Origin of the sequence: Mesorhizobium sp. M1428 (assembly GCF_040317515.1) — a bacterium.
GTDB lineage: Bacteria > Pseudomonadota > Alphaproteobacteria > Rhizobiales > Rhizobiaceae > Mesorhizobium.
In genome coordinates, this window is record NZ_JAMYKT010000005.1 from 224,149 (window position 1) to 280,087 (window position 55,939).

Genomic DNA, 55,939 nt, shown 5'->3' on the forward strand with positions numbered 1-55,939 from the left:
CGTCGCGATAGTCGCGGCCGGTCGCCACCTTCACATAACGCTCGTCGGGAGAAATGCCGTTGGCGACATCGAAGGCGACCCAGCCGAGGCCCGAGACATGCGCTTCTGCCCAGGCATGGCTTGCCGCTTGCTCGATCGCTGCATCCATCATCAGATAACCGCTGATATAGCGCGCCGGGAAATCCATGGCACGCGCCGCGGCAACGAAGATATGGCTGTGGTCCTGGCAAACGCCGGTCTTGAGCGCCAGGGCCTCTTCGGCCGGCGTCGTCGCGTTGGTGGTGCCGGGTATATAAGCGACACGCTCGCCGATTACGGCCATTAGCCGGTGCAGCCTCTCAATGTCGGTGCCCTTGCCCACCGAGGCAGCAAGCTCACGAATGCCGCTGCCGATCGTCGTCAGCGGCGTTTCCTGGCCGAACAGCCAGAGCGGCGCGAAACCCTGGTGCGGTCCGCAGACGCCGGCAGTGTCGCGCGTCACCACTTCGCCGGCAGCTTCGACGGTGATGAAGTCGCGCTCGCCCTCGACGCTCAACAGCCGGGTATCATTGCCGAAATGGTCGGTGAAACGCACTTCCTCGCGTGCGCCTTCAATCTTCAGCGCCCAGGACAGTACCGTCTGGGTGCGCCCGTTCACCGGGAGCAGCCGCAAACGCTGCAACAAATAATGCACCGGCGCATCGTAGCGGTATTCGGTCCGGTGGGTGATCTTCAGCCGCATCGCACTCGTCCCTGGAGCATGAGCTTTTCCGAAAACCGGTCTCCGCTTTTTGGGGTCATGCTCAATAGAACCTGTAATCCTGCGCGATCTCGTCGCCGAGCCTCGTGTTGTCGCGGATGAAATTGGCCAGGAATTCATGCAGGCCGGCGTCGAAAATATCCTTGATCGACCCGGCCGTCAGCATGGCCTGGGTCTTGGCAGCCGTTGCATGACAGGCGTGGCGCTCCCCATAATCGTCACCGAGGAATTTGAGATGCTCCGTCAGGAAGCGGTAGCAAAAGGTCAGCGAGCGCGGCATGCGGACGTTGAGGATCAGATAATCGGCGATGTTGCTCGGTTTGTAGTCGGCATCATAGACCCAGCGATAGGAACGGTGCGCCGACACCGAGCGCAAGATCGATTCCCACTGGTAGTTGTCGAGCGTCGAGCCGACCCAGGAGATCGACGGCAACAGCACGTAGTATTTCACATCCAGGATGCGCGCGGTGTTGTCGGCGCGTTCGACATACGTGCCGAGCTGCGAAAAATCGAAAATCTCGTTGCGCAGCATCGTACCGTAGAACGATCCGCGAATCAGCGCCGTCTCGCGTTTGATTGCGTCGAGCGCGTTGGGCAGGTCGCGCTCGTCGATCGGCTTGGCCAGCATCCGCTTCAGCGACATCCAGGCTTCGTTGATGCTTTCCCAGGTTTCACGCGTCAGTGCGGTACGCACCATGCGGGCATTGTTACGGGCCGTTTCGATAGACGACATCGTGCTCGACGGGTTCGATGTATCGCGCAGCAGATAATCGGCGACATTGGCGGCGGTGTAGTCAGAATATTTCTGCGTGAAGGTGGTGTCCGAACCGGCGCTGAGCAGCACCGAATTCCACTCCTCCGAAGCGTTCTGAGTTCGAGTCAGCGCCATGCGCAGGCCGGCATCCACCAGCCGCGCCATGTTTTCCGCCCGCTCGATATAGCGGTTCATCCAGTAAAGCCCGTTGGCGGTGCGGCCGAGAAGCATGTCAGGCGGTCCTGCGGTGAATAGTGAATGGTGAATAGTGAATGGTGACTGTCCAGATTCCAGGGCACGATGCCGCGTGCTTCACTTCGGGGTATTTCACCAACATCAACGACACATACCCTTATCTATTCACTATTCACTCACTCTAATCGTCCAACACCCACGTATCCTTCGTGCCGCCGCCTTGCGAGGAATTGACGACTAGCGAGCCTTCCTTGAGCGCTACTCGGGTCAGCCCGCCGGGCACGATCTGAATACGGTCGGAAACCAGAACATAGGGGCGCAGATCGACATGGCGCGGCGCCAGCCCCTTGTCCGTCAGGATCGGGCAGGTCGACAGTGCCAGCGTCGGCTGGGCGATGTAGTTCGACGGTTTTGCCGCGAGCTTTTTGGAAAACTCCTCGCATTCCTTCTTAGTCGCCGCCGGACCGACCAGCATGCCGTAACCGCCGGACCCATGGACTTCCTTGATCACCAATTCGTCGATGTGTTCGAGCACGTATTTCAGGCTGTCCGGCTCCGAGCAGCGCCAGGTCGGGATGTTGCCGAGCATCGCCTTGCGGCCGGTGTAGAATTCGACGATCTCGGGCATGTAGGAATAGATCGCCTTGTCGTCGGCGATGCCGGTTCCCGGCGCATTGGCGATCGTGATATTGCCGGCGCGGTAGACGTCCATAATGCCCGGCACGCCAAGTGCCGAGTCGGGGCGAAAGGTCAGCGGATCGAGAAACGAATCGTCGACACGCCGGTAGAGTACATCGATCTGCTTGTAGCCCTCGGTCGTGCGCATCGCGACATGGCCATCGACGACGCGCAGATCCTGTCCTTCAACAAGCTGCACGCCCATCTGGTCGGCAAGGAAGGCATGTTCGAAATAGGCTGAGTTGAAGCTGCCCGGCGTCAGCACGGCAATGGTCGGCGCGCCCTTGGTGCTTTGCGGCCGCACTGCCGCCAGCGACTGGCGCAAGAGCTGCGGATAATTCTCCACCGGCCGGACCTTGATCTGCTGGAACAGCTCGGGAAAGAGCTGCATCATCGTCTCTCGGTTCTCCAGCATGTAAGAGACGCCGGACGGCGTGCGCGCATTGTCCTCCAGCACGTAGAACTCGTTCTCGCTGATGCGCACGATGTCGACGCCGATGATGTGGGTATAGACGCCGGCCGGCGGCCGCACCCCAATCATCTCGGGCAGGAACGCCTCGTTCCTGGCGATCAACTCCTTCGGCACGCGGCCGGCGCGCAAGATCTCCTGGCGATGGTAGATGTCGTCGAGAAAGGCGTTCAGCGCCTGGACGCGCTGCTCGATGCCTTGCGTTAGCCGTCGCCATTCATTGCCCGAAATGATGCGCGGAACGATATCGAAGGGTATCAGCCGCTCCGATGCTTCCTGCTCGCCATAGACGGCGAAAGTGATGCCTGTCTTGCGAAAGACGCGTTCGGCGTCCTGCATCTTCTCGGTAAGCCTGGCCGGGTCCTGTTCCTTCAGCCAGCGATCGTAAGCCGAATACGGTTTTCTCAGCCCGGAAACTTCCGGAAGCATTTCGTCGAACGCTGCCAATCGCATACTCCCCTGTGGCGCCATTTCACTGGCCTCGCTGGAGAAAATCAAGCGCAATCGGTGATTTGTTGGGCGCCGGCGATCAGTATATCGCTCTTGCCTAAAATTAAGGCAGCACCAATAGGGCCTTGATCAGGCTTTGCCTGGTGTCCGGGCAGATGCCGGATGCGGATCAAAACGCGCGAAAGGTGACGACCGTAAACGTGTCCTTGATGCCGGGAAGAATCTGCACTTTCTCGTTGACGAAGTGGCCGATGTCTTCCTCGTCGTCGACATAGAATTTGGCGAGCAGGTCATAGTTTCCGGCTGTCGAGTAGATTTCCGAAGCAATCTCGGCATCGGCCAAAGCGCTGGCAACGTCGTAGGCCTTGCCCAGATCGCACTTTATTTGCACGAAAAATGCCTTCATTGCCTGGTCCTGCTCACATCGCACGCTCTAGGTATAATCGAGCGGCCCTTGTGGCAGACTGCCGTTCGCCTTTCAAGCATCGGCAATCGCTCCGGCTGTTCTCGCCTCGACAATGCGTCTCGGTCTGGACACGGACTGCCACGCCGAATGTTTGCGCTCGGCTGAAACCCTGAAGCACTGCAAAGCGTATGGTATCATGTACCTTCAGGCAGCGATTTCTCAGGGACAACGGAGAAAGGCCATGCGCGGCGCGTTTTTCGCATTCGCAGTCGTTCCATTCATTTTCGCATCCCAGGCCTTTGCTGGCGACGCCGAAGTCAAAGCGGCGCAGACGGTCATCGATGGGCAGTTGAGGGCCTTCATCGCCAATGACGGAATGACGGCCTACAGCTTTGCCGCACCGAATGTGAAACGCATCTTTCCGACGGTCGATACCTTCATGAACATGGTGACAAAAGGCTATCCGCCGGTGCGCCAACCGCAGACCTACTCCTTCGGCAAGGTTCGCGAGACGAGCCCGACCTCGATCGTCCAGCAGGTGCTGATCGTCGGCCCGGATGGCATGGACTATGAGGCGGTCTACACGCTCGAACTACAGCCTGACGGCAGCTTTCGGATCACCGGCTGCAGCCTGCGAGCGTCCACGTCGCTCAGCACCTGAGACCGGCTGACTTCAATAGCGTGCTCTGCCTCCCGAGATGTCAAACACCGCTCCAGTGTTGAAACTGCTGGCGTCGGAGCAGAGCCACAACACCAACGCCGCTACCTCATGTACCGACCCGAGCCGTTTCAGGGGACTGGCGTCGATCATGTTGCTGACGACTTCATTTCCGAGACGCCTGATAAGATCTGTATCGATTGGGCCGGGCGCGACGCAATTGACGCGGATGTCGGTGTCGCAAACTTCCCGCGAGAGGGCTTTGGTGAAAGCGATGACGCCTGCGCTGGCCGCCGAATAGGCCGCAAGGTTCGGCAATCCTTCCTTGCCCGCGAGCGACCCCATGTTGACGATGCGGCCACTGCCTGCCCTTCGCATGACTGGCAAAACCTGGTGTGTAGACTCGAACATGCCGATGAGATTCACGCGGATAATGCGCTGCCACTCGGCCGGGTCGAAGGCTTCGAAGCCGAGGTAAGGTCCAAGATAGCCCGCATTGTTGACGAGAATGTCGATCCGTCCGGCCTTGGCGACAATCTCGGTCAGGGCCTTTCTTACGTCGCCCGCCTTGGCTACGTCGACCATCTGACTATGAGTCCCGTCTGCCGGTATAGGATCGGTATCCCATATCCACACGTCGGCTCCTGCCTGTGCCAATTTCGTGGCCACGGCCCTGCCGATGCCTCTTGCACCGCCTGTTACGATCGCGGTCTTGCCACCAAAGTCGTATGTCACGGTCATGACACGCCCTCTGCGTGACACTGCGCCCCGCGAACCAGTCGGTCAATCATGCTGGCAAGGCATTGCTCAAAGGGCTGGAATATCGCCTCGCGCCCAGCCCTCAGAAATTTCCGCCGCGCGCGCTTCGAAGGTGCCGGCTTCGATGGCGGCACGAATGTCCTGCATCAGCTTTTGATAGTAGGAAAGATTGTTCCAGGTCAGGAGCATCGCCCCAAGCGCCTCTTGCGAGCGCACCAGATGGTGCAAATAGGCGCGCGAATAGTCGCGTGCGGCCGGGCAGTCGCTTTCCTCATCGAGCGGGCGCAGATCGTCGGCATGGCGGGCGTTGCGCAGATTGACTTTGCCGCGCCGTGTATAAGCAAGGCCATGGCGCCCTGCTCGCGTCGGCATCACGCAGTCGAACATGTCGATACCGCGCGCCACCGACTTCAAGATATCGTCCGGCGTGCCGACGCCCATCAGGTAGCGCGGCCGGTCAGCCGGCAGCTCCGGGCAAGTGATGTCGAGCATCTCCAGCATCACCGCTTGCGGCTCGCCGACAGCCAGCCCGCCGATCGCATAGCCCTTCAGCTCCATTGCCTTCAGCGCCTGCGCCGAGCGCAGCCGCAAATCAGGCACGTCGCCGCCTTGCACAATTCCGAACATCGCCTTGCCGGGCTGCTCGCCGAATGCCGTCTTGCAACGCTCGGCCCAGCGCAGCGACAACTCCATGGCACGCTCGATCTCGTTCTGCTTGGCCGGCAGCGCTGTGCATTCGTCGAGCTGCATCTGGATGTCGGAATCGAGCAACCCCTGGATCTCGATGGAACGCTCCGGCGACATCTCGTAGGCGCCGCCGTCGATATGCGAGCGAAAGGTCACGCCGTTCTCGGTCAGTTTCCGCAGCTTCGACAGCGACATCACCTGGAAGCCGCCGCTGTCGGTCAGGATCGGATACGGCCAGCGGGCGAATTCATGCAGGCCGCCGAGCCGCGCCACGCGCTCTGCGCCGGGTCTCAGCATCAGGTGGTAGGTATTGCCGAGGATGATGTCCGAGCCGACGCCGCGCACCTGATCCATATACATGGCCTTCACCGTGCCGCCCGTGCCGACCGGCATGAAGGCGGGCGTGCGGATTTCCCCGCTCGGCATGGTGATTGCGCCACGCCGCGCCCTGCCGTCGGTCGCCAGCACGTTAAAGGTGAATGCGGCAGTCATTGAATTCCCTAGCCATCGAACTCCTTGTCGAATACCGGCGCATCTGGAGCCTGCTTGTCGAGTGATTGCCGGTAGCGGATGCAGCCGCGCATGAATTTTGGCCACGGCGGCACGGCAATCGCCGGCTCCGTCTTTTCGGGCAAAAGCGACCACAGGTCGGGATGATGCCAGCACAGATCATGGCCGGTGGCGTCGCGGTGTTGGCGGATGCCGGCGCGCAGTTTCCTGACCTCGGCGATCAAGGCTTCGCGGTCGAAGGTTTCCAGGTCATCGTCCATCATTATCCTCCCTGAACAGAAGACTTGCGTCTCCATAGGAATAGAACCTGTAGCGGTTCTCGATGGCATGCGCATAGGCCGCGCGCATCGTCTGCAAACCGCAGAAGGCCGAAACCAGCATGAACAGCGTCGAACGCGGCAGATGGAAATTGGTCATCAGCATATCGGCGGTCTTGAAGCGATAGCCGGGGGTGATGAAGATGTCGGTCGGGCCCGACCACGCGGCCAGCCTGCCGTCATCGCCAGCCGCGCTCTCCAACAAGCGCAACGATGTCGTGCCGACGGCGATAATGCGCCCTCCTTTTGCCTTCGCCGCATTCAGCGACTCGGCGGTCTCGGGGCTGACCGAACCGGTTTCGGCGTGCATCTTGTGGTCGGCGGTGTCGTCCGCCTTCACCGGCAAAAAAGTGCCGGCGCCGACATGCAGCGTGACGAAACGGCGCTCTATGCCCTTGGGGTCGAGCGTCGCAAACAGCTCCGGCGTGAAATGCAGCCCTGCCGTCGGCGCGGCGACGGCACCGTCCTCCCTCGCATAAATGGTCTGGTAATCGCTGCGGTCGCGTTCGTCGTCGTCACGCTTGGAGGCGATGTAGGGCGGCAGCGGAATGTGGCCGACGGCGTGCAGCGCCTCGTCGAGGAACGGACCTGACAGGTCGAAGCCGAGCAGCGCCTCGCCACCTTCTCCCTTCTCGATCACGGTCGCGTCGAGTTGGCCGAGAAAGCAGGAATTGGCGTCATGGCCGAAATGGACGCGATCGCCGGCGGAGATGCGCTTGCCGGGACGCATGAAGGCGAGCCAGCGGTCGGGCGCCATCCGCATATGCAGCGTGGCTTCGACCTGCGCCGCCGCCTCCCCGCGCCGCCTGATGCCCTTCAGTTGCGCCGGAATGACCTTGGTGTCGTTGAAGACCAGCACATCACCGGCCTTGAGCAGGCCCGGCAGGTCGCGCACCGTCCGGTCCTCGAGCCCCTCACCCGGCCTGACCACCAGCATCCTGGCACTGTCGCGCGGCTCGGCTGGGCGAAGCGCGATGCGCTCCTCCGGCAGATCGAAGTCGAAAAGGTCGACGCGCAAGGAATCCCCGCCTCAAGGTTCCGGGCAGTTCACCGCCCAGGCGCCAACACCGTCTATACTCAATGTGCCGCCCATCGCGAAACTGGACTGCTCGCTGGCTTTGACCAGCCGCAACTTGGCGACGATCGAGCTGATGCCTTCGTCGGTGAGGTCGATAAGCATACGCTCGTCGTCTTCGAATGCCTGTCCAACGATGACTTTCGTTGAGCCTGGCTGTCCGTCCGTGGTCCATGTCTTGCCGCCGGCATCCAGCCACACACGCGCCACAGCAATGACGGCCGTGTGTCCCATCAAAACGTCGATCGATGCCGCGCCGCCGTCGGCGCTGCAAACGATCGATTCCGTCGCCAGCGCCGGTGTGGCCGCCGCGACGAGGACAAATGCGATGGCCGCGACAGCCCGGCCGGTCATTTCACGTCGGCCGCGACCTTGAGCGACACGATCTTGTCGGGATCCTGCACCGGTTCGCCGCGCTTGATCTTGTCGACATTGTCCATGCCTTCGATAACCTGGCCCCATACAGTGTACTGGCGGTTGAGGAAGGCGGCGTCGTCGAAGCAGATGAAGAACTGCGAATTGGCCGAGTTCGGGTTCTGCGAGCGCGCCATCGAGCAGGTACCGCGGCCGTGGTTGGCGTTGGAGAACTCCGCCTTCAGATCGGGCTTGTCGGAACCGCCAGTGCCGGCGCGCGACGGCGCGAAAGACGGCTTGTTGGAATTGCCGAACTTGACGTCGCCGGTCTGCGCCATGAAGCCGTCGATGACGCGGTGGAAGACCACGCCGTCATAGGCGCCTTCGCGCGCCAGCTCCTTGATACGGCCGACATGGCCGGGCGCCAGGTCTGGAAACAATTCGATGACGACCTTGCCCTTGGTCGTGTCCATGATAAGCGCGTTCTCGCGGTCCTTGATTTCGGCCATGTCAGAAATATCCTTTTGAACAATTGGGGTTACTTGCCGTCGGCGGCGATACGCACCTTGATCATGCGATCGGGGTCGGTCACCGTCCCGTTCTGCGCCGCTTCGCCTTTCTTGATGTGGTCCACCAGCTCCATGCCGCTGACGACATTGCCAACGATGGTGTACTGGCCATCGAGCGGCGGTGCCGGCGCGAACATGATGAAGAATTGCGAATTGGCGGAATTCGGATCGTCGGAGCGGGCCATGCCGACCACGCCGCGCTGGTAGTGCTCGGTGCTGGAGAATTCGGCCGGCAGGTCGGGAAGATCGGAGCCGCCGGTGCCGACGGCGTCGGCATTGAAGCCGCTCTTCATGTTGCCGAACTTGACATCGCCGGTCTGCGCCATGAAGCCGTCGATGACGCGGTGAAAGGCGACGTTGTCGTAGGCGCCCTGGCACACCAGCTTTTTGATCTGCGCGACGTGCTTCGGCGCAAGGTCGGGCCTCAGCGCGATGGTCACGTCACCGTCCTTCAACGTTACGATCATGGTGTTTTCCGGATCGGCGGCAAAGGCCGAGACGGATGCGGTCACAAGACCGGCGAGCACGGCAAGCAAGAAGGCAAGCTTTTTCAGCTGCATGGGATCTTTCTCCGAATATCTTCGTTCATGCATGGCGTTACCCAAAGCCGGGTTCCACTTTTGGGTGACATGCATTTATTTCGCGAATTTGGCGGTGAGCGCGCCGGCCACGGCCGCCGGCACGAAGGGGCGGATGTCGCCTCCCATCGAAGCTATCTGGCGTACAAGTGTGGCGGTAATGGTGCGCACTGAAGGGCTGGCCGGCAGGAAAACCGTCTGCAGCTCCGGCGCCATGGTCTCGTTCATGCCGGCCATCTGCATCTCGTAGTCGAGATCGGTACCGTCACGCAGGCCGCGGATCATGATCGACGCGCCATGCTTCCTGGCCGCGTCGATGACCAGCCCGTCGAAGGCGACAACCTTGATGCGCGCACCGTCGCTGCCGAATTCTGCCTTCGTTGCCGTTTCGATCAGATCGACCCGTTCCTCGAAGGAAAACAACGGCTTCTTGCCGGGATGGATGCCGATCGCCGCATAGATGGTGTCCGCCACGGCCAGCGACGCCTTCAGCACGTCGAGATGGCCGTTGGTCAGCGGGTCGAAAGAGCCGGCATAGAGGGCGATGCGTTCGGTCATGGCAGGTGCTTCTAGCGAGCCTCTCCCCTAAAGGCAAATCCGATCGGCAGGCCCTCCCCATGAACCTTTTGGCCGACGTGAACGACAGATGAATGTGCCGCTCACAACGGCTTCACGCAGTGTTCACTAAGTTGCAGCTGCAGAAGATGAAACCAAACACCCATCTAATCGTTGTTAGGCGCAGGAGAACACGCACATGCTGATCTACATGCTCGCCACCGCAATGACCGTCGCCATGCTGATCGCTACCGTATTCGGGTTGCATCAGGAAGCACAGCGCGTCCGCGCCAAGGCCAATACCAAGCGGTTCGAAGGCTTCGGCAACCGCAAGCCTTATCGCCACTTCTAGATTGCGGGGGTTTCTTCACAGCGCCGGCCCATAGGGCTGGCGTCGTCGTGGCAAACTCACTCGACGGTAGCGTCAGACTCCCCACCTTCGGCATCGACACTCTCTTCGATCTCTTCATCCGCTTGCGGTTCTGAAATTCGCTCCACCGAAACGACCTTCTCGCCCTCTGCGGTATTGAAAATGGTAACGCCCTTGGTGGCGCGGCTGGCGAAACGAATACCGTTCACTGGAACGCGGATAACGGTACCGCCATCCGAAACCAGCATGATCTGATCGTCATTGCCGACCGGGAAGGTCGCCACCAGGCGGCCGATTTCAGCCGTTTTCGAGACGTCGGTGGCGCGGATACCCTTGCCGCCGCGACCGGTCAGGCGGAAATCGTAGGACGACGAACGCTTGCCGTAGCCATATTCCGTCACCGTCAGCACGAACTGCTCATGCGCCTTGAGGAATTCATACCGCTCGTCGGACAGCTCCGCCTCTTCGCCGACCTCTTCATTGGTGAGCTGGATTTCTTCCTCCTCGCCGGCCGCGATGTCGGCAGCGAGCCGGCGTTCGGCCACCAGCCGCTTGAGGTAAGCGGCACGCTCCGCCGGCGGCGCATCGACATGCTCGATCACCGCCATCGAGATCACCCGGTCGCCATCGGCCATCGCAATGCCGCGCACGCCGACCGAATTGCGGCTCTGGAAGACGCGTACGTCGCTGACCGGAAAGCGGATGCACTGGCCGGAACTTGCCGTCAAAAGCACGTCATCATTGTCGGTGCAGGTCTCGACGCCGAGGATCTCGTCGCCTTCCTCGTCCAGCTTCATGGCGATCTTGCCGTTGCGGTTGACCTGGACGAAGTCCGACAGCTTGTTGCGACGCACGGTGCCGCGCGTGGTGGCAAACATGACGTCGAGTTCGCCCCAACTCGTCTCATCCTCCGGTAGCGGCATGATCGTGGTGATGCGCTCGCCCTGTTCGAGCGGCAGCATATTGATCAACGCCTTGCCGCGCGATTGCGGATTGCCGATCGGCAGGCGCCAGACCTTTTCCTTGTAGACGATGCCGCGCGAGGAGAAGAACAGCACTGGCGTGTGCGTGTTGGCGACGAACAGCCGGGTGACGAAATCCTCTTCCTTGGTCGACATGCCGGAGCGGCCCTTGCCGCCGCGGCGCTGCGCCCGGTAGAGCGACAGCGGCACGCGCTTGATGTAGCCGGAATGGCTGACCGTGACGACCATGTCCTCGCGCTGGATCAGGTCCTCGTCTTCCATGTCCGCCCCGCCCTCGGCGAGCTCGGTGCGGCGCGGTGTGCCGAACTCGTCGCGCACGGCGATGAGTTCGTCCTTGACGATCTGCTGGATGCGGGCGCGGGACGACAGGATGTCCAGGTAATCCTTGATCTCGTCGCCGATCGTATTCAGCTCGTCGGCGATCTCGTCGCGGCCGAGCGCGGTCAGGCGCTGCAGGCGCAGTTCGAGGATGGCGCGGGCCTGCTCCTCGGAGAGATTGTAGGTTCCGTCCTCGTTGATGCGATGGCGCGGATCGTCGATCAACAGAATCAGCGATTCCACGTCGCCCGAAGGCCAGCGACGCTCCATCAACTGCTCGCGCGCCGTCTGCGGGTCTGGCGCCGTGCGGATCAGCTTGATGACTTCATCGATGTTGGCAACGGCGATGGCAAGGCCGACCAGCACATGGGCACGGTCGCGCGCCTTGCGCAGCAGGAATTTCGTGCGCCGGCTGATCACCTCTTCACGGAAGGCGACGAACGCCTTCAGCATGTCGGTCAGCGTCAGCAATTCCGGCTTGCCGCCGTTCAGCGCCACCATATTGGCGCCGAACGACGTCTGCAGCGGCGTGAAGCGGTAAAGCTGGTTGAGGATGACATCGGCGACCGCGTCGCGCTTCAGCTCGATGACGACGCGGTAGCCCTGGCGGTCGCTCTCGTCGCGAATGTCGGAAATGCCTTCGATGCGCTTGTCGCGCACCAGTTCGGCCATCTTCTCGATCATCGACGCCTTGTTCACCTGATAGGGAACCTCGGTGATGACGATCGATTCACGGTCGTTGCCGCGCGCCTCGACGTTGACGCGGCCGCGCATGACGATGGAGCCGCGGCCGGTCGAATAGGCGCTGTAGATGCCGGAACGGCCAAGCACGATGCCGCCGGTCGGGAAATCCGGCCCCGGAATGATCTCCATCAGCGCCGGAAGGTCGATCGCCGGATTGTCGATGAGGGCAATGGCGCCGTTGCAGACCTCGCCCAGATTGTGCGGCGGGATGTTGGTGGCCATGCCGACTGCTATACCGCCGGAGCCGTTGACCAACAGGTTCGGGAAGCGCGCCGGCAGGACTTTCGGTTCGCTGCCCGACGCATCGTAAGTGTCCTGGAAATCGACGGTGTCCTTGTCGATGTCTTCCAGCAACTCATGCGCGACCTTGGTCAGCCGCGATTCCGTGTAGCGCATCGCCGCCGGAGGATCGCCGTCGATCGAGCCGAAATTGCCCTGCCCGTCGATCAGCGTCACGCGCAGCGACCAATCCTGTGCCATGCGCACCAAAGCGTCGTAGATCGAGGCGTCGCCGTGCGGATGGTATTTACCCATCACGTCGGCGACCGGGCGTGCCGATTTCACATATTTGCGGTTCCAGTGATAGCCGCTCTCATAGGCGGCGTAGAGGATGCGGCGATGCACCGGCTTGAGGCCGTCGCGCACGTCCGGCAGCGCACGGCTGACGATCACGCTCATGGCGTAATCGAGATAGGAGCGCTGCATCTCCTCAATGATGGATATCGGCTCGATGCCGGTGGGGCCGCCGTCGGCGCCGCGCGGTGTCTTTTGGTCGGTCAAATCGGATCACAATCTAATCAGGAATCACTTGGTGCTTATATAGGAAGCCGGCCCGAAACTCCAACAATCGCGGCCGTTTTCCAGTGTGGTTTTTAGCGGCAAATTCAAAAGGATAAACCAATTGCGACGATATGGCCGTGGCACCCTTTCACGGGCGTCGCCGGCGGGCGCGATAAGTACCCGGCGCCTCGCCCATCAGCCGCCGGAAACGACGATTGAAGGTTGATAGATCGTTGAATCCCGCTGCAAAGGCGATCGCCGAAATCGTCTGATCCGACGTCCGCAGCCCCACGGCTGCCCTGTGCAGCCGCGCTCTCAGCAGGAACTGGTAGGGCGTCATGCCGGCGACGTGCCGGAAGGTGCGCAGGAAATGGTAGGGGCTGGTAGCGGTCTCGTCGGCGAGTTCGGCAAGCGAGATCGGCCGGTCGGCATCGAGTTCGAGTCGCCGCACCGCTTCGGCAACACGCTTCTGGTCACGGCGGCTCGGCGTCCGTCCCCGATCCGTGGCGCTGCAAGCCGCTGTTACCGCTGCACCGGCAATGCGCAGCGCGAGTTCCTCGAACGAGCCGGTGTCAGCCATCTCGCGCGCCGCCTCCGCTTCGGCGAGCAGCGGCACCAGCGCCGGCGAGGGCGGCAGGCGTGGCGTGCCGAAATCGAGCGTCTTCGCGCCCGGCACGTCGGCGACGATCCGCTCCATATAGGCCGGTCCGAAATGGAAGGAGAGGCAGCGGTCGCCAGCGCAATGCTCATGCCCGCATTCATAGCATGTGCCGGGATTGCCGAGCAGGAGCGCGCCCGGCGCCAGCATCGCCGTGCCCTGGCGCGCACGATAGCGGAAGGTGCCGCTGGTTACGGCGGCAATGCAGAAATCCCGATGCTCCTCCTCGAATGGCCTGTCGGCGGCGCTGGCGGTGCAGATGACATCCGACACCTGCCAGCCTCGGCCCGACGCAAGCCTGTGCGCGCTCGTCGCCATCGCCGAAATATAGCAATTTTTCCCAAGCGCAGAACCCCTGTCGGCCTCTATGCTTGCCGGTCTCCTGACAAGATCAGAGCGAAGCCATGTCCAATTCCTTTGCCAAGGCCCTGCACAGCGATGGACCCGTACCGGCCCTTGCCGAGAAACTGAACCTTTACGGCCGCTTCGTCGGCGCCTGGACGTTCGACGCCACGCGCCATCTCGAGGACGGCCAGGTGCTGACCGGGCGCGGCGAGGTGCATTTCGGCTGGGTGCTCGAAGGCCGGGCCATCCAGGACGTATGGATTCTGCCCGCCCGTGACGCTGGCGCCTCGCCGTCGCTCGGCAAATGGACCTTTTATGGCACGACTTTGCGCGTCTACGACCCCGACGTCGACGCCTGGCACATCTTCTGGAGCGATCCGCGCAGCCAGTACTACAGCCGCCAGCTCGGCCGTGCCGAGGGCGACACCATCATCCAGCAAGGCGCAGACGGCACTGGATCTGCTGTGCGCTGGAGCTTTTCGCGCATCACCGAAAATTCGTTCCGCTGGCTGGGCGAACGCTCACAGGACGACGGCGCCACCTGGCGTCTCGAAGTCGAGTTCCTGGCGCGGCGCGCCGCGAGCCCGTGATCCGCACGGTTTCCACTGGCTCCGCTTTGCTCTACCAATCCCGATATCCGGCATTGCCGGCGGGGAGGGTCAGCATGCCGAGCTTCGACAGCCTGTTCAACGCCTTCGTCACCATACTTGTGACGATCGATCCGCCCGGCCTGGCGCCGCTCTTCCTCGCCGTGACCCGCGGCATGAACCGCGAGGAACGCAACCAGGTCTCCGTGCGCGCCTCGGTCATCGCCTTCCTGGTGATGGCGTTGTTCGCAATCGCCGGCGCGTCGATCCTGTCGGTCTTCGGCATCACCCTGCCGGCCTTCCGCGTCGCCGGCGGCTTTCTGCTGTTCTTCATCGCCTTCGAAATGGTGTTCGAGCGCCGGCAGGACCGCAAGGAGAAGATCGGCGACGTCGCCATCACCAGGGACATGATCCACAACATCGCCGCCTTTCCGCTGGCGATCCCGCTTATTGCCGGTCCCGGCGCGATTTCGGCGACCGTCCTGCTCTCAAGCTCGTTTCAGGGTTTGGGCGCGCAGACAGCCCTTGTCGGCATCATCGCCATCTGCCTCGTCATCACTTACCTGGTGTTCGTGCTGTCAGAGCGCATCGACCGTATCCTCGGCCAAACCGGCCGTTCGATCCTGACGCGGCTGCTCGGCGTCATCCTGGCGGCGCTCGCCGTACAGTTCGTCGCCGACGGCATCAAGGCGCTGATGGCGACTTAGGAGCTGCCCTACTTCGCCGTCGTTTCAATGACTTCGAAGTCGTGGGTAATCTCGGCAGTCTTGGCCATCATTGCCGAGGCCGAGCAGTATTTCTCGATCGAAAGCCCGATTGCCCGCTTCACCTTGTCGTGTGACAGCGCCCGGCCCTTGACGACAAAATGCATGTGGATGCGGGTGAACACCTTGGGATCGGCTTCTGCACGGTCGGCATCGAGTTCGACCACACAATCTTCAACTGCCTCGCGCCCCTTTTCCAGGATATGGACCACGTCATAGGCCGAGCAGCCGCCGGTGCCGATCAGCACCAGTTCCATTGGGCTCGGCCCCGGTGTCTTGCCCTCCGGCCCAAACGCAGTGCCTAGCACCAGCTTGTGCTCACTGGCGGACTCGCCAATGAAAGTGCGCTCCTCGACCCATTTGACCCTTGCTTTCAACTGATACGTCCTTTCACCGCTCAAACGCACAACGTCCCGAAAATCCAAGACAGATTTTCGGGACGCCATTTCGTGGCCAAGATGCCGGCGCTTTTCGCCGCAAGGGCAGTCCGCCCCGAGAAATCAGAACGGAATTTCGTCGTCCAGCTCGCGCGACGAACCACCGCCGCCGCCCTTGTTGGCGCCACCGCGATTGAAACTTTCGCCCGGGCCGGACTGGCCGAAATCGGAACCGCGGCTCGCACCACCACCGGCATAGTTGCCGACCTGGCCGCCGCCCTCGCCCCGCGCATCGAGCATCTGCAGCTCGCCGCGGAATTTCTGCAACACGATTTCGGTCGTATAGCGGTCATTGCCGGTCTGGTCCTGCCATTTGCGCGTCTGCAGCTGGCCCTCGACATAGACCTTCATGCCCTTCTTCAGATACTGCTCGGCCACCTTGGCGATCTGGTCGTTGAAGATCACGACATTGTGCCATTCGGTCTTTTCCTTGCGCTCTCCGGATGTCTTGTCGCGCCAGCTTTCCGACGTCGCGATGCGGATGTTGACGACCGGGTCACCCGAATTCAGGCGGCGGATTTCAGGGTCCGCCCCGAGATTGCCCACCAGAATGACCTTGTTGACACTACCCGCCATGACACTTCTCCGCGCTCATCCGAAACCAAAATTTTGTCGCTGCACCTTACAGGCTATGGATAATCCCTGCCTGATGTGGCTGCCTTTTCCCACAAGGTTTTTGTTCTCTATTCGTTCTAGGTTAAAGGCCCTGCACTGTCAATAGATGTCAGTAACAAGTAGTGTCCTGGCGTCGAATTTCCACGAACCCTGAGATCGAGGCGAACTCAATGAAGATGGTCGAGCATGACGATCAGCCGCAAGAAGAATGGCGAACGGGAGTAAAGACCCGCATGCATGTCTCGGCCTGCAACGGCGCAACTCAACTTTGCATATTTGAACAATGGGTCGAACCCACGGTTGGCGCCCCGACACATTGGCACCCGGTCGAGGAAGTGCTTACCGTCATCGCCGGCAGGGCCGAGATGTGGATCGATGATGAGCATCTCGTCTTGACTGCCGGACAGTCGCTTGTTGTTGCCGCGCACAGGCAACATGGCTTCCGAAACGTCGGCTCCGAACTGCTTCATATCCGTGCCGTGCTCGCGTCACCCGTTTTCGAGGCGACATTTAACGGATCTCCAGACATGGTGAGACGCTGGCTTCCGACGCGTTTGTAAAATCTCGCCCGTCGTAAAAAAACACTGCCTGTCCTCGAAACGCGACTTGCCAAACCGATAAGTATCGACTTATGCTTTTAGCATGATCGAAGCAGACATTTTTCGGGCACTGGCCGATCCAACGCGTCGCGCCGTCTATGAGCGGCTCGCCGACGGCGAGATGACGGTGTCTGAACTGCGCACTGACATGCCGGTATCGCAGCCGGCGGTATCGCAGCATCTCGCCGTGCTGCGCGGCGCCGGCCTCGTCATCGAGCGGCGGGCCGGCCGCAACGCCTATTACCGCGCCGATCCGAAGGGGCTTGCGCCGCTGCTCGGCTGGATCGAACGCTACCGTGCGTTCTGGCCAGAGCGCATCGAAAGGCTCAAGACGGTGTTGAAGGACATGGACCAATGACCAGCCGAGGCAAAGAACGCGCGGAAATGGCCGCAGACAAGATCGAGTTCGAGTGCGAACTGCCCGAGCCGCCGGAAAAAGTGTGGAGGGCGCTGACGGTGCCGGACCTGCTCGCGGCCTGGATGATGCCGAACGACATCAAGCCCGAAATCGGCAACCGCTTTGCCTTTAAAGCGCCGAATGCGCCGATCGAGTGCGAAATCCTCGACGCAGATCCAGGACGGCTGCTGCGCTATTCCTGGCGGGAGCGGCCGGCGCCCGGCGATACGCAGGTGCCGCCCGGCAGCCCCCTGGACAGCCCAATGAGCGACAACCCAGTGGACAGCATCGTCACCTTTACCCTCGACCGCACCGTTTCCGGCGGCACGCATCTGCGCATCGTCCATGATGGTTTTGCTCGGGCAGCAGTGCCGGAGATCGCGATGGCATGCGCCGGTTGCCGACTCTCGTTTGAAGCGCGTGCTCCCAGGCACAAGCAGATCGCCGCAAACACCCCGCGCCTCCTTCTGCGCGCGGCCTGAACACGATCAGCCTACGGAGAAAAATAATGAGCGGCCTTGCCAATTTGGTTCCGATGGTGATCGAGCAGTCGAGCCGCGGCGAACGTGCCTTCGACATATTTTCGCGGCTGCTGCGCGAGCGCATCGTCTTCATCAACGGGCCGATCGACGACGGCACCTCGGCGCTAGTCTGCGCCCAGCTTCTGTCGCTGGAATCCGACAATCCCGACAAGGAGGTCTCGCTCTACATCAACTCGCCGGGCGGCGTGGTGACCAGCGGTTTCGCCATCTATGATACGATGCAGTATATCAGCTGCCCGGTCTCCACCGTTTGTATGGGTTTCGCCGCCTCGATGGCCTCGTTCCTTTTGATGGCCGGCACACCGGGGCGGCGCATCGCGCTACCCAACACCAGCATCGTGCTGCATCAGCCTCTCGGCGGCTTCCAGGGCCAAGCCTCCGATATCCAGCGCCATGCCGAGGGCATCCTTCGCACCAAGCGGCGCATGACCGATCTTTACGCCCACCATTGCGGCCGCACCTACGAAGAAGTGGAACGCACGCTCGACCGCGACTTTTTCATGACTGCGCAGGAGGCCAAGGATTGGGGCCTCGTCGACCATGTTTTCGACACTCGCAAGCAGGCCGCATGAACGAGCCGGGCCGGCGGACGATCGGGCGCCTGCAATTTCAGCGCCATCGGTCTGGTCTTGCCGCTATCACGGCACTATACTCCGGCGATGACTGCCAGCCGTTCATCCAGCCTGTTATGCCTTGCTATCGCTACCGTGGCCGGCACGAACATGCTGGTGGACATGGCATTTGCCCAAGATAATTCGACGTCTTCGCAAAAGGGCGCCCTGCCCGGCGTGACCGGCGACTATCGCATCGCCGAGCCTACCCCGCAGCCTGAGCCAGACGACGCGGTTCCAAGCAGCGGCAACGGCACGTTCAAGATCGGCGATACCGACGTTCGCATTTCCGGCAGCATAACCATCGACGTCGCTACCGGCGGGATCAGGCCCCCCAGCCGGTAAGTTCGCCTGGTATGCACCACAAATGTGCGCTTCAAACGAACAGCCCCGCCATTGCTTGTGCAACTGACGGGGCTTCTTGGATCTGAAATCCAAATTGCCGGGAGTTTCATGCCGGCTTTTCATTTCGGATGCTTCGCGGCGTTCAGCCGACGATCCGACTAGCAGTCTCTGATTGTTGTGGGGATCGGCAAGTCAACGTTGGCAGGTAGCGCGCAAAACGCCTGACCTGGCCACTTATACCTGCCGCGGCTCCAGCGACACGTGGAGCCTCAAGGAACTATCCGGTGGAGTCATGCCTCTGCTCTCCTTCTGTTCGTTGCGACTGTCGTCGTCGAAGCGCTCATCGCAAACCCGCGGCGTCTCGCAGGCTAGCCCCAGGCCGCGAGGCCATCGAAAGACGGCCGGCTTCGTTGACGTCTGGAGTCTGCCCCCGTGACGCATTGACGTCAACCTTGAATAGCCGATTACCGAAAAATGTGATCGCGAGACGCGCTTTGTGAAGCCGGCTGTACGGGCAGCTTTTGTCAGGAGCGTGTTCGGCCTTTGTTCTTTCCGCTTGCCCGTTCGCGCGAAAGGCGGTTAAACGCTTTGGTCGAGAGTTGTGGCGTCTCTCGAAAAGGCGGCGAAATTACCTACATAGGGGATGGTCGGGAAAACCCGCCCATCCCACGAATTCCAGATTCTGAGGCGGCGACCGGCGATGGCCGACCATAAATATCTCTCCATTCGCGGGGCACGCGAACACAATCTGAAGAACGTCGATCTCGACCTGCCGCGTGACAGCCTGATCGTCATGACCGGCCTGTCGGGGTCGGGCAAGTCGTCGCTTGCCTTCGACACCATCTACGCCGAGGGCCAGCGCCGCTATGTCGAGAGCCTTTCGGCCTATGCACGGCAATTCCTCGAAATGATGCAGAAGCCGGACGTCGACCAGATCGACGGCCTGTCGCCGGCCATCTCCATCGAGCAGAAGACCACCTCGAAGAACCCACGTTCGACGGTCGGCACCGTCACCGAGATCTACGACTATATGCGGCTTTTGTTCGCCCGCGTCGGCGTACCCTATTCACCGGCCACCGGCCTGCCGATCGAGAGCCAGACGGTTTCGCAGATGGTCGACCGGGTGCTTGCAGTCGAGGAAGGCACCCGGCTGTTCATCCTGGCGCCGATGGTGCGCGGCCGCAAAGGCGAGTACCGCAAGGAACTGCTGGAGCTGCAGAAGAAGGGGTTTCAGCGCGTCAAGGTCGATGGCGTCTTCTACGAGATCGCCGACGTGCCGGCCTTGGACAAGAAGTACAAGCATGACATCGACGTTGTCGTCGACCGCATCGTCGTGCGCGGCGATCTGGCGACGCGGCTCGCCGATTCCATCGAGACCGCGCTGAAGCTTGCAGACGGACTGGCGGTAGCGGAATTTGCCGACAAGCCGCTCGACGCCAGCCAGACCGGCGAGGATTCGGTCAACAAATCGAAGAACGAGACGCATGAACGCATGCTGTTCTCGGAAAAGTTCGCCTGCCCGGTATCCGGTTTCACCATTCCCGAGATCGAGCCCAGGCTGTTCTCCTTCAACAATCCGTTCGGCGCCTGCCCGACCTGCGACGGGCTCGGCAGCCAGCGCGCCATCGATGCCAGCCTGGTCGTGCCCGACGAGAATGTCTCGCTGCGCGCCGGCGCCGTCAGCCCGTGGGCGAAGTCGACCTCGCCCTATTATGCGCAAACGCTGGAAGCGCTGGGCGTTGCCTATGGCTTCAAGCTCGGCGACAAGTTCAAGGATCTGAGCGACGAGGCAAAGCAAGCCGTCCTGCACGGCACCGGCGAGCGCGAAATCACCTTCCACTACGATGACGGCCTGCGCTCCTACAAGACGACGAAAACCTTCGAGGGCGTCATCCCCAATCTCGAGCGCCGCTGGAAAGAAACCGAATCCGCCTGGATGCGCGAGGAGATCGAGCGCTTCATGTCGGCCACACCGTGCCCGGCGTGCCGCGGCTATCGGCTGAAGGCCGAGGCGCTCGCGGTCAAGATCGCCGGCAAGCACATTGGCGAGGTCACCGAGCTGTCGATCCGCAAGGCCGACCAGTGGTTCACCGATCTGCCCGCTTCGCTCAACGACAAGCAGAACGAGATCGCGGTGCGCGTGCTCAAGGAAATCCGCGAGCGGCTGCGCTTCCTCAACGATGTCGGGCTCGATTATCTGACGCTGTCGCGCAACTCCGGCACGCTTTCGGGCGGCGAGAGCCAGCGCATCCGTCTTGCCTCGCAGATCGGCTCCGGCCTGACCGGCGTGCTTTACGTGCTGGACGAGCCATCGATCGGTCTGCACCAGCGCGACAATGCCCGCCTGCTCGATACGCTGAAGCATCTGCGCGACATCGGCAACACGGTGATCGTCGTCGAGCACGACGAGGACGCCATACTGCATGCCGACTACGTCGTCGATATCGGCCCGGCCGCCGGCATTCATGGCGGCCACATCATCGCCCAGGGCACGCCGCAGCAGATCATGGCGACGCCCGCTTCGATCACCGGCAAATATCTGTCGGGCGAGCTCGAAGTGGCAACGCCGGCAGCGCGGCGTGAGGCCAGGAAGAACCGCCGGCTGAAGGTCGTCGGCGCGCGCGGCAACAATCTGAAGAACGTCACCGCCGAAATCCCGCTCGGCACGTTTACCGCCGTCACGGGCGTATCCGGCGGCGGCAAGTCGACCTTCCTGATCGAGACGTTGTTCAAGGCGGCGTCGCGCCGTATCATGGGCTCGCGCGAGCATCCGGCCGAGCACGACCGCGTCGAGGGGCTGGAATTCCTCGACAAGGTCATTGATATCGACCAGTCGCCGATCGGGCGCACCCCGCGCTCCAATCCCGCCACCTATACCGGCGCCTTCACGCCGATCCGCGACTGGTTCGCCGGCCTGCCGGAGGCCAAGGCGCGTGGCTACCAGCCGGGCCGCTTCTCGTTCAACGTCAAGGGCGGCCGCTGCGAGGCCTGCCAGGGCGACGGCGTCATCAAAATCGAGATGCACTTCCTGCCCGACGTCTACGTTACCTGCGACGTCTGCCACGGCAAGCGCTACAACCGCGAGACACTGGACGTCCTGTTCAAGGGCAAGTCGATCGCCGACGTTCTCGACATGACGGTCGAGGAAGGCGTCGATTTTTTCGCTGCCGTGCCCGGCGTGCGCGACAAGCTGGAGACGCTGAAACGGGTCGGCCTCGGCTACATCCATGTTGGCCAGCAGGCAACGACCTTGTCGGGCGGCGAGGCGCAGCGCATCAAGCTTGCCAAGGAACTGTCGCGCAAGGCGACGGGCAAGACGCTCTACATTCTCGATGAGCCAACCACCGGCCTGCATTTCCACGACGTCGCCAAGCTGCTTGAAGTGCTGCACGAGCTGGTCGACCAGGGCAACACGGTCGTCGTCATCGAGCACAATCTAGAGGTGATCAAGACCGCTGACTGGGTTCTCGATCTTGGCCCCGAAGGTGGTGACGGCGGCGGCGAGCTGGTGGCGTCCGGCACGCCTGAGGACATCGTCCGCGAAAAGCGCAGCTATACCGGGCAGTTCCTGAGGGAATTGCTGGAGCGGCGCCCCGGAGGCAAGCGCGAAGCGGCGGAGTGATGGCAAAGAACGGTCTCATCACGGTCGAAAGCCATTTCGGCGTGACCGAAACCATCGATCGCCTGGTCGAGACTGTGGAACGTGCAGGATTGCTGGTCTTCGCCCGCATCGATCACGCCGCTGGTGCGCGCAGTGTCGAAGCTTCCCTGCGTCCGACCCAGCTCCTGATTTTCGGCAATCCGAAAGGCGGTACGCCACTGATGCAGGACCGGCAGCTTGCCGGTATCGATCTGCCGGTCAAGGCACTGGCCTGGGAGGACGAGCAAGGCAAGGTCTGGCTCTCCTACAATGACGCACACCGGCTCGCTGAGCGCCACGGCTTGGGCGACAGCAGTCGCAATGCCGTTGCCGCGATAGCGGCCGGCATGGACAAGGTGATTGCGGCCGCTGCCGGCGCGGGCCAGTTTTGATCATGAGAGCCGCTCGGGCCGATGATCTCCTCACGGTGATCTCGCTCACCACCGACGCCTACGCGCCCTACACTGCCCTGTTCGAAGCGCCGCCGATCCCCGTCACCGAAGACTATGCGCCGCGCATAGAACGCGGCGAGGTCTGGCTTTCGGAGCAGGACGGACAGCCGGCCGGCTTGATCGTTCTCGAACGACATGCGGACCATACAATGATCTTCAGCGTCGCCGTTGCGCCCGCCTTTCAGGGCAAGGGTTTCGGCATCGGGCTGCTCGACTGGGCCGAGCAACAGACGCGCCTGTGGAGCTTGCCTGAAATCCGACTCTACACCAATACCAGAATGGAACGGAACGTTTCGTTGTATAAGGCCTACGGCTTTCGCGAAACGGGTCGCCGGCCCAATCCATATCGGCCGGGATGGACGGTCGTCGACATGGCGAAAGCTATCGAGACGACCGCCATCGCGTGATCCTTTTCTGCAAACCGGGAGGACGACCATGACTCAATCAGGAACAATCCGCGCCGGCATGGGCGGCTGGACCTTCGAGCCGTGGGACACGTCCTTCTACCCGGACAAATTGTCGAAGGCCAAGCAACTGCATTATGCCAGCCGGCAGGTGCCCACTATCGAGGTCAACGGCACCTATTATTCGAGCTTCAAGGAGCCGACCTTCGTCAAATGGGCCAACGAGGCGCCGGATGGTTTCGTCTATTCGCTGAAGGGCAACCGCTTCGTCACCAACCGCCGGGTGCTCGGCGAGGCCGGGGAATCGATTATGCGCTTCCTCGGGTCGGGCGTCGCGGCACTTGGCGACAAGCTCGGGCCGATCCTGTGGCAATTCGCGCCGACCAAGAGATTCGACCCGGACGACTTCGAGGCCTTCCTCAAGCTGTTGCCGGAAAAGCAGGACGGCGTTGCGCTGCGCCACGCGGTCGAGGTGCGCAACGACAGCTTCGTCGTGCCGGAGTTCGCCGCCTTGGCGCGAAAGCACAAGGCCGCCATCGTCTATGCCGACCACGCCAAATATCCGGGGATTGCCGACGTCACCGGCGATTTCATCTATGCGCGGCTGCAGACCGGCAGCGACGACAATCCCGATTGCTACACGCCAAAGGCGCTCGACGAATGGGCGGCGCGCGCAAAAACCTGGGCGGAAGGCAAGGTGCCGGCCGACCTGTCACGCGCCGATCCTTCAACCGACGCGCCGGTCAAGCCACGCGATGTGTTCGTCTACTTCATCACAGAGGGCAAAGTCCGCGCTCCATTCGGCGCCATCGCGCTGATGAAGCGGGTCGCCGGCTGACGCCCCCGCTGTCGGTGGTCTGCCTGGCCGGGTCCGAAACTACCGGCTATGCGGCGCGCTCGTCCGGACGGCGATCAACCCTGAGGATCTCGTTAAAGGCATCAAGATCGACATAGAAGACCTTGGTGATCTCCGCGATGAGTTCGTCGTGTTCATATCCTTGCGATTTCAGAATGTTAATGGCTGTCAGGATGTCGACGCGCTCCGTGAGCCGTCGTTTCTGGTAGTCCTCGACATAGCGCTCCATCGACTGGCCCTGGCTCCCAAGCACCCGAAATGTTAGACGACAACAGACCGCTGGAAGGGAACGGCTTGCGCGCAAGCATGCCGACGCGAGCCGCGCCTTCCCCTGATCTGCCAAGTTGAAACTGGTACGGAAAGCGGCCGACTCACCAAGGCCAAGCAAAATCTAGCACGCAATCTGCAGCGCGCCAGAGTTGCAAAGTAATGGAATCAATAAGAATTCAGACAGTCAGGAATTTGCGGACGTCCGCCCGGTCGAGATCCTCGGCGGGGCCGGTATGGACGATCTGGCCGCGGTCCATGATGTTGACCTCGTCGGCCAATTCCCGGCAGAAATCGAGATATTGTTCGACCAAAAGCACGGCGATACCGGCCTGGTCGCGCAGATAGCGGACGGCGCGGCCGATATCCTTGATGATCGACGGCTGGATGCCTTCGGTCGGCTCATCGAGCACCAGCAGCTTCGGCCGCATCACCAGCGCCCTGCCGATAGCAAGCTGCTGCTGCTGGCCGCCGGAAAGATCGCCGCCGCGGCGCGCGAGCATCTGCTTCAGCACCGGAAACAATTCGAAGACGTGACCGGGAATGTTGCGATCGGAGCGCTTCAACGGCGCAAAACCTGATTCGAGGTTTTCCCGCACCGTAAGCAGCGGAAATATCTCCCTGCCTTGCGGCACGAATGCGATGCCCGACCGGGCGCGATCATACGCCGCGCTCCGGTCGAGCGCCTTCCCCTCGAAGGCAACGCTTCCGCTCGTCAGCCGATGATGGCCGACGATCGATCTCATCAAACTGGTCTTGCCGACGCCGTTGCGGCCGAGCACGCAGGTGATCTTGCCCGCCCCGGCCTTCAGCGAGACGCCGCGCAGCGCCTGGGCAGCGCCGTAGTGCAGCGTGGCATTGGAAACTTCGAGCATGGTCAGCGCTTTCTCCAACGCGTGAAGAACGAAAGGTCGAAATGATGGAACGGAACGCGCCAGACCATGCTCATCTCCCCAGATAGACTTCGACGACGCGTTCGTCGGCCGAGACGAAGTCGAGGCTGCCCTCGGAAAGCACCGAGCCTTCGTGCAGGCAGGTAACCTTGGCGCCGAGCTCACGCACGAAATGCATGTCGTGCTCGACGACGATGACCGAATGGTCGCGCGCGATGTCTCTGAGCAGCCGCGCGGTTTCCTCGGTCTCGGCGTCGGTCATGCCGGCAACCGGTTCGTCGACCAGCAGCAGCTTCGGATCCTGCGCCAGAAGCATGCCGATCTCGAGCCATTGCTTTTGGCCGTGGCTCAAATTGGCGGCGAGCTCGTCACGCTTGTCGCCAAGCCGGATGATGCCGAGAATGTCGTTGATCTGCCGCACGTCCGCGGCCGAGCGACGATGGAACAGTGCCGGGAAGATCGAGCGCGGGCCTTTCAGCGCCAGCATCAGATTGTCCTCGATCGTGTGGCTTTCGAAGACGGTCGGCTTCTGGAATTTACGGCCGATGCCCATCATGGCGATTTCGGCCTCGTCGTGTTTGGTCAGGTCGACCTCACCGTCGAAGAAAACCTCGCCAGCATCGGGTCGCGTCTTGCCGGTGACGATGTCCATCATCGTCGTCTTTCCGGCGCCGTTGGGGCCGATGATCGCCCGCATCTCGCCTTTGTCGAGCACCAGCGAAAGGTTGTTGATGGCGCGAAACCCGTCGAAGGAAACCGACACGCCGTCGAGATAGAGGATGGTGTTGCTCTTCGACATCAGGCCATCACTCCGCCGGCTGCGGTTCGGCGCCGGAGGCCGACCAGTCGCCCGGCCTTCTCGCCGCCGAGCGATCGGTTTTCGGCGGCACCGGCGTGTCAGGATCGATGCCGGCTTCCTCGGCGACCGAGGCCGCCCGCAGCGCCTTGGCGTTGCCGCGCCAGGAATCCCACATGCCGATGATGCCCTTGGGCAGGAACAGCGTGACGGCGACAAACAGTCCGCCTAGCGCAAACAGCCAGAATTCCGGCAGCACACCGGTGAACCAGGATTTACCGGCATTGACCAGAAGCGCGCCGATGATCGGCCCGACGATGGTGCCGCGCCCGCCGACGGCCGCCCACACCACCACCTCGATCGAATTGGACGGCTCGAATTCGCCAGGGTTGATGATGCCGACCTGCGGCACGTAAAGCGCACCGGCGATGCCGGCCATCACCGCCGACACGGTGAATGCGAACAGTTTGACGTTCTCCGCCCGCCATCCGAGGAAGCGTGTGCGGCTTTCGGCGTCGCGCACCGCCATCAAAAGCTTGCCGTACTTGGAACCGACGATTGCCCAGGTGACGAAGACGGCAAACGCCAGCATGACGGCGCTGGCCGCGAACAGCGCCGACCGTGTCATGTCGGCCTGCACGTTGAAGCCTAAAATGTCCTTGAAATCAGTCAGGCCGTTATTGCCGCCGAAGCCCATATCGTTGCGGAAAAAGGCAAGCAGCAGCGCATAGGTCATCGCCTGGGTGATGATCGACAGATAGACGCCGGTAACGCGGCTGCGGAAGGCGAACCAGCCGAAGACGAAGGCGAGCAGGCCAGGTACCGCAAGCACCATGATCGCCGCGAACCAGAAATGGTCGAAACCATACCAGAACCATGGCAATTCCTTGTAGTTCAGGAACACCATGAAATCCGGCAGCAGCGGATTGCCGTAGACGCCGCGCGAGCCGATCTGGCGCATCAGATACATGCCCATCGCATAGCCGCCGAGCGCGAAGAAAGCGCCGTGGCCGAGCGAGAGGATGCCGCAATAGCCCCAGACGAGATCGAGCGCCAAGGCGAGCAGCGCGTAGCAGAGGTATTTGCCGGTGAGCGCGACGATATAGGACGGCACGTAAAACGCACTTGTCGGCGAGACCGCAAGATTGAGCAGCGGCACGATGATGGCGACCGCCAGCAGGATGAAGATGGTGATGGCGACGCGGCGGTCGGCGCCGGCGGCAAAGAAGCGTCCCGTGATCATGCTTCCACCGACCTGCCCTTGAGCGCGAACAGGCCGCGCGGGCGTTTCTGGATGAACAGGATGATGAGAACCAGGACGACGATCTTGCCGAGGACTGCCCCAGCGTAGGGTTCGAGGAACTTGTTGACGATGCCAAGGGAGAAGGCACCGACCAGCGTGCCCCAGAGATTGCCGACGCCGCCGAAGACGACGACCATGAAGCTGTCGATGATGTAGCCGCGGCCGAGATTGGGCGAGACATTGTCGATCTGGCTGAGCGCGACGCCGGCAATGCCAGCTATGCCGGACCCCAATGCAAAGGTCAGCGCATCGACCCATGGCGTCCTGATGCCCATCGACGCGGCCATGCGGCGGTTGGCGGTGACGGCGCGCATCTGCAGGCCCCAGGGCGTGCGCTTCATCACATAAAGCAGCACCGCGAACACGCAGAGCGCGAATACCAGTATCCAGAGCCGGTTCCAGGTCACTGCAAGCTGGCCGATATCGAACGAACCGGACATCCATGACGGATTGCCGACTTCCTGGTTCGTCGGCCCGAAGATCGTGCGCACGGCCTGCTGCAGGATCAGCGAGACCCCCCACGTCGCCAGCAGGGTTTCCAGCGGCCGACCGTAGAGGTAGCGGATCAGCCCGCGCTCGATGACAAGGCCGACGAGCGCCGCCACCAGGAAGGCCAGCGGCAGGGCAATGACCAGCGACCAGTCGAACAGGCCGGGAAAGGAATTGCGGATCACCTCCTGCACAACGAAGGTCGTGTAGGCGCCGAGCATGACCATCTCGCCATGCGCCATGTTGATGACGCCCATGACGCCGAAGGTGATGGCCAGGCCAATCGCCGCCAGCAGCAGCACCGATCCGAGCGATATGCCGTACCAGACATTCTGGCCGGCATCCCACAGCGCCAGCGTCGAATTGATGTTGGCGATCGCCGCCGTCGCCGCGTCCTTCACCGCACCTTCGGAATTGGCCTCCACCGACGTGAGCAGCGACACCGCATCGCGGTCGCCGCGCGCGCCGATGAGCGCGATCGCCGCCAGTTTGTCGGCCTCCGGCCTGTCTGAAACGAGAACCGAGGCGGCGCGTGCCTGTTCGAGCAGCGCCTTGACGCTTGCCACGCTCTCATTGGCGATCGCGGTGTCGAGCGGCTCGATGTTCGCCGCGTCCGGCGTCTTGAACATGGTGTCGGCGGCGGCAATGCGCACGGCCGGGTCCTTGGAGCCAAGCGTCAGCGTGCCCAATGCATCGCGAATGACGCGGCGCAGCGTATTGTTGACCTTAATCTTGGTGATGTCGGCCTTGGCAACTTCGCCCGATCTTTCGCCGGTGAGCGCATCGAGCAGCTCGATGCCGCCGCCGCTCTCCTTGCCGACAAAGACCAGTGAATCGGCCTTGCGGACGTAAAGGCTGCCCTCCGCAAGCGCGGCAAGCGGCCGTTCTACGGCTGGATCGCCGGATGCCGCAAGCTCGCGCACCACGGCTTCGATCGCCGGAAAATTGGCGGTGGTGGCGAATTTGGCGACGACGGCGCGCAAATCTGCCTCGCTGGCGTTCGACGGCGCCAGCGTCCCCAGGAGGAGCAGCAGCATCAGGCCAATCGCGCGGATCAGGATCATTGGTTTCTGGTGGCTGTTGAAGGTTGAATGTCGCCTCCGGGCAGGCTGGAGGAGGAGCCTGCCCAGAGGCTTGCGGGTCTGGGAGGACAGACCGGGAGGATCAGTTGGTTCCCTTGCCGCCGCATTTGCCGGTGGCAACGTTGAAGTTGCCGCAGGACAGAGGCGCGCGCCAATCGGAGATCAGGTCCTTGGAGTCAGGCAGGTAGTCGGACCACTCGTCGCCCATCACGAGGCCCGGCGTCTGTGAGACGGTTTCGAACTGGCCGTCGGCCTGGATTTCGCCGATCAGCACCGGCTTGGTGATATGATGGTTCGGCATCATGGTCGAATAGCCGCCGGTCAGGTTCGGCACCGAGACGCCGACCATGGCGTCGATGACCTTGTCCGGATCGGTGGTACCGGCCTTCTCGACCGCCTTCACCCACATGTTGAAGCCGATATAGTGGGCTTCCATCGGATCGTTGGTGGTGCGCTTGTCGTTCTTGATGAACTTGTGCCAGTCGGCGATGAACTTCTCGTTCTCGGGCGTATCGACGCTTTCGAAATAGTTCCAGGCGGCGAGATGGCCGACCAGCGGCGCGGTGTCGAGACCGGCAAGCTCTTCCTCGCCGACCGAGAAGGCCATGACCGGGATGTCCTCGGCCTTGATGCCCTGGTTGCCGAGCTCCTTATAGAACGGCACGTTGGCGTCGCCGTTGACGGTCGAGACGACAGCGGTCTTCTTGCCGGCCGAGCCGAACTTCTTGATCGCCGAGACTTCGGTCTGCCAGTCGGAAAAGCCGAACGGCGTGTAGTTGACCATGATGTCTTCCGCAGCAACGCCCTTTGCTTTCAGATAAGCCTCGAGGATCTTGTTGGTGGTGCGCGGGTAGACGTAGTCGGTGCCTTCGAGCACCCAGCGCTTCACCGAACCGCCATCCTCGCTCATCAGATAATCGACGGCCGGAATGGCCTGCTGGTTCGGCGCCGCACCGGTGTAGAACACATTGCGCTCGCTTTCCTCGCCCTCATACTGGACCGGGTAGAACAGGATGTTGTCGAGTTCGCTGAACACCGGAAGTACCGACTTGCGCGACACCGAGGTCCAGCAGCCGAACACCGCCGCGACCTTGTCCTTCGAGATCAGCTCGCGCGCCTTTTCGGCGAACAGCGGCCAGTTCGAAGCCGGATCGACGACCACCGCCTCGAGCTTCTTGCCGAGCAGGCCACCCTTGGCATTCTGCTCTTCGATGAGCATCAGCATGGCGTCCTTCAGGGTCGTCTCCGAGATCGCCATGGTTCCCGACAGCGAATGGAGGATGCCGACCTTGATGGTGTCGTCGGCCGCCTTGGCGGGAACGCTCATCAGCAGGCCGGCGGTGACCACGCCGGCCGAAAACATTTTTGCTATTGTCGAGAAACTGCCCCTCATACTTTTAAACTCCCAAGCTGGTTAACTGCATCGGAACAGACCATGCAACGGCTGTGCCAATCACGGGAGCAAGCTCGGAGGATTTGAGATTTCCCAGCTCTGTCAGTCGGTTAAGTATTAGCCGCAGGAGATGAACCTCGCCTGCCATGTTCGAAACGAGAAAGGATCACCCATATCAGCCTAAGTTTTACTCACATACAGGCCAATGCCCGAATTTTGAGCAGCATCATATGAGCGCTGGCGAGGATTGCAGCGCCGCAGCGAAATGAGGCAAGTTCGAACCCTTAAGCGAGCGACGCCATGGCCTTCAGAACTTCTTGCACTTTCACCGCCATTCTTCTGCTGGCGACGACGACCGTAGCGCGCGCCGGCTTCAGCGACGGCAAGCTGCCGGACGGCTCCTATCATTGCGAAGTCTATCTGCTTGGCATGTTCCTCAGCCTCGGCGACATCACCATCAAGGGAAACGTCTATAGCGGTCCGGTGAGCTTCGGCATCGCGCCGCAAAGCTACAATTACCAGATGGATGCAGACGGCGTGATCACCTGGCTAGGTCCGCTGGGCGGCTACACCAGTGGCGGCAACTCGATCTCGCTTACGCAGGCGACGCTGGAAAGCGGAACTACCCCGTCCTTCGACATCATCATGAAGCAGCCAGACGGCGCCTTTACCGCCTCGACCTGCACGAAGCGTTGAAAAAGAGTACGGAACCGGGCGAGGTTTCGTACCCCGAAGCAGAAAGCCGCCTAGCTCTCCGCCGCCAGGTCGAGCGCCAGCCGGGTCATATCGGTGAAAAGCCCCTGGCGTTCGGAATAGTCGGTTTGCTCGCCGGTTGCCACGTTATCGACGACGGTCAGGACCGACAGCGCCCGGGCACCGAAATCGGCCGCAATGCGGTAGAGCGCGCTGGTTTCCATATCCACGGCGAGCGCGCCCTGGGCCTGCGCTTCGGCAAAACGTTCGCGCCCCTGCGGATGATAGAAAATGTCGCTGCAGATGGTCAGCCCGGCGCAATAGTCGATGCCGAGTTCAGCAGCCCGGGCCAACGCCTGGGCCAACAATGCCGGATCGGGGCCGGCATCGGCACGATAGAGCCCAAAAACCTGGCCGCTCTCGGCATTTTCGCCGCGCACCGATTGTGCGATCACCAGGCTGCGCAGCGCCATCTCGGCGGTCAGGCCACCGCAGGTACCAGTGCGGATCAACGTTTTCGCACCATAAGAGTCCAGCAGCTCATGCACATAGACCAGGAACGAAGGGACGCCGATGCCGGTGGACTGGATGCTGACAGGTTTGCCGCGAAACAACCCGGTAAAGCCGAGCGCGCCGCGGCGGTGGTTGACGCAGCGCGGCGCTTCCAGAAAAGTCTGCGCCATCCATTCAGCGCGCTGCGGATCGCCCGGCAGCAGCACCGTGCTTGCGTAGTCGCCCTTGCTTGCCTCGTTGTGTGGCGTCACGGCATGCTTTCCAAAACCCGTCGCCCGTTTCGCCTGCAATCATGGCAGTCTCACGACATTGCGCAAGCGGAGCATTGGAAAGGTCAGGATTCCAGCATGTCCTTTACAATGGTGGCCAATTGCTTGAGCGAAAACGGCTTCGGCAAGAAGCCGAAATGTGCGTCGGCCGGCAAGTTCTTGGCGAACGCGTCTTCGGCATAGCCGGACACGAAGATAAACTTGATGTCGGGCTGCCGTTTGCGCAATTCGCCAAGCAGCGTCGGGCCATCCATTTCCGGCATCACCACGTCCGACACCACGACGTCGACCTTGCCGCCGAGCGCTTCGTAGACTTCAAGCGCCTCGACGCCCGACGACGCCTCGTGGACGGTGTAGCCGCGCGACTTCAGCGCCCGCATGCCGCCCATGCGCACGGCGTCCTCGTCCTCGACCAGCAGCACCGTAGCCGAGCCCGACAGGTCCTTGGCTGAGTCGGCGATCTTGGCAGGGGCGGCCGGCACTTCTCCAGCCTCGCCCGCCTTCCTTGCCTCCGCAATGTGCCGCGGCAGGAAGATGCGGAACACGGATCCCTTGCCGACTTCGGAATCGCAGAAGATGAAGCCGCCTGTCTGCTTGATGATGCCATAGACCATGGACAGGCCGAGGCCAGTTCCCTTGCCAACCTCCTTTGTCGTGAAGAAGGGCTCGAAGATCTTTTTCAGCACATCAGGCGCGATGCCGCTGCCGCTGTCCTCAACCTCGACCAGCACATAGTCGGCCGGAGTAAGTTCGCGGTAGGAAAAGGTCTTGCACTCTCCGGCGCTGACGTTGCGGGTGCGTACGGTGAGGTCGCCGCCGGCCGGCATCGCATCGCGCGCATTGACCGCCAGATTGACCACCACTTGCTCGAACTGCCCGATATCGACCCTGACCGGCCACAGGTCGCGGCCATGGTCGATCTTGAGCTTGATGTCGTTGCCGACCAGCCGGGCAAGCAGCATTCTGAGATCGGCCAGCACGTCGGTCAGGTTGAGCACCTCCGGCCGCAGCGTCTGCTTGCGCGAGAAGGCCAGCAACTGCCGTACCAGCGAGGCCGCCCGGTTGGCATTCTGCTTGATGTTCATGATGTCCGGGAATGACGGATCGGACGGCCGGTGATTGGTCAACAGCAGGTCCGAGGCCATGATGATGGCGGTCAGCACATTGTTGAAATCATGCGCGATGCCGCCGGCGAGTTGGCCGACCGCCTGCATCTTCTGGCTCTGCGCCATCTGGCCCTCGAGGGCCTTTTGCTCCGTGGTCTCCACGGCATAGACGATGGCCGATTCCTCGGCGCCCTCGCCACCGGTACCGTCTGCGACCGCATTGACGTAGAAGCGTATGTGGCGCTCCTCATTTCCGGGCAGCACCGTATCGATCGGCTCGATGTCAGCCTGTTGCTGGCGCGCCTTTTCGAAGGCCGCGGCGAAAGCCGGCCGGTCGCGCTCGTGGATCACCGTATCCAGCCGCACACGCCGATCGACCGCGTCGCGGTCGACGACCGAGGAAAACAGCGACAGGAACGGCGCATTGGTGCGCAGGATGCGACCGGCATGGTCGACGCCGGCTATCGCCATCGGCGTCGAGTTGAAGAACCGCGTGAAGCGTATTTCCGATGCGCGGAGGTCGGCCGAAGCGTCCTCGCCTTGCGTCCGGTTGAGCACGATGGTGCGAGTCGGGCCGTTGAGGCCCTCTCGGCTGGCCGAGACACGATGCATGAAGCGCACCGGCAGCGCCTCGCCGGTCATCGTCGTCAGATCGAGGTCAATAACGGCATTGCGCGTGGTACCCGCGTCGGCCTTGACCGAACGGACCAGCGCCATGCCGTCGCCGGCGACGATCTCTGGCAGCGTGATGGCGCCGGGGGTGAAGCTGGCCAGGTCGATGCCAAGCCACTCCGCAAGGGTCGCGTTGATATAGGTGACGCGGCCTTCCTGGTCGGCGGAAAAGAACCCGGCCGGCGCATGGTCGAGATGATCGATGGCCTTTTGCAGGTCGAGAAAGAACCGCTCCTGCTCGGCCCGTTCCTGCGAGATATCGGCAAGCTGCCAGGCAAGCATGGGCAGCCGCTGGCCGGGAACGCTGAACGCGCGGGCCCGGACGCGGTACCAGCGGGCGCCCGGTTCGGCGCCTGGCCGAATGGACTGCGCGAGCCGAAACTCGCCGTCGCCCGGCTGGCCGTCGCGCAGGCCTGACGCCAGCCGGTATATGGTCACCGAGGCCTCGGGAACGTCTGAAAGCAAACCTTCGACTGTTTTGAGGTCGGCGGCCGACTCGGCACCCGTCATATCGGCATAGGTCCGGTTGGCGTAGATGATACGGCCTTTGGTGTCGGTGACCAGGAGACCCTGCGACATCGAATCGACGAAAGCTTTCGACAGTTCGTCGCTTGTCGAGCGCGGCGTGATGTGCACGAAGCCGATCGCAGTGGCGAATAGAAAGCCGACGCCGATCATCGCCAGCACGCCAAGCATGCCGAGCAGGAATGGATCGCCAAGTCGCTCGCGGAAAACGCCGAAGACGACCGCTGCCCCTGTCAGGACGACGATGAAAACGATGAGCCGGGTGACCGCTCCCGGTCGCGTGTTCTGGTCGACGATAGGTACCGGATAGAAATCGCCGCGCGCTTCCTTGGCCATGTGCCCCCTGCTCGTGAATACCGGTGTCGGTTGAATCATATTCTCAGGGTCGGGAAAAGGCCCGGCTGCAGATGTCCGCTAAAAATGACGCCGTTCGGCTTCCGGCGTTCAAGCTGTTCACGAAGCGTGAAAGGCAACTTGCGGTGGCCTGCCGCAACAGTCTAGTGTCGCCTCTCTTCGAAAGCTGATTTTGGGGGAACCAATGCTGCAATGGCTGGATGGCGTGGCGGGTCCTGGTTATGCCGCAGCAATCCTATGGACGTTTGCAGTACTTGTCCTTCTGCTCATCATTCTTCTTATCATCAGGCTGGTCCGCAGCCTGACATTCGGAACATTCGTCGCCGGCGGCAGGAACCGCAAGACGCGGCTGGCCGTCATGGATGCCACAGCGGTCGACAGTCACCGGCGGCTGGTGCTGGTGCGCCGCGACGATATCGAGCACCTGCTCTTGATCGGTGGTCCGACCGACGTCGTCGTCGAGCGCGACATCAGGCTCTCGGCGCTGCGCCGCCCGGCATTGACCGCAGACACCAGCCACCAGCCGGCAGCAAGGCCAGCTCAGACCACAGCCGCGCCGGTGAGGCAAGCGCCACCGCAGCCGGCAAGCGTGGCCGCAACCCCCGTCCGAGCCCGCCAGACGGCGACGATACCGGCAACAATGCCGGCGCCGGCGCCGAAACCGGCATCGAACGTCACACCGTTGCCAAGTTATGGATCCGTCAACGCCAATGCCTCGCGGCATGGGCAGCCGCCGGCAAGACAGGACTCCCCGGCAAGATACGAGCCGCCGGCACAGCATGAGTCGATTGACGATGCGCTGATGAAGGAGCTGGAGGTTTCCCTCGACGAGCCACGCTTCAGCCAAACGCCGAGCAAGCCGGTGGCGAAGGCATCGCCCTCTCTCGACGACGAGATGACGAAGCTCCTCGGCGAGTTGTCCAATCAGAAAAGATAGGCGGATAGCGAACGGCCAATGAAAATGGCCGGAAAACCGGCCATTTTGAACGCTTTACCGATGCCGCTGCTTTCCCGGCGACTCAGTCGTCGCGGTAGACCTTCTCGCGCCGCTCATGGCGCTCCTGCGCCTCGATCGACAAAGTCGCGATCGGTCGCGCGTCGAGCCGTTTCAGCGCGATCGGCTCGCCCGTCTCCTCGCAATAACCGTAAGTGCCTTCGTCAAGGCGCTGGAGGGCGGAATCGATCTTCGAGATGAGTTTTCGCTGGCGATCGCGGGCACGAAGTTCGATGGCGCGGTCGGTTTCCGAGGAGGCGCGATCGGCGAGGTCGGGGTGGTTGGCGTTTTCCTGCTGCAGGATTTCGAGAGTTTCGCGCGCTTCGCGCAAGATGTCGTTCTTCCAGGTGACGAGCTTCATGCGAAAGTAGGATTTCTGCCGCTCGTTCATGAACGGCTCGTCTTCGGAGGGCACGTAATCGGCGGTAACGATGTCGTTCATTCGACTCACCCAACAAACCCCAAATTTGGCGCCTATATATTCGCGGACCGAAAGCTGCACAAGGTCAATCGACGACAGTTTCACGCAATTGTTAGTCCCGGACAAACCAGCATCTGCGATGCCCTTTTTGCAAAGAATACGACCGAATCCGTACATGATTCGCTATGCTTGAGGGGCGCTTGCCATTGCGCACGGAGCTCTTCTGATGACAAATCCTGCGGCGTGCTGACGGGTTCGGTGCCCGGCACAACGGGGATCCGGTGACCAGACTTTACCTGCTGAGGCATTCGAAGGCCGGCTGGGCGCTGCCTGGCGTGGCTGACTTCGACCGCCCGCTCGATCCATCCGGCTTCGCCGATGCCGAAGCGATGGGCGTGCTGATGCGTTCCCGCAAATACGCACCGGCCCTCACGCTTTGCTCAAGCGCCAGGCGTGCCCGCCAGACGCTGGAAGGCTTGGCTGGCCACACCGACAAGGGCCGCCGGGTGCTGTTCCTTGACGCGCTTTACAACGACGATGCCGCCGCGTACCTCGCTGCCACCCGGCAGAATGGCGGGCTGGATGCCCTGCTCGTCATCGGCCACAATCCGATGATTGAGGATCTCGCCATGGCGCTCTCAGGCGACGGCGACGAGACCGCGCGGGCCATGCTGAACCACGGCTTCCCGACCTCCGCACTTGCGGTGGTCCGGTTCAACGGCAGTCTTGCCGAGGCTGCGCCGGGCGCCGGCTATCTCGAAGCCTTCCTGACGCCTGCCGATATCTGAGGCCATTTCAAAGCCGCGCATCAAAGCCTATATCGGGTCCTGACCGGCCCGCGAGAACAGATTTTGGCATCATCGCTGACGACTTTCACCGACGAGGCGAAGATTGCCTTGGATACGTTGTCAGGCCGCGCTGCGGGGCTTTTCGCTCCGTCGCTGCGTCTTGGCGTGACCGGGCTGTCCCGCGCCGGTAAGACGGTATTCATCTCGGCCCTTGTGCACAATCTGGTCCATGGCGGACGCTTGCCGCTGTTTGAGGCACAAAAATCGGGGCGCATCGCCCGCGCTTTTCTGGAAGAGCAGCCGGACGACGCCGTACCACGCTTTCAATACGAGGATCACATCGCGGCTCTTGTCGACGATCGCGTCTGGCCGGATTCGACGCGTGCGATTTCCGAGTTGAGGCTCACCATCGAATACGAATCGGCCTCTGGCTGGAGCCGCATGTTTTCCGCCGGAAAATTGTCGGTCGACATCGTCGATTATCCCGGCGAATGGCTGCTCGACCTGCCACTGCTCGGCAAGTCCTACGCCGATTTTTCGCGTGAGGCTTTCGAGATGGCCGTGTTGCCGGTGCGTGTCGATCTTTCGCGGGAATGGCGGGCGCTCTCCAATCCGGTCGACCCCAGCGCCGACGCCGACGAGATGACGGCGCGCCGTCTCGCCGAGAGCTTCGCCGCCTATCTCAAGGCCTGCAAGCTCGACGAGCGGGCGCTTTCGACCTTGCCGCCCGGCCGCTTCCTGATGCCCGGCGATCTTGAAGGCTCTCCAGCTCTCACCTTCGCGCCGCTCACGAATCTGGGCGGCCGGCGCGCCCGCTCGGGATCGCTGCAGGCTATGATGGAGCGGCGCTACGAGGCTTACAAGACGCATGTCGTCAAACCGTTCTTTCGCGAACACATCACGCGTCTCGACCGGCAGATCGTGCTCATCGACGCCTTGCAGGCATTGAATGCCGGCCCCGGCGCGATGGCCGATCTGGAACGCGCAGTCACCGAAATCCTGTCCTGTTTTCGGCCCGGCCGGGGCAACTTCCTGACCGACCTGTTTTCGAGGCGCATCGACCGCATATTAGTGGCCGCGACCAAGGCCGACCATCTGCACCACGAAAGCCACGACCGCCTGCAGGCGATCGTGCGGCGACTAGCCGACCGCGCCGTGGCGCGGGCGAATTTCACCGGCGCCGACGTCGACGTCGTGGCCATGGCGGCCATGCGCGCGACCCGTGAAGGCACGGTCAAGCAGGGCCGCGAGACTTTGCCGGTCATTATCGGTACGCCATTGCGTGGCGAAAAAATCAATGGCGAAACCTTTGACGGAAAGACCGAAACAGCCATATTTCCCGGTGACTTGCCGGAGAAAGCTGATGCGGTGTTCGACGTTTCCGAATCGGCCCGCCGGCAGAACAATGACGACCCCGCGATCCGCTTCGTGCGCTTTCGCCCGCCGAAACTCGAGCGCACCGCCGAGGGCGTCACGCTCTCGCTGCCACATATCAGGCTCGACCGCGCGCTGCAGTTCCTGATTGGAGATCATCTCGCATGAGTGCGCCCCGCAGACCGGCGGCCTTTCGCATCGAGCCGGAGGCCCAGCAAAAGGAAGATCCGACGGCTCGCCATGCTGCGTCCGAGGCCGCGCCGGCGCGAAAGCCGCGTACTGTGAAGGCGGATCTAGCCGTGGTCACACCGGCGGAGATCGACGTCTTCGACGAGCCTGATATCGTCGCTGCCGAACCGCCGCCGGCGATTGCGCCGCGAAAACGTTCGCTGCTTGGCAGCCTGTTCTTCGGCGCGCTTGGCGTTCTGGCTTCGCTCACTGTCGGCCTCTGGACCGACCAGCTGATTCGCGACCTGTTCGAGCGCGCCGAGTGGCTGGGCTGGCTGGCTGCCGGTATGGCCGCGATCGCCATCCTGGCGCTTCTGATCATCCTCGTGCGCGAATTCATGGCGATTGCCCGCCTTGCCGAGGTCGAAAAGTTGCAGAAGCGGGCGCTGGATGCGATTGCCCGTGACGATCCGAAGGCCGCCCGCGCCGTGGTCGACGAGTTGTCGGTCTTTGTCTCGGCCAAGCCTGAAACCGCGGCCGGCAGGCGCTCGCTGGCCGAATTGCGCGGCGAGATCATCGACGGCGGCAATCTGGTGCGCCTGGCGGAGACCGAGATCCTCGGCCCGCTCGATGCCCGCGCCAGGGTGATGATCCTCGAAGCGGCGAAGCGCGTCTCCCTCGTGACCGCGGTCAGCCCCCGCGCGCTGGTCGACGTCGCTTATGTGGTGTTCGAAGCCGGCCGGTTGATTCGCCGGCTGTCGGAGCTTTATGGCGGCCGCCCCGGCACGCTTGGCTTTTTTCGCCTGGCGCGCAGCGTTCTCGCCCATCTCGCGGTCACCGGATCGATCGCAGTCGGCGACAGTTTCGTCCAGCAGATCGTTGGCCACGGCCTTGCCGCCCGGCTCTCGGCCAAGCTCGGCGAAGGCGTCGTCAATGGCATGATGACTGCGCGCATCGGCATTGCAGCGATGGAAATCGCAAGGCCCCTGCCCTTTTACGCAGTCAGGCGGCCCGGATTGGGCGATTTCCTCTCCGCGCTGACCTCCTTTGCAGCAAAGAAAGAAAAAGAAACATCCGCTTCCGGAACGTGACTATTGCCTTGGGGTGACAAAGCATTAACCAATCTTGTCCATGGTCGGAAGCGTCCAAACCAGTCTCTTTGTTGCCGGGTGTCGTCGATGAAAAGCGTTATTCTGTCCAGCGGGCTGCCCGTGGCGCTCGCGCTTGTCGCAACCGTCGGCATTGCCGGAAAGACCTCGGCGGCGGAACCGGACAAGCAGTTCTTTCGATCGGTCGAAGGCAAATGGGTCGGCCCCGGGGAAATCGTTGCCGGCAAATACAAGGGCACGAAATTCACCTGCAGCTTCATCGGCTCGACGCCTGACGGCAAGGTCGGCATGTCGCTCGACGGCGGCTGCCGGGTAGGCATGTTCACCCAGCAGATGTCGGCAACGATCGAACACAAGGGCCGGCAGGGATACAAAGGCAGCTTTATGGGCGGGGCCGCCGGCTCCGGCCTCGACATTATCGGTGGCAATGTCGTCGATTCGCACAAGGTGGTTTTCACCATAAATCGCAATCAGTTGCGCGGCGTTATGCAGGCGCTTGTCCCCGACGACAATTCGATGACGGTGACCGTCGCCGTGCGCGTCGACCAGCAGTTGGTCCCGGTCATCGGCATGAAGCTGAAGCGGATCGATGCAGTCGAGGTCGGCTCCATAACTCCGAACTGACTTTCAGCGTGAGAAAAGGCGGCAACCAAACGGCGCCGCCTTCTTTAACATGCAAATGGGCGCTCAGCCCTTGATCGCGGCAATCACGTCGTCGTAGGCCTTGCAGGCCTCGGCCGCTGTCGTGCCGCCCTGATATTTGGTTGTGACCGCCTGGACCTTGGCCGTGAGGTCGGCTGCCTTGGCCGGATCCTTGGTAATTGCAGCCTGAAGTGCCGCAGTCATGTCCTGGGCCTTCTTGGTCAGCATCTCGGTCGTGCACTCGGGTGCCTTCGAACAGGCAGAGCCGGCAAGCGCCGCGATGCCAACGGCAACCAGCAAAAACGTCTTCATGTCAGTCATCTCCTCAAAAAAGGGCCGCGACCTAATCGTCGCTCACCCTCCACTGGCCGAAGCCGGGCGTCCTTAGCGCCGGATCGCTGAAACAAGCAACGCCAGGCACTCCATTATCCTGTGCAGTGCGCCTGCAATATCGCCTTCACAATGCGCCGCATTCGCACTGTTCGATCCGCCCCGAAGCCCCTATCTTGGCCGCTTGTTGCAAGAGAGCGGAATGGCAGGCATGGCGGCAGAGGCATCGAACAGCGATCTGATCCAGGTGGTGGCGCTGCTTGCCGCCGGCGTCGTTGCGGTACCCATCTTCAGGCGCATCGGACTTGGCTCCATCCTTGGCTATTTGACGGCCGGCGTCGTGATCGGCCCGTTCGGACTGCGCATCTTTTCCGAATCGGAAGCCATCCTTCATGTCGCCGAACTCGGCGTCGTCATGTTCCTGTTCATCATCGGGCTGGAGATGCAGCCGTCACGGCTATGGGGCATGCGCCGCGAGATTTTCGGGCTTGGCGCGCTGCAGGTCGGCGTCTGCGCGGTCCTGCTGACCGGCGTCGGGCTGGCGGGAGGTTTTCCTATCGCGCAATCCTTCGTCGCCGGCGCCGGTTTCGTGCTCACCTCGACGGCAATCGTCATGCAATTGCTGGAAGAACGCGGCGAACTGGCCACGCCCAAGGGCCAGCGCATCGTCTCGATCCTGCTCTTGGAAGACCTGGCCATCGTGCCATTGCTGGCGCTGATCGCTTTCCTCGCGCCGGGCGGCGCCGATATGAGCCTGTCGGATCGGTTGACGGAGGTCGGCATCGGCCTCGCCGCGATCGTCGGGCTGGTGCTTGCCGGGCGCTATCTGCTCAATCCGTTCTTTCGTATCCTGGCGGATGCGCGCGCCCGTGAGGTGATGACCGCTGCCGCCCTTCTGGTCGTTCTCGGGTCAGCGCTCGCCATGCAGCTTTCCGGCCTGTCGATGGCGATGGGCGCCTTCCTGGCCGGCGTGCTTTTGTCGGAATCGACCTTCCGCCACCAGCTGGAGGCCGACATCGAACCGTTCCGCGGCATTCTGCTCGGGCTGTTCTTCCTAGCCGTCGGCATGTCGCTTGACCTGCATGTGGTCGTCGTCAACTGGCAGCTCATTGCCATCTATGTCGTCGCCTACATGGTGATGAAAGCGATCGGCATCTATATCGTCGCCCGCGTCCTCAAAACCGGCCACCGGGAAGGGCTCGAGCGCGCGGTCTTCATGGCGCAAGGCGGCGAATTCGCCTTCGTCCTCTATTCCGCTGCGGCAGCGGTCGGGATCATCGACAGCCAGGCCAATGCGATGCTGACCGCCATCGTCATCATTTCCATGGTGCTGACGCCGTTGGCAATCATAGCCCTGCGGTATTTGACACCGCGTGACGAGCAGTCGCTTGAAGGCGTCGATGTCGCCGAAGGCCTGACCGGCAGCGTGCTGATCATCGGCTTTGGCCGGTTCGGCCAGATCGCAAGCCAGCCGCTTTTGTTGCGCGGGATTGATGTGTCGATCATCGATAATGAGGTCGAGATGATCCAGGCGGCAGCCGATTTCGGCTTCAAGGTCTATTATGGCGATGGCACGCGGCTTGACATCCTGCGTGCCGCGGGAGCCGGGCGCGCACGCGCCGTGCTGATCTGCGTCGACAAGCCCGATGCCGCCGTGCGCATCGCGGAACTGATCAAGGCGGAGTTTCCCTTGCTGACAGTGCTGGCGCGGGCCTTCGACCGCGGCACGGCGTTGCAGCTCATTCGTGCCGGCGTCGACTATCAGCTCCGCGAGACGTTCGAATCGGCGCTTGTCTTCGGCGGCTCGACACTGGAAGCTCTCGGCGTCGACCCGGAAGAGGTCGCCGAGGTAGTCGAGGACGTCCGCCGCCGCGACGCTGCCCGTTTCGAACTTCAACAGGCCGAAGGCATCCGCGCCGGACGGCGCTTCCTCAAAGGCAATATCGGCACGCCCATCCCGACGCCGCTCAGCACGCCACGGCGCGCGGGCCAGGCGCTCAACGAAGAGACCGCCGGCGTGCTGCAGAAATCCGAGCCGGCCGATTAAACCCTGGAAAGACGCGAATGATGAACGAACTGGACGAGCGCGCTCTCTCCGTCAGCGGATTCTGGCGCGACGCAGGGGAGGACGCGTGGTTCGAGAAGAACGACGCCTTTGATGCCGACTTCCGCACCCGGTTTCTCGATCTGCATTTTGCCGCCGCCCGCCGCGAATGCGACGGCTGGTCCGAACACGCGGAAGGGTCGCTCGCACTGATGATCCTGCTCGACCAGTTTCCGCGAAACTGCTTTCGCGGCACCGGCCACATGTACGCCACGGACCCGCTGGCGCGGCATTTCGCCGGGAAGGCGATCGCTGCCGGCCATGACCTGGCGCTCGACGAAGAGCTCCGCGTTTTTCTCTATCTGCCCTATGAGCATTCGGAGGACCTCGCCGATCAGCTCAAATCGGTGGAGCTTACCGCCGCCAAAGCCCCGGCCTATCTGAAATATGCGATCGAGCATCGCGACATCATCCAGCGCTTCGGCCGCTTTCCGCATCGAAACAGGATGCTTGGCCGCGAGACGACACCGGACGAACAAATGTTCCTCGACGGAGGTGGGTTTTCTGGCTGACTTCGGGCATCGATGGCGGCAGCGTTAAGCCTTCCACCAATCCCGGCCCGACGGCAGCCGTTCAATGCCCGATGTGTCGACGGCGGCCAGCCGCTCCGACACGCTCTTGCCGTCGACCACAAGCTCCGGCGCAATTTCTGCCAGCGGTGCCAGCACGAAGGCGCGCTCCAGCATGCGCGGATGCGGCACCTCCAGTCCGGTCTCGTGGATGATGCGGTCGCCGAACACCAGAATGTCGATATCGATCAGGCGTGGACCCCAGCGCTCCTCGCGCACCCGCTTCAGTTTTCGCTCGGCGTCGAGGCAAAGGTCGAGCAAAGCCCGCGGCGCGAGCGCGGTCGAGATTTCGGCCGCCGCGTTGAGGAAATCCGGCTGATCGAGCTTGCCCCAGGGCGGCGTCCGGTAGAGCGACGAAACGGCAACGACGCGCGTGCTCTCGTCGGCATCCAGAATGCCCAGTGCCGCAGCCATCGACTTCGCCGGATCACCGAGATTACCGCCGAGGCTGAGATAGACAGTGTTACTGCTATTGCTATTCTGGCCAGACAACGGTCACCTCGACATGATCGAGCACACCCGGCACCGGAGCGTTCGGCTTGCGCACCGTGATCTCGGCCTTTTTGATCTGCGGAAACCGAGCCGTCAGCGCCCTCGCCACTTCGAGCGCCAGCGCTTCGATCAGAAAGCGCCGCTCGCCGGTAATGATCTTCTCGATGACCGCAAAAGCGATGCCGTAATTGACGGTGTCCTCGATGGAATCCTCGACCAGCGCTCGCCCGGGATCCACCGTGAGTGCCGCATCGACATAAAAGCGCTGGCCGAGCGTCTCTTCTTCGTCCAGCACACCGTGCCGGGCAAAGAAGGCGCAGTTTTTCATGCGGATGACATACATGGCTCAGCTTTCCCCGATCTCACGTGCCAGCATAGCATCGGCGATGGCCAACGCATCCACGTTGATTGCGACATCGTGGACGCGAAAGAGATGCGCGCCTTTGAGCCTCAGGATGACGCTGGTGGCCGCGGTTCCGGCGCCCCTTGCGGCTGCGTCGCGGCCGGTGACGGTGCCGATAAAGCGCTTTCGCGATGTGCCGGCCATCAGTGGAAAACCTAGCGCACGAAGCTCGGAAAACCGTGCCATCAGGTCAAGGTTTTCCGCTGCCGTCTCCTTGGCGAAGCCGAAGCCTGGATCGAGCACGATATGGTCGTCGGCAACACCGCTCCGCCGCCCGATTTCCAGCGACTTCCTGAGGAAGAAGAGCTGATCGGCAATCACGTCGGGCAGTTTCTGCCGGTCCCGTCCCGTGTGCATGATGACAAGCCCGGCGCCGGTTTCCGCCGCGACGCGGGCAATGCCCGGTTCGCGCTGCAGGCCCCAGACGTCATTGACGATATGCGCGCCGGCTTGGACGGCAAGCCGGGCCGTGTCCTCGCGGTAGGTATCTACCGAGATCAGCGTTCCGCCAGACGTCGCGAGCGCCTCGATGACCGGCAATATGCGGGCCTGCTCTTCCTTTGCGGAGACCGCAGACGCCCCGGGACGTGTCGATTCTCCGCCGATGTCGATGACGGAGGCGCCCTCCTCCACCATGCGGCGCGCCTGGGCCACCGCTTTTTCCGGCACATCGAACAGGCCGCCGTCGGAAAAACTGTCAGGCGTGATGTTGAGGATGCCGACGACCACGGCCTTGCCGCCAAGGTCGAGATGGCGTCCGTGCGCCAACTGCCATCGCCCTGTCATCATTGCCCATCAACCATGTTCGATCCCGCGGCGTGGCCGGGGATCAATTCCGTTGCGCCGGAGACGGCGGTAAAGCAAGGTGGGCAAAGAGGCAACACGATGAAACGATCCCTCCTCTGCGCCCTGATGCTCGCTCTGACCGCATTCCCGGCCGGCGCTGCAACTCTCGTCAAGACATATAGCTATTTCCCGATCGGCGGCAGGACGCTCGACGACATCGAGACCCAGCTGTCGAAACTCGGGCCTCAGGTGAAAAGCACCGGGTCGCGGCATCCAGGCGCTACCCAAATGGCGTTCACCACCCGCGTCAGCTATGCGCAGAAGCCGGGCTCGTGCTGGATTGCCGACGCTGTCGTCACCGTCAAGGTCAAGGTGATCCTTCCGCAGTGGCGCCGCCCGCGCAAAGCCGATGCCGGCGTCAGGCTGTTCTGGGATACGTTGTCCGCCGACATCAAGCGCCATGAGGAACGCCACGTCGAGATTGCCAAGAACCATGGCCGCGAACTCGAAGACGCCTTGAAGGCGAGCTACCCGGAAAACACCTGCGAACTGGCCAAAGCCAAGGCCGCGAAAATCACGGCGGCCATGCTCGCCAAGCACGACCAGGACCAGATGCGCTTCGATCGTGTGGAAAGCGTCAATTTCCAAAGCCGCATCCTGCGGCTTCTGCACTATCGCATCGAGCGCGTTGAGAACGGCCGGCTCGCACCCGGCTGAACTCCGCGTCGTTGGACAAAGCCAATTTTGCCGAAACATAGTGCCAGCTTCGGAAAACTTTCGAGCCGCTGTCGAAATCGGCCTATAGCGAACGACATATGCCAGGTTCGCAGGGATCAGCCTCCGGCAAACGCCAATCGGCGTACTGGATGCTTCCCAGCCCGTCGCGGAAGTGCACGCAGGCATAATGGATGAACAGATATGGACCAGGCTGTCGACAAGCAAGCGATGGTGGAAACCAGCGCGCCGCTGACCGAAACCGAGAAAAACGCCATCATCGGCGGCGTGCTTTTGTCGATGCTGCTGGCGGCGCTCGACCAGACCATCGTTGCGCCGGCGATGCCGACGATGGCACGTCTGCTCGGGCATGCCGAATATCTGCCATGGATCGTGACCGGCTATCTGCTGACCGCGACCGCCGTGGCGCCGCTCTACGGCAAGATCTCCGACATTTATGGTCGCCGGCCGACCGTCTATGCTGCAATCCTGATCTTTCTCGCCGGGTCGCTGGTTAGCGCCACGGCGCCCAACATGCTGGTCCTGGTTGTCGGCCGGGCGATCCAGGGCGCCGGTGGCGGCGGTCTTTTCGCCCTGACGCAGACCGTGATCGGCGACCTCGTGCCGCCGCGCGAGCGAGCTCGCTACGCCGCCTGGATCTCAGGCACCTGGGCTGTCGCCAGCATCGCCGGGCCGCTGCTCGGCGGCACCTTCGCCGAACATCTGCATTGGTCGCTGATCTTCTGGATCAACATTCCGCTCGGCCTGCTAGCGATGGCGATCATCAACAACCCGCTCAAGAAGCTGCCGATCGCCGCAAAACATCACCGCATCGACGGCCTCGGCGCGCTGCTTCTGGTCGCGGCCACCTCGCTGCTGCTGCTTGCCTTGAACTGGGGCGGCAGCGAGTATCGGTGGCTGTCGCCTGAAATCCTTGGACTGCTCGCCTGCTCGGCGGTGTTCTGGAGCGCGTTCGCGCTGCGGCTGATGCGCGCGGCCGAACCGCTGATCTCGCTCGAAGTGCTCGGCAATCCGATCGTTCTCGCCGGCACGCTGTCGATGTTCCTGCTGCAGGCCGCCAATGTCGGCTTGTCGGTCTATCTGCCGGTCTACCTGCAATCGGTCGTCGGCCTGTCGGTCAGCGAATCGGGCACCGCATTGCTTGGGCTGATGCTCGGCACGGTGGCCGGTGCGACATTCAGCGCGCGAATGATCCCGCGCTTTTTCCACTATAAGCGCATCGCCATGATCGGAACTGTTTTCTCGATCCTGTGCCTCGGCGTGCTCAGCCTGGTCGCCGGGCATGCCTCGCTATTGCTTGTCGAGGTGTTGACGACCTGCATAGGGCTGGGCACAGGCACGACCTTTCCGGTTGCCACTGTCTCGGTCCAGAACGCCGTCGATCGTATGCACCTTGGCGTGGCGACCGGCGTGCTCACGTTCCTGCGCTCGCTGGGCAGCGCGCTTGGCGTCGCTATGCTCGGTGCCGTCGCCCTTGGTTATGGGCTGCCGCTGGCCAGCGAAGGCACGCAGCCGGCCGGCCATATCGCCTCGGCCATGCCGTTCGTGATGATCTTTCTTGCCGCGGCCGCGACCTTGCTGTTGTCGTTCATCACGCTCTGGCTGATGCCGGAAAAAACGCTTCGCGGCCATGCCGAGGCTGTGGCCCCAGCCCTGGCGGAGTAGACCGGCCCGACGAGCGTATAGCGAGGTTCAGTCGAGCACGCCGAGCTTCTTGTGCAGACTGGTCGACGAGGTCGTATACTGGAATACAATGCGCTCGCCGGGGCTGACGATGCGCTTGGCTGCTTGCGCCATCAAGGCGACCTCATGGAAACCCGACAGGATCAGCTTCAGCTTGCCGGGATACCAGTTGATGTCGCCGACGGCGAAGATGCCGGGCACCGACGTCTGGAATTTTTCGGTGTCGACCGGGATCAGGTTCTCGTGGAGATTGAGGCCCCATTCGGCGATTGGGCCGAGCTTCATCGTCAGGCCGAAAAACGGCAGCATCCGCGTACACGGCACTTCGATATCGCCCTCCGGCCCTTTGATGATGGCGGAGGCGAGATGGCCGTCGGCGCCGGTCAGGCCGGTCACCTGTCCGACCTGGAATTCCAGCTGCTTCATCTCCTGCATGGCATACATCTTGTTGACGCTGTCGGGCGCTGCACGGAATTCGGGCCGCCGGTGCACCAGCGTCACGCTCTTGGCCACCGGCTGCAGATTCAGCGTCCAGTCGAGCGCCGAATCGCCGCCGCCGACGATGACGAGGTCATGGCCGCGAAAGTCCTCCATCCGGCGCACCGAGTAGAACACGCTCTTGCCTTCATAGGGTTCGATGCCCGGAATCGGCGGCCGCTTCGGCTGGAAAGAGCCGCCGCCAGCGGCGATCACAACAATTTTGGCTTCGAACACCTCGTTTTCGTCGGAAGTGACGCGGAAGCTGCCGTCCTCCAGTCTTTCCAGGCTCGAAACCATGCGGTTATAGGTGAATTCGGGCTTGAACGGCGCGATCTGCTCAAGCAGCTTGTCGACCAGACCTTGCGCCGAGATCGAGGGCCAGCCCGGAATGTCGTAGATCGGCTTTTCCGGGTAGAGTTCGGCGCACTGCCCGCCGGGCCGGTCGAGTATGTCGATCAGATGGCACTTCATGTCGAAGAGGCCGAGCTCGAATACCGCAAACAGGCCGACTGGCCCTGCCCCGACAATGAGTACGTCCGTCTTGGTGATAGCAGTCATGAAGCATGCGCCTTTATGGGAAAACGGCGCGACACTGCATGACCATTGGCCCGCTGCCAAGCGGCAGCGGCAAAAATCGGCATCAGCCCTGGCGGGCCGGCACGCGCACGACCAGCCCGTCGAGGGCGTCGCGCACCTTGATCTGACATGACAGCCGTGAGTTCGGCTGGACCTCGTAGGCGAAATCCAGCATGTCCTCTTCCATGGCTTCCGGCTCGCCGACCTCCGCCGTCCAGGCTTCGTCGACATAAACATGGCAGGTCGCGCAGGCGCAGGCGCCGCCGCATTCCGCTTCTATTCCCGGCACCGCATTGCGGATCGCATTTTCCATGACGGTCGAGCCGTTTTCGGCATCCACGTCAAAATGCGTGCCGTCATGGGCGATGAAGGTCAGCTTGGTCATTTGTCACCTGAAGGGAGTCTGAGCCGACATAATCACTCTGCCGGACAAGTCAACTGCGGCGCGAAAGCGCCGCTGCGTGGCGTTTTGGAGATAAGTCCTATCGGCTGATGGCGGCGACGAAATCCCGCACTTCTTCGATCAGCGAGCCAAGCCGCTTCAGCGTGCTGGCGTCTTCTGGCCGGCATTCGATCGCGCTGGCGCAATCGGCAATGGCAAAGGCGCCGACCCCGCGCGCCGAGCCTTTGAGCCCGTGTGCCAATAGCAGCCGCTGTCTAACATCCGCATCGACGATCTTGTCGCGCACCGACAACGCCTGCTGCACGAACAGAGCCAGCACCTCCTGCTCGAGGCTCCGATCGCCCATCGTCTGGCGCGCAAGATGCGCCAGGTCGATCGGCCGCGCCCCGGCCGTTCCCGACACGTCGCCGCCGGGCATCGAGAAGGCAATGCCGTTTTCGCCACGTATCACTTTGAGACTCCGCTCTTCGACCGCCGCAAAAATAGGCGTATCCAGTGGACAACGGGTTAATGATTGGCCCGGAAAAATGTCGCGATAACGGCGCCGGAATCACGGCTGTGTTAACCTTATATTTAAAGTTTTACGTATCGGCCGGAATGCATGTTTTCTTTACCCGGCTGTGTCATTACGATACGACAGGTCCATTTTCAGCCTCCTGCGCGGGACACGCTAGGCAGAATCAATAAGCAGAACCATAAGTCCCGCCGCAGCTTGTACAGGGTAGCGAAGGCATGGCGAAGAAACCAACGACGACAAGAACGCTCGACAGCGACGTAGCCAGGGAACTCGAAAAGGCACTTGATATCGATCTGAGCGGCGATGCCGGCGGCGACTTCGACATGGCGGCATCCATGGAAGATCTGGAAGCGCAAATATCGCAAGCCGCCGACGAGCTGGCGCGCGAAGGTCGCAGCCAGAACGAACCGCCTGCCCCGGACCAGCCCCAGAACGCGGCACCAGCCGCCAATCAAAGCCAGAACGCAAATTCCGCGCCAAAGGCCAAGCCGGCTGAGTTGCGTCCTGTCGCAACGCGCAATGGCTCGCAGCCGGCAGCTTTCTCGCCGGCCAACGACGATCGTCAAAAAGACTATAAGACGCTCCTGCACACCCTCAATCGGCGCGCCTCGAACACGATCTATTGGGTCGTGGCTTTCGTTTCGCTGGCCTGGATCGCCGGCGCCGGCGGCCTTGCGAACCTGTTGTTCGGACCTGGCATCTGGAACATCCGCACCTTCGATCAGTTTTTCGCCCGTCCCGAACTGATCGGCCTGGCGGTCGCGGCAATCGTGCCCGTCATCCTGTTCTGGGCATTCGCAGTGATGATTCGCCGCGCTCAGGAGATGCGCCTTGCCGCGCAGTCGATGACCGAGGTGGCCTTCCGTCTGGCCGAGCCGGAAAATCTTGCCCAAGATCGCGTCATGATGATCGGCCAAGCGGTTCGCCGCGAGGTGGCGGCCATGGGCGAAGGCATCGAACGCACGCTTGCGCGTGCCGTCGAGCTCGAAACGCTGGTTCACAGCGAGGTGAACCAGATCGAGCGCTCCTATTCGGAGAACGAGTCCCGCATCCGCTCGCTGGTCGACGGGCTGGGCAGTGAGCGCGAAGCGGTCGTCACCCATGCCGAGCGCGTGCGCGCCTCGATCACCGGCGCCCACGAGACGCTGAAAGACGAGATCAACGCCGCCAGCGATATCATTCGCGACAGCATTCTCAACGCCTCGACCAAGCTGTCGATGACGATCAATGAATCCGGCGACACGCTGATCGACAGGATCAACGGAAGCTCGATGTCGATCTTCGATTCGGTGGAAGGCCGGCTCGAATCGATCACCGATCGGCTGTCGACGTCGGGCGAGGCCTTCGCCAGCCTGCTCGACACCCGCATCGCCAAGCTGACGGACACCACCGATGGCCTGACGCGGTCGCTGACCGACCTGCTCGACGACCGCACGAGCGGCATGGTGTCGCTGCTCGGCGGTGCTGCCCGCACACTTAATTCCGAATTCGAAGCCAGCCTCAACGGCATCGAGCGGACGCTTGCCGAACGTGGCCAGGCGCTGATCAGCGAATTCCAGACCCGCGCCGAGGCGCTCGACACCGGTACGCAGAAGCTCAACGCCGCGCTGGAGGCTCGCGCACGCCAGATCAACGAGACGCTGGTCGAGCGCGCGCGCGAAATCGCCCACACCTTCCAGGATAGCAAGGAGACGCTGTCGGCAATGATCGATCAGGGCAAGACCCAGATCGGCGCCGACATGGCCGACATCATTTCATCGACCTCGACGATGCTTGAGGCCCGCGCCGGCGATTTCGCCGGGCGCATGGAGGCGGCGCGCCATGTCGTATCGCGTTCGTTCGATACGGACATCCAGCGGCTTGCCGAGGCTCGCGCCGGCATCGAGGAAGCCGTCGAAAACCACAGCCACAAGCTTTCCGAAAGCCGCGACCGGATGGCGGCGGCAATGCAGGCCGATCTGGCGAAGTTCGCCGAGGGTCGCGCCGAAATCGACGCAGCGGTGGCCAACCAGGTGCAGAAGCTTGCCGAAGGCCGCAGCCTTATCTCGCGTGCCCTTGAGGAGGATCTGCGCAAGGTCAACGAATCGCGCGCAGCGATCGACGCTTCGCTGGGCAGCCATCTCGAAAGCCTTGAAGAGGGTCGCAACAGGCTTGCCCAGGCCTTGAACGAAGACTCTGGAAAACTCGTGCAAGCTCGTACGATAATTGATGAAATGGTTGCCGGGCACGTCGGCAAGCTCGCCGAAGGCCGCAGCATCCTTTCGCGCGCGCTCGAGGCCGACCTCGGCAAGCTGGCAGAGAGTCGCGCCAGCATCGACGGCCTAGTCGCCGGTCAAGTCGAAAAGATCGCCGAGGGCCGCGCCATACTCGCCAGTGCGCTGGAAGCCGACATCGCCGGCATCAATGGCCTCATCGAGGCGCATTCGGCCAAATTGGCGCAAGACCGCAGCGGCCTTTCCCAGTCGCTCGATAACGACCTGTCCGACATCAGGAGCCTGATCGCCGATCATTCTGGCAGGCTCGCCGATGACCGCAGCCTGCTCTCGAAGACGCTTGAAGACGATCTTGCCAAGTTGGCGGAAAGCCGGTCGAGCATCGATGGGCTGGTTGCCGGCCAGGTCGAGAAGCTGGCCGAAGGCCGCGACATCCTCAAGCGCGCGCTTGAATCGGACCTGAACGCGGTCAAGGGCGTCATCGCCAGCCAGTCCGAAAAGCTGGCGGAAGACCGTGGCCAGCTGTCACGGGCACTGGAGAGCGACCTGGAGACTGTGCGGGGCGTTGTCTCCGATCACATGAACAAGCTCACAGAGGACCGTTCGACCCTTTCGAAGGCGCTCGAAGACGATCTCGCCAAATTGGCCGAAAGCCGCTCGAGCATCGATGTGATGGTTGCCGGCCAGGTCGAAAAGCTGGCAGAAGGCCGCGACATCCTCAAGCGCGCGCTCGAAGCCGATCTGAGCACCGTCAAGAGTGTCATCGCCAGTCAATCCGAGAAGCTGGCGGAGGATCGCGGTCAGCTGTCGCGGGCACTGGAGACCGATCTCGAGGCCGTGCGGGGCGTCGTCTCCGATCATATGAACAAGCTCGCCGAGGACCGTTCGGCCCTGTCGAAGGCGCTCGAGGACGATCTCGCCAGGCTGGCAGAGAGCCGGTCGAGCATCGACGGGCTGGTCTCCGGCCAGGTCGAGAAGCTGGCCGAGGGTCGCGACATCCTGAAGCGCGCGCTGGAAGACGATCTTGCCAAGCTGGCCGAAAGCCGCTCGAGCATCGACGGACTGGTTTCCGGCCAAGTTGAGAAACTGGCCGAAGGCCGCGACATTCTCAAGCGCGCTTTGGAGGCCGATCTCAAGACCATCAAGGATGTTATTGCGGGCCAGTCCGAGAAACTGGCGGAAGATCGCTCAACCTTGACCAAGGCGCTGGAAGACGACCTTGCCAAGCTGGCCGAAAGCCGCTCGAGCATCGACGGACTGGTTTCCGGCCAGGTCGAGAAACTGGCCGAAGGCCGCGACATCCTCAAGCGCGCCTTGGAGGCGGATCTCAACACGATCAGGGGCGCCATCGCCGACCAATCGCAGCTATTGACTGATAATCGCGCGCAGTTTTCGCGTGCGCTGGAAGCCGATCTCGGTAACGTCAACAGCCTTGTCGCAACCCACGCAGAGAAGCTCGTCCAGGACCGCTCGACCCTGTCGAAGGCGCTCGAGGACGATCTCGCCAAGCTGGCCGAAAGCCGCTCGAGCATCGATGGGCTGGTCGCCGGCCAGGTCGAGAAACTGGCGGAAGGCCGCGACATCCTCAGGCGCGCGTTGGAAGCCGACCTGGAAAGGCTTGCAGTGAGCCGCAGCGAGGTCGACGAGATCGTCGCCGGTCATGTCGGCAAGCTGAGCGAGGGCCGCGACATGCTGACCCGCGCATTGCAGGACGATCTCTCCAGGCTCGCCGAAACGCGCAAGGATGTCGACCGTTCGCTGTCCGGCCATATCGACCAGATCGCCGCCAGGAGCACCGACATCTCCGATGCAATCGCTGCCGACGTAGAAAAGATCGAGCAGGTGTTCAGCCGGCAGACAGGCGTCATCGAGGAGCGCGCCAGCACCATGGAGCGGGCGCTGTCGACGGGTGTCGACAACGTTCGCAGTGTGCTCGAAAGAAGCGCGGTCTTCGTCGCCGGGGCGCTGCGCGAAAAGGTCATGGAAGTCACCAGCGCACTGCATGAGCAGGCGGGCGCGGCATTCAGCGATGCCGACCGCAAGATCGCCGAGCGCGCCGAGCAGACCTCGGCGGCCCTGCTCGCCAGGGCGGAGGACATCGCCCGCACCTTTGAAGAGGCGGATCGTCGCCTCGCCGCGCGCGCCGAGGATACGTCGAGCGCACTGATTGCCCGCGTCGACGACACGTCGAACACCTTGCTTGCGCGTGCCCAGGAGACGGCCGATCAGCTGGCAGCCAGAGCAAGTGAGATTGCCGGCACCTTCGACGCGGCGGACCATAGGCTGGTCTCTCGCGCCATCGAAACGGCCCAGTCGCTGGCTGCACGTGCCGGCGACATCCTGCGCAATTTCGAAACAGCCGACGAGCGGCTGGGCGTGCGCATCGGCGAATCCGCCGAAGCTCTCGCGGCACGCGCGTCGGACCTCGGTCGCATTTTCGATGCCGCCGACCAGCAACTTATCTCGCGCATTGCAGAAGGGTCCGAAGCACTTTCGGCCCGCGCGTCCGAGATCGGCCGCATCTTCGAGGAGGCGGATCATCGCCTGGTGTCCCGTATCGCCGACAGCAGCACCGCCATCGGCGAACATGCCGACACCATTGTCGGCGCCTTCACCAGCACCGAGCAGCGGGTTGCCGAACGCGCCAGGCAGACTGGCCAGGAACTCGCCGTCCATGCCCGTGAGATCGAGCAGGTGCTTGCCGGTGCCGACGAACGCCTGGCATCGAGTGCTGCTGTTACAGCCGCCCGCGTCGAGGAGCAGGTCGCCAGCGTCGAGAACCGCCTCGCCTACTCCGCCGAGACAATGGGCCAAAAGCTCAACGAACAGGTTTCGAATGCCGAGGCGCAGCTGGTCTCGCGTGCCAACACGATCGCCGAAACCTTCACCGCGGTCGGCCAGCATATCGGCCAGAGCACCAACGACGCTGCAAAGACCATCGGTGCCAATACTCGCGAGCTCAGTACGATGCTTGCGGCACGTTCGGCCGAAATATCGAAAATCCTGGACGAGACGGCACGGCCTCTGGTCGAGCGCTTCGCCCAGGGCGGCTCCGAGCTGCAAAAGAGCATGGAAGAGGTCACCGAACGTGCGACCGAGAAGCTGCGCACTCAAAACGCTGCCCTCGTCGACGCCCTCGCCAGCCGTACGGCCGAAACTCTGTCGGCCGTCGAAGGTGCGCGCTCGACGCTTGCCGACAGCGTTGCCGACCTCATCGGCCGCATGACCACCTCCAGCTCGCAGCTCGGTCAGTTGATCGAGCAGGCGGCGACCAATCTCGGCCAGGTCGACGAACGCCTGACCGGCAGCACGCAAAGCTTCGCGGCGACCACGGAAAAGACCGCGCAGACCTTCGCCAGTTCGGCGCGTCTGGTCGATTCGAACACGACGCGGCTCACCGAGCTGTCGTCGTCGACCTTGCGCGAGGTTGCTTCAATCGCGACCAAGTTCGACGAGCACAGCCGGTTGCTTTCCAGTGCCTCGGACCTGTTGAGCTCGGCCCAGAGCAATCTCGAGCACACGCTCGAAAGGCAATCGTCGCTGGAGGACCTCGCCGTCGGCCTTGTCAAGAAGTCGGAAGATCTCGAAAGGGTCATGCGCTCGTTCGAGAATCTGGTCGGCCAGACGCTGCAGAACGCCGAAGGCAAGACGCTGGAGTCCGCCGACAAGATCCGTACCGCGATTTCCGAAGTGGTCGATTCGGCCACCAAGCGCTTTGCCGATGCGACCGAGGAGATGCGGCGCACCGCCGGCTCGATCAAGAGCGAGCTCGACCTCACCCGAGCCGAGCTTAAGAAAGGCGTCATCGAGATGCCGGAAGAGGCAAAGGAATCAACCACGGCTATCCGCCGTGCCGTTTCCGAGCAGATCAACGCGCTGAAGGAACTTTCTGAAATCGTTGCCAAATCTGGCCGCAGCACCGACAGCTCGGAACAGCGCAACCTGCGTCCGGCGCCGCAAGCGCCTGCCGCACGCGCTGCTGAACCGCCACGTCGCCCGGCTCCGGCTCCCGAACAGCGCCGTCCGCCGCAGGCGCCTTCGGGCGAGACGGCGCTACGCGGCACGCTCGACCTCGAACGTCCCGCGGACCAAGCGCCGCGCCAGCGCGACCCCAACGGCCGTACGCCGCAGGGCGGCTGGGTGCGCGACCTCCTGACCGGTGCATCGCGCGAAGACGACGCCAAACCGGCGGCGGCTGCCGAAGCGCCGCGCCCGGCTCCCGCTGCGCGTTCGCCGCTTCATGTCGTGGAATCGCTGAACTCACTCTCTGTCGATATCGCCCGCGCCATCGATCACGATGCCTCGATCGAGCTGTGGAACCGCTACCGGCGCGGCGAGCGCGACGTCTTCACGCGCCGTCTTTACACGCTGAAGGGCCAGCAGACGTTCGACGAGATCCGCCGCAAGTATCAGTCGGAGGCGGAGTTCCGCGCTGCTGTCGATCGTTACTGCGACGATTTCGAAAAGCTGCTCAAGGACGTGTCGCGCAACGACCGCGACAACATCATGGCACAGACCTACCTGACTTCGGATACCGGCAAGGTCTACACCATGCTGGCCCACGCCAGCGGCCGCCTGCACTAAGCGGGCGACAGGA

General features: G+C 62.4%; 56 protein-coding genes (1 of these 56 cut by a window edge). 24 read left to right on the plus strand and 32 right to left on the minus strand.

What is annotated here, in order from left to right:
- From NKG60_RS09940 to NKG60_RS09955, 4 genes are all read right to left on the minus strand, one after another.
- Positions 1 to 721: the 5' portion of a transglutaminase family protein gene (locus NKG60_RS09940; RefSeq protein ID WP_352666549.1), read on the minus strand. 74 nt of this gene lie to the left of the window's left edge; the window shows 721 of its 795 coding nt (coding positions 1–721); the start codon lies at positions 719 to 721; the stop codon falls past the left edge of the window.
- Positions 722 to 782: 61 nt separating this feature from the next.
- Positions 783 to 1,724 (minus strand): alpha-E domain-containing protein, encoded by a 942-nt coding sequence (locus NKG60_RS09945; protein WP_352666548.1) that lies wholly within the window; start codon positions 1,722 to 1,724, stop codon positions 783 to 785.
- Between the two features lie 145 nt (positions 1,725 to 1,869).
- On the minus strand, positions 1,870 to 3,282 hold the full coding sequence (locus NKG60_RS09950) for a circularly permuted type 2 ATP-grasp protein (RefSeq protein WP_352666547.1): 1,413 nt from the start codon (positions 3,280 to 3,282) through the stop codon (positions 1,870 to 1,872).
- Positions 3,283 to 3,454: 172 nt separating this feature from the next.
- Positions 3,455 to 3,691, minus strand: coding sequence for an Lrp/AsnC ligand binding domain-containing protein (locus NKG60_RS09955; RefSeq protein WP_023674883.1), 237 nt, complete (start codon positions 3,689 to 3,691; stop codon positions 3,455 to 3,457).
- Positions 3,692 to 3,932: 241 nt separating this feature from the next.
- Here NKG60_RS09955 and NKG60_RS09960 point away from each other — a divergent pair, with 241 nt between their 5' ends.
- Entirely contained in the window at positions 3,933 to 4,352 is a 420-nt protein-coding gene (locus NKG60_RS09960; RefSeq protein ID WP_352666546.1) for a DUF4864 domain-containing protein, read from the plus strand.
- Between the two features lie 12 nt (positions 4,353 to 4,364).
- Here NKG60_RS09960 and NKG60_RS09965 read toward each other — a convergent pair whose 3' ends face one another.
- The 8 genes from NKG60_RS09965 to coaD form a co-directional block, all read right to left on the minus strand.
- Entirely contained in the window at positions 4,365 to 5,090 is a 726-nt protein-coding gene (locus NKG60_RS09965; protein ID WP_352666544.1) for an SDR family NAD(P)-dependent oxidoreductase, read from the minus strand.
- Between the two features lie 66 nt (positions 5,091 to 5,156).
- Positions 5,157 to 6,287, minus strand: a complete 1,131-nt coding sequence (tgt, locus tag NKG60_RS09970; RefSeq protein ID WP_352666542.1) for a tRNA guanosine(34) transglycosylase Tgt — start codon at positions 6,285 to 6,287, stop codon at positions 5,157 to 5,159.
- Positions 6,288 to 6,295: 8 nt separating this feature from the next.
- Positions 6,296 to 6,565, minus strand: a complete 270-nt coding sequence (locus tag NKG60_RS09975; protein WP_352448773.1) for a hypothetical protein — start codon at positions 6,563 to 6,565, stop codon at positions 6,296 to 6,298.
- Positions 6,555 to 7,640 (minus strand): tRNA preQ1(34) S-adenosylmethionine ribosyltransferase-isomerase QueA, encoded by a 1,086-nt coding sequence (queA, locus tag NKG60_RS09980; protein ID WP_352666541.1) that lies wholly within the window; start codon positions 7,638 to 7,640, stop codon positions 6,555 to 6,557. The genes NKG60_RS09975 and queA overlap by 11 nt, the downstream gene beginning before the upstream one ends.
- 12 nt (positions 7,641 to 7,652) lie before the next feature.
- Positions 7,653 to 8,051: a hypothetical protein gene (locus NKG60_RS09985; RefSeq protein ID WP_352666539.1), complete on the minus strand. Its 399-nt coding sequence runs from the start codon at positions 8,049 to 8,051 to the stop codon at positions 7,653 to 7,655.
- Positions 8,048 to 8,560: a peptidylprolyl isomerase gene (locus NKG60_RS09990; RefSeq protein WP_254817363.1), complete on the minus strand. Its 513-nt coding sequence runs from the start codon at positions 8,558 to 8,560 to the stop codon at positions 8,048 to 8,050. Before NKG60_RS09990 ends, NKG60_RS09985 begins: the two co-directional genes overlap by 4 nt.
- A gap of 29 nt (positions 8,561 to 8,589) precedes the next feature.
- Positions 8,590 to 9,180 carry a peptidylprolyl isomerase gene (locus NKG60_RS09995; RefSeq protein WP_352974891.1) on the minus strand — a complete coding sequence of 197 codons (591 nt, stop codon included), beginning with the start codon at positions 9,178 to 9,180 and terminating at the stop codon, positions 8,590 to 8,592.
- A gap of 75 nt (positions 9,181 to 9,255) precedes the next feature.
- Positions 9,256 to 9,756, minus strand: a complete 501-nt coding sequence (coaD, locus tag NKG60_RS10000; protein ID WP_352666537.1) for a pantetheine-phosphate adenylyltransferase — start codon at positions 9,754 to 9,756, stop codon at positions 9,256 to 9,258.
- Between the two features lie 196 nt (positions 9,757 to 9,952).
- Between coaD and NKG60_RS10005 the strand changes: the two genes are divergently transcribed.
- Entirely contained in the window at positions 9,953 to 10,105 is a 153-nt protein-coding gene (locus tag NKG60_RS10005; protein ID WP_254817366.1) for a hypothetical protein, read from the plus strand.
- A 56-nt stretch (positions 10,106 to 10,161) separates the two neighbouring features.
- Here the strand turns inward: NKG60_RS10005 and gyrA are convergent, their stop codons facing one another.
- The gene (gene gyrA, locus NKG60_RS10010; protein ID WP_352666535.1) at positions 10,162 to 12,948 is read right to left on the minus strand and encodes a DNA gyrase subunit A; all 2,787 of its coding nucleotides are present in this window, start codon (positions 12,946 to 12,948) and stop codon (positions 10,162 to 10,164) included.
- A gap of 148 nt (positions 12,949 to 13,096) precedes the next feature.
- Positions 13,097 to 13,924, minus strand: coding sequence for a helix-turn-helix transcriptional regulator (locus NKG60_RS10015; protein ID WP_352666534.1), 828 nt, complete (start codon positions 13,922 to 13,924; stop codon positions 13,097 to 13,099).
- Positions 13,925 to 14,010: 86 nt separating this feature from the next.
- On the opposite strand from NKG60_RS10015, the gene NKG60_RS10020 reads away from it, so the two are divergent.
- Both NKG60_RS10020 and NKG60_RS10025 read left to right on the plus strand, forming a co-directional pair.
- Complete coding sequence (locus NKG60_RS10020; protein ID WP_352666532.1) at positions 14,011 to 14,541, plus strand: hypothetical protein; 531 nt, start codon at positions 14,011 to 14,013, stop codon at positions 14,539 to 14,541.
- Positions 14,542 to 14,615: 74 nt separating this feature from the next.
- The gene (locus NKG60_RS10025; protein WP_023674869.1) at positions 14,616 to 15,245 is read left to right on the plus strand and encodes a MarC family protein; all 630 of its coding nucleotides are present in this window, start codon (positions 14,616 to 14,618) and stop codon (positions 15,243 to 15,245) included.
- Between the two features lie 8 nt (positions 15,246 to 15,253).
- Here the strand turns inward: NKG60_RS10025 and NKG60_RS10030 are convergent, their stop codons facing one another.
- The gene (locus NKG60_RS10030) at positions 15,254 to 15,679 is read right to left on the minus strand and encodes an OsmC family protein (protein ID WP_352666530.1); all 426 of its coding nucleotides are present in this window, start codon (positions 15,677 to 15,679) and stop codon (positions 15,254 to 15,256) included.
- Positions 15,680 to 15,802: 123 nt separating this feature from the next.
- A complete protein-coding gene (locus tag NKG60_RS10035) occupies positions 15,803 to 16,315 on the minus strand; it encodes a single-stranded DNA-binding protein (protein WP_352448761.1) in 513 nt (170 codons plus the stop codon).
- Between the two features lie 209 nt (positions 16,316 to 16,524).
- Between NKG60_RS10035 and NKG60_RS10040 the strand changes: the two genes are divergently transcribed.
- The 9 genes from NKG60_RS10040 to NKG60_RS10080 all read left to right on the plus strand — a co-directional run bounded on the left by NKG60_RS10040 (position 16,525) and on the right by NKG60_RS10080 (position 24,182).
- Positions 16,525 to 16,914: a cupin domain-containing protein gene (locus NKG60_RS10040; RefSeq protein ID WP_352666528.1), complete on the plus strand. Its 390-nt coding sequence runs from the start codon at positions 16,525 to 16,527 to the stop codon at positions 16,912 to 16,914.
- An 82-nt stretch (positions 16,915 to 16,996) separates the two neighbouring features.
- Complete coding sequence (locus NKG60_RS10045) at positions 16,997 to 17,311, plus strand: ArsR/SmtB family transcription factor (protein ID WP_352666526.1); 315 nt, start codon at positions 16,997 to 16,999, stop codon at positions 17,309 to 17,311.
- Entirely contained in the window at positions 17,308 to 17,832 is a 525-nt protein-coding gene (locus NKG60_RS10050) for an SRPBCC family protein (protein WP_352666524.1), read from the plus strand. The genes NKG60_RS10045 and NKG60_RS10050 overlap by 4 nt, the downstream gene beginning before the upstream one ends.
- A gap of 26 nt (positions 17,833 to 17,858) precedes the next feature.
- Positions 17,859 to 18,464 carry an ATP-dependent Clp protease proteolytic subunit gene (locus tag NKG60_RS10055; RefSeq protein WP_254817374.1) on the plus strand — a complete coding sequence of 202 codons (606 nt, stop codon included), beginning with the start codon at positions 17,859 to 17,861 and terminating at the stop codon, positions 18,462 to 18,464.
- An 87-nt stretch (positions 18,465 to 18,551) separates the two neighbouring features.
- The gene (locus NKG60_RS10060) at positions 18,552 to 18,848 is read left to right on the plus strand and encodes a hypothetical protein (RefSeq protein WP_352666522.1); all 297 of its coding nucleotides are present in this window, start codon (positions 18,552 to 18,554) and stop codon (positions 18,846 to 18,848) included.
- Between the two features lie 700 nt (positions 18,849 to 19,548).
- Complete coding sequence (gene uvrA / locus NKG60_RS10065; protein ID WP_352666520.1) at positions 19,549 to 22,470, plus strand: excinuclease ABC subunit UvrA; 2,922 nt, start codon at positions 19,549 to 19,551, stop codon at positions 22,468 to 22,470.
- The gene (locus tag NKG60_RS10070) at positions 22,470 to 22,880 is read left to right on the plus strand and encodes a DUF302 domain-containing protein (RefSeq protein ID WP_352666519.1); all 411 of its coding nucleotides are present in this window, start codon (positions 22,470 to 22,472) and stop codon (positions 22,878 to 22,880) included. The genes uvrA and NKG60_RS10070 overlap by 1 nt, the downstream gene beginning before the upstream one ends.
- Entirely contained in the window at positions 22,877 to 23,347 is a 471-nt protein-coding gene (locus tag NKG60_RS10075) for a GNAT family N-acetyltransferase (protein ID WP_352864994.1), read from the plus strand. The genes NKG60_RS10070 and NKG60_RS10075 overlap by 4 nt, the downstream gene beginning before the upstream one ends.
- A gap of 28 nt (positions 23,348 to 23,375) precedes the next feature.
- The gene (locus tag NKG60_RS10080) at positions 23,376 to 24,182 is read left to right on the plus strand and encodes a DUF72 domain-containing protein (protein ID WP_352666515.1); all 807 of its coding nucleotides are present in this window, start codon (positions 23,376 to 23,378) and stop codon (positions 24,180 to 24,182) included.
- 46 nt (positions 24,183 to 24,228) lie between these two features.
- Here the strand turns inward: NKG60_RS10080 and NKG60_RS10085 are convergent, their stop codons facing one another.
- The 6 genes from NKG60_RS10085 to urtA all read right to left on the minus strand — a co-directional run bounded on the left by NKG60_RS10085 (position 24,229) and on the right by urtA (position 30,423).
- Positions 24,229 to 24,429, minus strand: a complete 201-nt coding sequence (locus NKG60_RS10085; RefSeq protein ID WP_352666514.1) for a hypothetical protein — start codon at positions 24,427 to 24,429, stop codon at positions 24,229 to 24,231.
- 217 nt (positions 24,430 to 24,646) lie between these two features.
- Positions 24,647 to 25,342 carry an urea ABC transporter ATP-binding subunit UrtE gene (gene urtE / locus NKG60_RS10090; RefSeq protein WP_352491592.1) on the minus strand — a complete coding sequence of 232 codons (696 nt, stop codon included), beginning with the start codon at positions 25,340 to 25,342 and terminating at the stop codon, positions 24,647 to 24,649.
- Positions 25,343 to 25,412: 70 nt separating this feature from the next.
- The gene (urtD, locus tag NKG60_RS10095) at positions 25,413 to 26,159 is read right to left on the minus strand and encodes an urea ABC transporter ATP-binding protein UrtD (RefSeq protein WP_352666513.1); all 747 of its coding nucleotides are present in this window, start codon (positions 26,157 to 26,159) and stop codon (positions 25,413 to 25,415) included.
- 7 nt (positions 26,160 to 26,166) lie between these two features.
- Positions 26,167 to 27,399: an urea ABC transporter permease subunit UrtC gene (gene urtC / locus NKG60_RS10100; protein WP_352666511.1), complete on the minus strand. Its 1,233-nt coding sequence runs from the start codon at positions 27,397 to 27,399 to the stop codon at positions 26,167 to 26,169.
- The gene (urtB, locus tag NKG60_RS10105) at positions 27,396 to 29,012 is read right to left on the minus strand and encodes an urea ABC transporter permease subunit UrtB (RefSeq protein ID WP_352864999.1); all 1,617 of its coding nucleotides are present in this window, start codon (positions 29,010 to 29,012) and stop codon (positions 27,396 to 27,398) included. The genes urtC and urtB overlap by 4 nt, the downstream gene beginning before the upstream one ends.
- A 100-nt stretch (positions 29,013 to 29,112) precedes the next feature.
- Positions 29,113 to 30,423 (minus strand): urea ABC transporter substrate-binding protein, encoded by a 1,311-nt coding sequence (gene urtA, locus NKG60_RS10110; RefSeq protein ID WP_376704326.1) that lies wholly within the window; start codon positions 30,421 to 30,423, stop codon positions 29,113 to 29,115.
- Positions 30,424 to 30,723: 300 nt separating this feature from the next.
- Here urtA and NKG60_RS10115 point away from each other — a divergent pair, with 300 nt between their 5' ends.
- The gene (locus NKG60_RS10115) at positions 30,724 to 31,119 is read left to right on the plus strand and encodes a hypothetical protein (RefSeq protein WP_352666508.1); all 396 of its coding nucleotides are present in this window, start codon (positions 30,724 to 30,726) and stop codon (positions 31,117 to 31,119) included.
- 50 nt (positions 31,120 to 31,169) lie between these two features.
- Here NKG60_RS10115 and NKG60_RS10120 read toward each other — a convergent pair whose 3' ends face one another.
- The gene (locus tag NKG60_RS10120) at positions 31,170 to 31,880 is read right to left on the minus strand and encodes a purine-nucleoside phosphorylase (RefSeq protein ID WP_352666506.1); all 711 of its coding nucleotides are present in this window, start codon (positions 31,878 to 31,880) and stop codon (positions 31,170 to 31,172) included.
- 83 nt (positions 31,881 to 31,963) lie between these two features.
- Entirely contained in the window at positions 31,964 to 34,537 is a 2,574-nt protein-coding gene (cckA, locus tag NKG60_RS10125) for a cell cycle histidine kinase CckA (RefSeq protein WP_352666504.1), read from the minus strand.
- Between the two features lie 202 nt (positions 34,538 to 34,739).
- On the opposite strand from cckA, the gene NKG60_RS10130 reads away from it, so the two are divergent.
- A complete protein-coding gene (locus NKG60_RS10130; protein WP_352666503.1) occupies positions 34,740 to 35,492 on the plus strand; it encodes a hypothetical protein in 753 nt (250 codons plus the stop codon).
- A gap of 82 nt (positions 35,493 to 35,574) precedes the next feature.
- Here NKG60_RS10130 and dksA read toward each other — a convergent pair whose 3' ends face one another.
- Complete coding sequence (gene dksA / locus NKG60_RS10135) at positions 35,575 to 35,991, minus strand: RNA polymerase-binding protein DksA (RefSeq protein WP_023674847.1); 417 nt, start codon at positions 35,989 to 35,991, stop codon at positions 35,575 to 35,577.
- A gap of 260 nt (positions 35,992 to 36,251) precedes the next feature.
- Here dksA and NKG60_RS10140 point away from each other — a divergent pair, with 260 nt between their 5' ends.
- The 4 genes from NKG60_RS10140 to NKG60_RS10155 all read left to right on the plus strand — a co-directional run bounded on the left by NKG60_RS10140 (position 36,252) and on the right by NKG60_RS10155 (position 40,033).
- Positions 36,252 to 36,758, plus strand: a complete 507-nt coding sequence (locus tag NKG60_RS10140) for a SixA phosphatase family protein (protein WP_352666501.1) — start codon at positions 36,252 to 36,254, stop codon at positions 36,756 to 36,758.
- Between the two features lie 63 nt (positions 36,759 to 36,821).
- Positions 36,822 to 38,300: a YcjX family GTP-binding protein gene (locus tag NKG60_RS10145; RefSeq protein ID WP_352666499.1), complete on the plus strand. Its 1,479-nt coding sequence runs from the start codon at positions 36,822 to 36,824 to the stop codon at positions 38,298 to 38,300.
- Positions 38,297 to 39,391 (plus strand): YcjF family protein, encoded by a 1,095-nt coding sequence (locus NKG60_RS10150; RefSeq protein WP_352666497.1) that lies wholly within the window; start codon positions 38,297 to 38,299, stop codon positions 39,389 to 39,391. The genes NKG60_RS10145 and NKG60_RS10150 overlap by 4 nt, the downstream gene beginning before the upstream one ends.
- 87 nt (positions 39,392 to 39,478) lie before the next feature.
- The gene (locus tag NKG60_RS10155; RefSeq protein WP_352666495.1) at positions 39,479 to 40,033 is read left to right on the plus strand and encodes a hypothetical protein; all 555 of its coding nucleotides are present in this window, start codon (positions 39,479 to 39,481) and stop codon (positions 40,031 to 40,033) included.
- Between the two features lie 63 nt (positions 40,034 to 40,096).
- Here NKG60_RS10155 and NKG60_RS10160 read toward each other — a convergent pair whose 3' ends face one another.
- Positions 40,097 to 40,363: a hypothetical protein gene (locus NKG60_RS10160; protein WP_352491603.1), complete on the minus strand. Its 267-nt coding sequence runs from the start codon at positions 40,361 to 40,363 to the stop codon at positions 40,097 to 40,099.
- A gap of 229 nt (positions 40,364 to 40,592) precedes the next feature.
- Here NKG60_RS10160 and NKG60_RS10165 point away from each other — a divergent pair, with 229 nt between their 5' ends.
- Both NKG60_RS10165 and NKG60_RS10170 read left to right on the plus strand, forming a co-directional pair.
- Complete coding sequence (locus NKG60_RS10165; protein ID WP_352865010.1) at positions 40,593 to 42,428, plus strand: monovalent cation:proton antiporter-2 (CPA2) family protein; 1,836 nt, start codon at positions 40,593 to 40,595, stop codon at positions 42,426 to 42,428.
- Between the two features lie 17 nt (positions 42,429 to 42,445).
- Positions 42,446 to 42,997, plus strand: coding sequence for a DUF924 family protein (locus NKG60_RS10170; protein WP_502912302.1), 552 nt, complete (start codon positions 42,446 to 42,448; stop codon positions 42,995 to 42,997).
- Positions 42,998 to 43,021: 24 nt separating this feature from the next.
- Here the strand turns inward: NKG60_RS10170 and folK are convergent, their stop codons facing one another.
- The 3 genes from folK to folP are packed head-to-tail and all read right to left on the minus strand — an operon-like array spanning position 43,022 to position 44,738.
- Positions 43,022 to 43,546 carry a 2-amino-4-hydroxy-6-hydroxymethyldihydropteridine diphosphokinase gene (folK, locus tag NKG60_RS10175; protein ID WP_352666494.1) on the minus strand — a complete coding sequence of 175 codons (525 nt, stop codon included), beginning with the start codon at positions 43,544 to 43,546 and terminating at the stop codon, positions 43,022 to 43,024.
- A complete protein-coding gene (gene folB, locus NKG60_RS10180) occupies positions 43,530 to 43,889 on the minus strand; it encodes a dihydroneopterin aldolase (protein ID WP_023674838.1) in 360 nt (119 codons plus the stop codon). The genes folK and folB overlap by 17 nt, the downstream gene beginning before the upstream one ends.
- Positions 43,890 to 43,892: 3 nt before the next feature.
- Positions 43,893 to 44,738, minus strand: coding sequence for a dihydropteroate synthase (gene folP / locus NKG60_RS10185; protein WP_352666492.1), 846 nt, complete (start codon positions 44,736 to 44,738; stop codon positions 43,893 to 43,895).
- Positions 44,739 to 44,834: 96 nt separating this feature from the next.
- On the opposite strand from folP, the gene NKG60_RS10190 reads away from it, so the two are divergent.
- Both NKG60_RS10190 and NKG60_RS10195 read left to right on the plus strand, forming a co-directional pair.
- Entirely contained in the window at positions 44,835 to 45,452 is a 618-nt protein-coding gene (locus tag NKG60_RS10190; RefSeq protein WP_352666491.1) for a DUF922 domain-containing Zn-dependent protease, read from the plus strand.
- 201 nt (positions 45,453 to 45,653) lie between these two features.
- The gene (locus NKG60_RS10195; RefSeq protein WP_352666489.1) at positions 45,654 to 47,135 is read left to right on the plus strand and encodes an MDR family MFS transporter; all 1,482 of its coding nucleotides are present in this window, start codon (positions 45,654 to 45,656) and stop codon (positions 47,133 to 47,135) included.
- A gap of 27 nt (positions 47,136 to 47,162) precedes the next feature.
- Here NKG60_RS10195 and NKG60_RS10200 read toward each other — a convergent pair whose 3' ends face one another.
- The 3 genes from NKG60_RS10200 to NKG60_RS10210 form a co-directional block, all read right to left on the minus strand.
- Positions 47,163 to 48,191, minus strand: a complete 1,029-nt coding sequence (locus tag NKG60_RS10200; RefSeq protein ID WP_352666488.1) for an NAD(P)/FAD-dependent oxidoreductase — start codon at positions 48,189 to 48,191, stop codon at positions 47,163 to 47,165.
- Between the two features lie 82 nt (positions 48,192 to 48,273).
- Complete coding sequence (locus NKG60_RS10205) at positions 48,274 to 48,594, minus strand: 2Fe-2S iron-sulfur cluster-binding protein (RefSeq protein WP_023674833.1); 321 nt, start codon at positions 48,592 to 48,594, stop codon at positions 48,274 to 48,276.
- A 97-nt stretch (positions 48,595 to 48,691) separates the two neighbouring features.
- A complete protein-coding gene (locus tag NKG60_RS10210) occupies positions 48,692 to 49,060 on the minus strand; it encodes an Hpt domain-containing protein (protein ID WP_292660938.1) in 369 nt (122 codons plus the stop codon).
- Between the two features lie 284 nt (positions 49,061 to 49,344).
- On the opposite strand from NKG60_RS10210, the gene NKG60_RS10215 reads away from it, so the two are divergent.
- The gene (locus NKG60_RS10215; RefSeq protein WP_352865018.1) at positions 49,345 to 55,926 is read left to right on the plus strand and encodes an apolipoprotein A-IV repeat region-like domain-containing protein; all 6,582 of its coding nucleotides are present in this window, start codon (positions 49,345 to 49,347) and stop codon (positions 55,924 to 55,926) included.
- Positions 55,927 to 55,939 lie beyond the last annotated feature (13 nt).

Excerpts from the sequence above, each read along its gene's own strand:
- NKG60_RS10070 (WP_352666519.1), top strand. The coding sequence starts at position 22,470 with ATGGCAAAGAACGGTCTCATCACGGTCGAAAGCCATTTCGGCGTGACC.
- tgt (WP_352666542.1), bottom strand. The coding sequence starts at position 6,287 with ATGACTGCCGCATTCACCTTTAACGTGCTGGCGACCGACGGCAGGGCG.
- NKG60_RS10160 (WP_352491603.1), bottom strand. The coding sequence starts at position 40,363 with ATGAAGACGTTTTTGCTGGTTGCCGTTGGCATCGCGGCGCTTGCCGGC.
- NKG60_RS10085 (WP_352666514.1), bottom strand. The coding sequence starts at position 24,429 with ATGGAGCGCTATGTCGAGGACTACCAGAAACGACGGCTCACGGAGCGC.
- NKG60_RS09995 (WP_352974891.1), bottom strand. The coding sequence starts at position 9,180 with ATGCAGCTGAAAAAGCTTGCCTTCTTGCTTGCCGTGCTCGCCGGTCTT.
- urtB (WP_352864999.1), bottom strand. The coding sequence starts at position 29,012 with ATGATCCTGATCCGCGCGATTGGCCTGATGCTGCTGCTCCTCCTGGGG.
- NKG60_RS10025 (WP_023674869.1), top strand. The coding sequence starts at position 14,616 with ATGCCGAGCTTCGACAGCCTGTTCAACGCCTTCGTCACCATACTTGTG.
- NKG60_RS10165 (WP_352865010.1), top strand. The coding sequence starts at position 40,593 with ATGGCGGCAGAGGCATCGAACAGCGATCTGATCCAGGTGGTGGCGCTG.
- NKG60_RS10195 (WP_352666489.1), top strand. The coding sequence starts at position 45,654 with ATGGACCAGGCTGTCGACAAGCAAGCGATGGTGGAAACCAGCGCGCCG.
- NKG60_RS10215 (WP_352865018.1), top strand. The coding sequence starts at position 49,345 with ATGGCGAAGAAACCAACGACGACAAGAACGCTCGACAGCGACGTAGCC.
- urtA (WP_376704326.1), bottom strand. The coding sequence starts at position 30,423 with ATGAGGGGCAGTTTCTCGACAATAGCAAAAATGTTTTCGGCCGGCGTG.
- NKG60_RS09965 (WP_352666544.1), bottom strand. The coding sequence starts at position 5,090 with ATGACCGTGACATACGACTTTGGTGGCAAGACCGCGATCGTAACAGGC.
- NKG60_RS10080 (WP_352666515.1), top strand. The coding sequence starts at position 23,376 with ATGACTCAATCAGGAACAATCCGCGCCGGCATGGGCGGCTGGACCTTC.
- NKG60_RS10005 (WP_254817366.1), top strand. The coding sequence starts at position 9,953 with ATGCTGATCTACATGCTCGCCACCGCAATGACCGTCGCCATGCTGATC.
- urtD (WP_352666513.1), bottom strand. The coding sequence starts at position 26,159 with ATGTCGAAGAGCAACACCATCCTCTATCTCGACGGCGTGTCGGTTTCC.
- NKG60_RS10060 (WP_352666522.1), top strand. The coding sequence starts at position 18,552 with ATGACTGCCAGCCGTTCATCCAGCCTGTTATGCCTTGCTATCGCTACC.
- NKG60_RS10200 (WP_352666488.1), bottom strand. The coding sequence starts at position 48,191 with ATGACTGCTATCACCAAGACGGACGTACTCATTGTCGGGGCAGGGCCA.
- NKG60_RS10040 (WP_352666528.1), top strand. The coding sequence starts at position 16,525 with ATGAAGATGGTCGAGCATGACGATCAGCCGCAAGAAGAATGGCGAACG.
- urtC (WP_352666511.1), bottom strand. The coding sequence starts at position 27,399 with ATGATCACGGGACGCTTCTTTGCCGCCGGCGCCGACCGCCGCGTCGCC.
- coaD (WP_352666537.1), bottom strand. The coding sequence starts at position 9,756 with ATGACCGAACGCATCGCCCTCTATGCCGGCTCTTTCGACCCGCTGACC.
- NKG60_RS10130 (WP_352666503.1), top strand. The coding sequence starts at position 34,740 with ATGCTGCAATGGCTGGATGGCGTGGCGGGTCCTGGTTATGCCGCAGCA.
- cckA (WP_352666504.1), bottom strand. The coding sequence starts at position 34,537 with ATGGCCAAGGAAGCGCGCGGCGATTTCTATCCGGTACCTATCGTCGAC.
- NKG60_RS10170 (WP_502912302.1), top strand. The coding sequence starts at position 42,446 with ATGATGAACGAACTGGACGAGCGCGCTCTCTCCGTCAGCGGATTCTGG.
- NKG60_RS10050 (WP_352666524.1), top strand. The coding sequence starts at position 17,308 with ATGACCAGCCGAGGCAAAGAACGCGCGGAAATGGCCGCAGACAAGATC.
- NKG60_RS10020 (WP_352666532.1), top strand. The coding sequence starts at position 14,011 with ATGTCCAATTCCTTTGCCAAGGCCCTGCACAGCGATGGACCCGTACCG.
- folB (WP_023674838.1), bottom strand. The coding sequence starts at position 43,889 with ATGTATGTCATCCGCATGAAAAACTGCGCCTTCTTTGCCCGGCACGGT.
- NKG60_RS09985 (WP_352666539.1), bottom strand. The coding sequence starts at position 8,051 with ATGACCGGCCGGGCTGTCGCGGCCATCGCATTTGTCCTCGTCGCGGCG.
- NKG60_RS09945 (WP_352666548.1), bottom strand. The coding sequence starts at position 1,724 with ATGCTTCTCGGCCGCACCGCCAACGGGCTTTACTGGATGAACCGCTAT.
- NKG60_RS10035 (WP_352448761.1), bottom strand. The coding sequence starts at position 16,315 with ATGGCGGGTAGTGTCAACAAGGTCATTCTGGTGGGCAATCTCGGGGCG.
- dksA (WP_023674847.1), bottom strand. The coding sequence starts at position 35,991 with ATGAACGACATCGTTACCGCCGATTACGTGCCCTCCGAAGACGAGCCG.
- NKG60_RS10015 (WP_352666534.1), bottom strand. The coding sequence starts at position 13,924 with ATGGCGACGAGCGCGCACAGGCTTGCGTCGGGCCGAGGCTGGCAGGTG.
- NKG60_RS10115 (WP_352666508.1), top strand. The coding sequence starts at position 30,724 with ATGGCCTTCAGAACTTCTTGCACTTTCACCGCCATTCTTCTGCTGGCG.
- NKG60_RS09955 (WP_023674883.1), bottom strand. The coding sequence starts at position 3,691 with ATGAAGGCATTTTTCGTGCAAATAAAGTGCGATCTGGGCAAGGCCTAC.
- NKG60_RS09975 (WP_352448773.1), bottom strand. The coding sequence starts at position 6,565 with ATGGACGATGACCTGGAAACCTTCGACCGCGAAGCCTTGATCGCCGAG.
- NKG60_RS09960 (WP_352666546.1), top strand. The coding sequence starts at position 3,933 with ATGCGCGGCGCGTTTTTCGCATTCGCAGTCGTTCCATTCATTTTCGCA.
- NKG60_RS10205 (WP_023674833.1), bottom strand. The coding sequence starts at position 48,594 with ATGACCAAGCTGACCTTCATCGCCCATGACGGCACGCATTTTGACGTG.
- NKG60_RS10155 (WP_352666495.1), top strand. The coding sequence starts at position 39,479 with ATGAAAAGCGTTATTCTGTCCAGCGGGCTGCCCGTGGCGCTCGCGCTT.
- NKG60_RS10045 (WP_352666526.1), top strand. The coding sequence starts at position 16,997 with ATGATCGAAGCAGACATTTTTCGGGCACTGGCCGATCCAACGCGTCGC.
- folP (WP_352666492.1), bottom strand. The coding sequence starts at position 44,738 with ATGATGACAGGGCGATGGCAGTTGGCGCACGGACGCCATCTCGACCTT.
- uvrA (WP_352666520.1), top strand. The coding sequence starts at position 19,549 with ATGGCCGACCATAAATATCTCTCCATTCGCGGGGCACGCGAACACAAT.
- NKG60_RS10055 (WP_254817374.1), top strand. The coding sequence starts at position 17,859 with ATGAGCGGCCTTGCCAATTTGGTTCCGATGGTGATCGAGCAGTCGAGC.
- NKG60_RS09990 (WP_254817363.1), bottom strand. The coding sequence starts at position 8,560 with ATGGCCGAAATCAAGGACCGCGAGAACGCGCTTATCATGGACACGACC.
- urtE (WP_352491592.1), bottom strand. The coding sequence starts at position 25,342 with ATGCTCGAAGTTTCCAATGCCACGCTGCACTACGGCGCTGCCCAGGCG.
- NKG60_RS10190 (WP_352666491.1), top strand. The coding sequence starts at position 44,835 with ATGAAACGATCCCTCCTCTGCGCCCTGATGCTCGCTCTGACCGCATTC.
- NKG60_RS10150 (WP_352666497.1), top strand. The coding sequence starts at position 38,297 with ATGAGTGCGCCCCGCAGACCGGCGGCCTTTCGCATCGAGCCGGAGGCC.